Source organism: Myroides albus (assembly GCF_009711045.1).
Taxonomy (GTDB): domain Bacteria; phylum Bacteroidota; class Bacteroidia; order Flavobacteriales; family Flavobacteriaceae; genus Flavobacterium; species Flavobacterium album_A.
Genome location: NZ_WMJX01000005.1, coordinates 1 through 57671 on the forward strand (window position 1 = coordinate 1; position 57671 = coordinate 57671).

The 57671-nt window shown below is 35.7% G+C and carries 46 protein-coding genes and 4 tRNA genes (1 of these 50 running past the window's edge); 36 read left to right on the top strand and 14 right to left on the bottom strand.

Annotated features, from left to right (window positions below):
* The first annotated feature begins 111 nt into the window (after positions 1 to 111).
* Together GJV76_RS03670 and GJV76_RS03675 are read left to right on the top strand one after the other, a co-directional pair.
* Positions 112 to 849 (top strand): ComEA family DNA-binding protein, encoded by a 738-nt coding sequence (locus GJV76_RS03670; protein ID WP_155091295.1) that lies wholly within the window; start codon positions 112 to 114, stop codon positions 847 to 849.
* 11 nt (positions 850 to 860) lie between these two features.
* On the top strand, positions 861 to 2003 hold the full coding sequence (locus tag GJV76_RS03675) for an acyl-CoA dehydrogenase family protein (RefSeq protein ID WP_155091296.1): 1143 nt from the start codon (positions 861 to 863) through the stop codon (positions 2001 to 2003).
* 30 nt (positions 2004 to 2033) lie between these two features.
* Here GJV76_RS03675 and GJV76_RS03680 read toward each other — a convergent pair whose 3' ends face one another.
* Positions 2034 to 3212, bottom strand: a complete 1179-nt coding sequence (locus GJV76_RS03680) for a cation:dicarboxylate symporter family transporter (protein ID WP_155091297.1) — start codon at positions 3210 to 3212, stop codon at positions 2034 to 2036.
* A 48-nt stretch (positions 3213 to 3260) separates the two neighbouring features.
* Positions 3261 to 4415: a dicarboxylate/amino acid:cation symporter gene (locus tag GJV76_RS03685; protein WP_155091298.1), complete on the bottom strand. Its 1155-nt coding sequence runs from the start codon at positions 4413 to 4415 to the stop codon at positions 3261 to 3263.
* Positions 4416 to 4941: 526 nt separating this feature from the next.
* On the opposite strand from GJV76_RS03685, the gene GJV76_RS03690 reads away from it, so the two are divergent.
* The 21 genes from GJV76_RS03690 (at position 4942) to GJV76_RS03790 (ending at position 24562) form a co-directional block, all read left to right on the top strand.
* Complete coding sequence (locus tag GJV76_RS03690; protein WP_155091299.1) at positions 4942 to 7074, top strand: TonB-dependent receptor; 2133 nt, start codon at positions 4942 to 4944, stop codon at positions 7072 to 7074.
* Positions 7075 to 7182: 108 nt separating this feature from the next.
* Complete coding sequence (locus GJV76_RS03695) at positions 7183 to 7803, top strand: tetratricopeptide repeat protein (RefSeq protein WP_131540236.1); 621 nt, start codon at positions 7183 to 7185, stop codon at positions 7801 to 7803.
* A 28-nt stretch (positions 7804 to 7831) separates the two neighbouring features.
* A complete protein-coding gene (locus GJV76_RS03700; protein ID WP_230381493.1) occupies positions 7832 to 8929 on the top strand; it encodes a sensor histidine kinase in 1098 nt (365 codons plus the stop codon).
* Positions 8929 to 9672 carry a LytR/AlgR family response regulator transcription factor gene (locus GJV76_RS03705; protein ID WP_155091300.1) on the top strand — a complete coding sequence of 248 codons (744 nt, stop codon included), beginning with the start codon at positions 8929 to 8931 and terminating at the stop codon, positions 9670 to 9672. Before GJV76_RS03700 ends, GJV76_RS03705 begins: the two co-directional genes overlap by 1 nt.
* A gap of 113 nt (positions 9673 to 9785) precedes the next feature.
* Positions 9786 to 9980: a 30S ribosomal protein S21 gene (gene rpsU / locus GJV76_RS03710; protein ID WP_155091418.1), complete on the top strand. Its 195-nt coding sequence runs from the start codon at positions 9786 to 9788 to the stop codon at positions 9978 to 9980.
* 66 nt (positions 9981 to 10046) lie between these two features.
* A complete protein-coding gene (locus tag GJV76_RS03715; protein WP_155091301.1) occupies positions 10047 to 10949 on the top strand; it encodes a tyrosine-type recombinase/integrase in 903 nt (300 codons plus the stop codon).
* 18 nt (positions 10950 to 10967) lie between these two features.
* Positions 10968 to 11264 carry a ribosome hibernation-promoting factor, HPF/YfiA family gene (hpf, locus tag GJV76_RS03720; protein ID WP_155091302.1) on the top strand — a complete coding sequence of 99 codons (297 nt, stop codon included), beginning with the start codon at positions 10968 to 10970 and terminating at the stop codon, positions 11262 to 11264.
* A 96-nt stretch (positions 11265 to 11360) separates the two neighbouring features.
* A tRNA-Thr gene (locus GJV76_RS03725) sits at positions 11361 to 11434 on the top strand.
* 30 nt (positions 11435 to 11464) lie between these two features.
* Positions 11465 to 11548: transfer RNA gene (locus GJV76_RS03730), tRNA-Tyr, on the top strand.
* 19 nt (positions 11549 to 11567) lie between these two features.
* Positions 11568 to 11639: transfer RNA gene (locus GJV76_RS03735), tRNA-Thr, on the top strand.
* 58 nt (positions 11640 to 11697) lie between these two features.
* Positions 11698 to 12885: an elongation factor Tu gene (gene tuf / locus GJV76_RS03740; protein WP_155091303.1), complete on the top strand. Its 1188-nt coding sequence runs from the start codon at positions 11698 to 11700 to the stop codon at positions 12883 to 12885.
* Between the two features lie 58 nt (positions 12886 to 12943).
* A tRNA-Trp gene (locus tag GJV76_RS03745) sits at positions 12944 to 13014 on the top strand.
* 12 nt (positions 13015 to 13026) lie between these two features.
* Positions 13027 to 13224 carry a preprotein translocase subunit SecE gene (gene secE, locus GJV76_RS03750; RefSeq protein WP_160338871.1) on the top strand — a complete coding sequence of 66 codons (198 nt, stop codon included), beginning with the start codon at positions 13027 to 13029 and terminating at the stop codon, positions 13222 to 13224.
* Between the two features lie 11 nt (positions 13225 to 13235).
* Positions 13236 to 13790 (top strand): transcription termination/antitermination protein NusG, encoded by a 555-nt coding sequence (nusG, locus tag GJV76_RS03755; RefSeq protein WP_155091305.1) that lies wholly within the window; start codon positions 13236 to 13238, stop codon positions 13788 to 13790.
* A 54-nt stretch (positions 13791 to 13844) separates the two neighbouring features.
* Complete coding sequence (gene rplK, locus GJV76_RS03760; protein ID WP_155091306.1) at positions 13845 to 14282, top strand: 50S ribosomal protein L11; 438 nt, start codon at positions 13845 to 13847, stop codon at positions 14280 to 14282.
* Positions 14283 to 14300: 18 nt separating this feature from the next.
* The gene (gene rplA, locus GJV76_RS03765; RefSeq protein WP_155091307.1) at positions 14301 to 14990 is read left to right on the top strand and encodes a 50S ribosomal protein L1; all 690 of its coding nucleotides are present in this window, start codon (positions 14301 to 14303) and stop codon (positions 14988 to 14990) included.
* Between the two features lie 22 nt (positions 14991 to 15012).
* Positions 15013 to 15501: a 50S ribosomal protein L10 gene (gene rplJ / locus GJV76_RS03770; protein WP_155091308.1), complete on the top strand. Its 489-nt coding sequence runs from the start codon at positions 15013 to 15015 to the stop codon at positions 15499 to 15501.
* 85 nt (positions 15502 to 15586) lie between these two features.
* On the top strand, positions 15587 to 15955 hold the full coding sequence (gene rplL, locus GJV76_RS03775) for a 50S ribosomal protein L7/L12 (protein ID WP_155091309.1): 369 nt from the start codon (positions 15587 to 15589) through the stop codon (positions 15953 to 15955).
* A 123-nt stretch (positions 15956 to 16078) separates the two neighbouring features.
* Complete coding sequence (rpoB, locus tag GJV76_RS03780; RefSeq protein ID WP_155091310.1) at positions 16079 to 19891, top strand: DNA-directed RNA polymerase subunit beta; 3813 nt, start codon at positions 16079 to 16081, stop codon at positions 19889 to 19891.
* A 72-nt stretch (positions 19892 to 19963) separates the two neighbouring features.
* The gene (gene rpoC / locus GJV76_RS03785) at positions 19964 to 24235 is read left to right on the top strand and encodes a DNA-directed RNA polymerase subunit beta' (RefSeq protein WP_155091311.1); all 4272 of its coding nucleotides are present in this window, start codon (positions 19964 to 19966) and stop codon (positions 24233 to 24235) included.
* Between the two features lie 21 nt (positions 24236 to 24256).
* Positions 24257 to 24562, top strand: a complete 306-nt coding sequence (locus tag GJV76_RS03790; RefSeq protein ID WP_155091312.1) for a DUF3467 domain-containing protein — start codon at positions 24257 to 24259, stop codon at positions 24560 to 24562.
* Between the two features lie 249 nt (positions 24563 to 24811).
* Here GJV76_RS03790 and GJV76_RS03795 read toward each other — a convergent pair whose 3' ends face one another.
* Both GJV76_RS03795 and GJV76_RS03800 read right to left on the bottom strand, forming a co-directional pair.
* Positions 24812 to 25201 (bottom strand): hypothetical protein, encoded by a 390-nt coding sequence (locus GJV76_RS03795; protein ID WP_155091313.1) that lies wholly within the window; start codon positions 25199 to 25201, stop codon positions 24812 to 24814.
* Entirely contained in the window at positions 25201 to 25791 is a 591-nt protein-coding gene (locus GJV76_RS03800) for a superoxide dismutase (RefSeq protein ID WP_155091314.1), read from the bottom strand. Before GJV76_RS03800 ends, GJV76_RS03795 begins: the two co-directional genes overlap by 1 nt.
* A 220-nt stretch (positions 25792 to 26011) precedes the next feature.
* On the opposite strand from GJV76_RS03800, the gene GJV76_RS03805 reads away from it, so the two are divergent.
* The 8 genes from GJV76_RS03805 to GJV76_RS03840 all read left to right on the top strand — a co-directional run bounded on the left by GJV76_RS03805 (position 26012) and on the right by GJV76_RS03840 (position 37999).
* Entirely contained in the window at positions 26012 to 29254 is a 3243-nt protein-coding gene (locus GJV76_RS03805) for a SusC/RagA family TonB-linked outer membrane protein (RefSeq protein WP_155091315.1), read from the top strand.
* A gap of 11 nt (positions 29255 to 29265) precedes the next feature.
* Positions 29266 to 30711, top strand: coding sequence for a SusD/RagB family nutrient-binding outer membrane lipoprotein (locus GJV76_RS03810; protein ID WP_155091316.1), 1446 nt, complete (start codon positions 29266 to 29268; stop codon positions 30709 to 30711).
* A 1142-nt stretch (positions 30712 to 31853) separates the two neighbouring features.
* A complete protein-coding gene (gene pdhA, locus GJV76_RS03815; RefSeq protein WP_155091317.1) occupies positions 31854 to 32852 on the top strand; it encodes a pyruvate dehydrogenase (acetyl-transferring) E1 component subunit alpha in 999 nt (332 codons plus the stop codon).
* Positions 32853 to 32861: 9 nt separating this feature from the next.
* A complete protein-coding gene (locus tag GJV76_RS03820; protein ID WP_155091318.1) occupies positions 32862 to 34499 on the top strand; it encodes a pyruvate dehydrogenase complex dihydrolipoamide acetyltransferase in 1638 nt (545 codons plus the stop codon).
* 151 nt (positions 34500 to 34650) lie between these two features.
* Positions 34651 to 35589: a M20/M25/M40 family metallo-hydrolase gene (locus GJV76_RS03825; protein WP_155091319.1), complete on the top strand. Its 939-nt coding sequence runs from the start codon at positions 34651 to 34653 to the stop codon at positions 35587 to 35589.
* A 6-nt stretch (positions 35590 to 35595) separates the two neighbouring features.
* Positions 35596 to 36276, top strand: a complete 681-nt coding sequence (locus GJV76_RS03830) for an SDR family NAD(P)-dependent oxidoreductase (RefSeq protein WP_155091320.1) — start codon at positions 35596 to 35598, stop codon at positions 36274 to 36276.
* Between the two features lie 11 nt (positions 36277 to 36287).
* Positions 36288 to 36911 (top strand): SprT-like domain-containing protein, encoded by a 624-nt coding sequence (locus GJV76_RS03835; RefSeq protein WP_155091321.1) that lies wholly within the window; start codon positions 36288 to 36290, stop codon positions 36909 to 36911.
* Between the two features lie 8 nt (positions 36912 to 36919).
* Positions 36920 to 37999 carry a mannose-1-phosphate guanylyltransferase gene (locus GJV76_RS03840; protein ID WP_155091322.1) on the top strand — a complete coding sequence of 360 codons (1080 nt, stop codon included), beginning with the start codon at positions 36920 to 36922 and terminating at the stop codon, positions 37997 to 37999.
* 63 nt (positions 38000 to 38062) lie between these two features.
* Here the strand turns inward: GJV76_RS03840 and GJV76_RS03845 are convergent, their stop codons facing one another.
* The 3 genes from GJV76_RS03845 to GJV76_RS03855 form a co-directional block, all read right to left on the bottom strand.
* Positions 38063 to 38842, bottom strand: a complete 780-nt coding sequence (locus GJV76_RS03845; protein WP_155091323.1) for an ABC transporter ATP-binding protein — start codon at positions 38840 to 38842, stop codon at positions 38063 to 38065.
* A 2-nt stretch (positions 38843 to 38844) separates the two neighbouring features.
* Positions 38845 to 39591, bottom strand: a complete 747-nt coding sequence (locus GJV76_RS03850; RefSeq protein ID WP_155091324.1) for an MlaE family ABC transporter permease — start codon at positions 39589 to 39591, stop codon at positions 38845 to 38847.
* Between the two features lie 69 nt (positions 39592 to 39660).
* Positions 39661 to 40497 carry a glycosyltransferase gene (locus GJV76_RS03855; protein ID WP_155091419.1) on the bottom strand — a complete coding sequence of 279 codons (837 nt, stop codon included), beginning with the start codon at positions 40495 to 40497 and terminating at the stop codon, positions 39661 to 39663.
* A gap of 151 nt (positions 40498 to 40648) precedes the next feature.
* On the opposite strand from GJV76_RS03855, the gene GJV76_RS03860 reads away from it, so the two are divergent.
* Positions 40649 to 42124, top strand: a complete 1476-nt coding sequence (locus GJV76_RS03860; protein ID WP_155091325.1) for a lipopolysaccharide biosynthesis protein — start codon at positions 40649 to 40651, stop codon at positions 42122 to 42124.
* A 47-nt stretch (positions 42125 to 42171) separates the two neighbouring features.
* Here GJV76_RS03860 and GJV76_RS03865 read toward each other — a convergent pair whose 3' ends face one another.
* The 4 genes from GJV76_RS03865 to GJV76_RS03880 all read right to left on the bottom strand — a co-directional run bounded on the left by GJV76_RS03865 (position 42172) and on the right by GJV76_RS03880 (position 47096).
* Entirely contained in the window at positions 42172 to 43089 is a 918-nt protein-coding gene (locus tag GJV76_RS03865; RefSeq protein WP_155091326.1) for a DMT family transporter, read from the bottom strand.
* Between the two features lie 366 nt (positions 43090 to 43455).
* Positions 43456 to 44655 (bottom strand): MFS transporter, encoded by a 1200-nt coding sequence (locus GJV76_RS03870; RefSeq protein WP_155091327.1) that lies wholly within the window; start codon positions 44653 to 44655, stop codon positions 43456 to 43458.
* 93 nt (positions 44656 to 44748) lie between these two features.
* A complete protein-coding gene (locus GJV76_RS03875) occupies positions 44749 to 45663 on the bottom strand; it encodes a helix-turn-helix domain-containing protein (protein ID WP_155091328.1) in 915 nt (304 codons plus the stop codon).
* A gap of 44 nt (positions 45664 to 45707) precedes the next feature.
* Entirely contained in the window at positions 45708 to 47096 is a 1389-nt protein-coding gene (locus GJV76_RS03880) for a phosphatase PAP2 family protein (protein WP_155091329.1), read from the bottom strand.
* Between the two features lie 229 nt (positions 47097 to 47325).
* On the opposite strand from GJV76_RS03880, the gene GJV76_RS03885 reads away from it, so the two are divergent.
* Positions 47326 to 47505: a hypothetical protein gene (locus tag GJV76_RS03885; protein WP_160339120.1), complete on the top strand. Its 180-nt coding sequence runs from the start codon at positions 47326 to 47328 to the stop codon at positions 47503 to 47505.
* Positions 47506 to 47542: 37 nt separating this feature from the next.
* Here the strand turns inward: GJV76_RS03885 and GJV76_RS03890 are convergent, their stop codons facing one another.
* The gene (locus tag GJV76_RS03890; RefSeq protein ID WP_155091331.1) at positions 47543 to 48601 is read right to left on the bottom strand and encodes a 3-oxoacyl-ACP synthase III family protein; all 1059 of its coding nucleotides are present in this window, start codon (positions 48599 to 48601) and stop codon (positions 47543 to 47545) included.
* A 132-nt stretch (positions 48602 to 48733) separates the two neighbouring features.
* Entirely contained in the window at positions 48734 to 49777 is a 1044-nt protein-coding gene (locus GJV76_RS03895; protein ID WP_155091332.1) for an alpha/beta hydrolase, read from the bottom strand.
* A gap of 880 nt (positions 49778 to 50657) precedes the next feature.
* Between GJV76_RS03895 and GJV76_RS03900 the strand changes: the two genes are divergently transcribed.
* From GJV76_RS03900 to GJV76_RS03910, 3 genes are all read left to right on the top strand, one after another.
* Entirely contained in the window at positions 50658 to 54125 is a 3468-nt protein-coding gene (locus tag GJV76_RS03900; protein WP_230381495.1) for an AAA domain-containing protein, read from the top strand.
* A 292-nt stretch (positions 54126 to 54417) separates the two neighbouring features.
* Positions 54418 to 55128 (top strand): hypothetical protein, encoded by a 711-nt coding sequence (locus GJV76_RS03905; RefSeq protein WP_155091333.1) that lies wholly within the window; start codon positions 54418 to 54420, stop codon positions 55126 to 55128.
* Positions 55129 to 55196: 68 nt separating this feature from the next.
* The gene (locus GJV76_RS03910) at positions 55197 to 55685 is read left to right on the top strand and encodes a hypothetical protein (protein ID WP_155091334.1); all 489 of its coding nucleotides are present in this window, start codon (positions 55197 to 55199) and stop codon (positions 55683 to 55685) included.
* Positions 55686 to 55925: 240 nt separating this feature from the next.
* Here the strand turns inward: GJV76_RS03910 and gcvP are convergent, their stop codons facing one another.
* Positions 55926 to 57671: the 3' portion of an aminomethyl-transferring glycine dehydrogenase gene (gene gcvP, locus GJV76_RS03915; protein WP_155091335.1), read on the bottom strand. It continues 1104 nt past the right edge of the window; 1746 of the gene's 2850 nt are visible here — the last part of the coding sequence; its start codon lies beyond the right edge, outside the window; the stop codon is at positions 55926 to 55928.

Sequence of the window (57671 nt, forward strand, 5' to 3'; positions counted from 1 at the left end):
TCAAAATAGACTAATAGCTTAAGTCGAACTCACGTTATTATAATTCAATTGTGTTTTATTGTTCTTTTCAAAACATCTTCCCCTGTCTTCGTAAATGATCGCGTTGTAGACATGGAAAAAATTACTCATCTAAATCAGCGAATAGATAATATTGCTACAATCTACACTAAGAAAAGAGATACTATTTATCCATTTAATCCCAATTTTATTTCTGACTTTAAAGGCTATTCACTTGGCATGTCTATAGAGGAAATAGATCGTTTATTGTCATTTAGAGCAGAGAACAAATACGTAAATTCCGCACAAGAGTTTCAATCGGTTACAAGAGTTTCGGACGAATGGTTGAAAAAATATAGTGTTTATTTCAAGTTCCCTGATTGGGTGTCTAATCCGAAGCCAAAAGTGAACTATGCAAAGTACAAGGAGGAAAAAGAGAAGGAAATCACACCTACTTGTATCAATGAAGCAACAGAGGAACTTCTGCAAAAAGTAAGAGGAATAGGACCCTATTATGCAAGTAAAATTGTAAAGGATAGGGAAAAGTACGGAGGATATGTTCATATGGATCAGTTGAGATTTGTGTATGGTCTGAATGATGAAACGATTAGTGAATTATTTAAATATTTTAAGGTTTTTACTGCTCCAAATGTCGAAAAGATTAATGTAAACGAAGCATCTATTAATGAATTGAAAAAATTACCCTATTTAAATTATTATATCGCAAGAGAGATCGTTAAATATAGAAGTATGCAAGAGGATTTTGTTAATAAGGAACAATTAAGGCAAATCGAAAACTTCCCCCTTGACAAAATTGACATAATTAGTTTATATTTGAAATTCACGAATTAAAACTATCAACCATGAATTTTGAATACAATGAAACGCAAGCGATGATTGCTCAATCAATAAGAGACTTTGCTGAGCAACATATTCGCCCATATATAATGGAGTGGGATGAAGCGCAAATATTTCCTGTCGACTTATTTAAAAAGTTAGGAGAAATGGGATATATGGGTGTTTTAGTTCCAGAGGAGTACGGTGGATCTGGGTTAAATTATCATGAATATATCACTATTGTAGAGGAGATTTCTAAAGTAGACTCGTCTATTGGTTTATCAGTAGCAGCACATAATTCACTGTGTACAAATCACATTCTTTCTTTTGCCAATGAAGAACAAAAGAAAAGATGGTTACCTAAATTAGCGACAGCGGAGTGGATCGGTGCATGGGGATTGACAGAGCATAATACTGGATCTGATGCAGGAGGGATGAGTACTACAGCTGTAAAAGATGGTGATCACTGGATTTTAAATGGAGCAAAGAACTTTATCACTCACGCGATCTCTGGTAACGTTGCAGTAGTTATCGTTCGTACAGGAGAGAAAGGTGATTCTCACGGGATGACAGCTTTCGTAGTAGAGAAAGGTACACCAGGATTCTCTAGTGGTAAGAAAGAAAATAAATTAGGAATGCGTGCATCTGAGACTGCAGAACTTATCTTTGATAACTGTCGCGTACCTGATGCTAACCGTTTAGGAGAAGTAGGAGAAGGGTTTATTCAAGCGATGAAAGTATTAGATGGAGGGCGTATCTCTATTGGTGCATTATCATTAGGTATTGCTAAAGGAGCTTATGAAGCAGCATTAAAATACTCAAAAGAGAGAGTTCAATTCGGAAAACCAATTAGCCAATTCCAAGCTATCGGTTTTAAATTAGCGGATATGGCTACAGAGATTGAGTGTTCTGAGCTATTATTACACAAAGCAGCTTTTTTAAAGAACAACAACAAACCGATGACTAAGATTGGAGCTATGGCGAAGATGTATGCGTCTGAAGTATGTGTGAAAGTATCTACAGAAGCGATCCAGATCCACGGTGGATATGGATATACTAAGGACTTCCCAGTAGAGAAGTTCTTCCGTGATTCGAAGTTGTGTACGATCGGAGAAGGAACTACAGAGATTCAAAAATTAGTTATCTCTCGTAATATTTTAAAAGACTAATCAGATTAGATGATATAGAAGAAAGGGAAGCTACTGAGCTTCCCTTTTTTGTTGTCGTTCGTGAAAGGCTGTTGCCATAAGGCTTAAAGCGCCATCCCCCACTATATTACACGCAGTGCCAAAACTGTCTTGTAGTGCGAATATGGTTAATACTAATGCTATCCCAGTATCATCGAAGCCTAGCATAGAGGTTATTAATCCTAAAGATGCCATTAGCGCTCCGCCAGGTACACCAGGTGCTCCTAAGGCAAATATACCTAGTAAAAGCACAAAGAGAATCAATGTACTAATATCAGGTAAATGCCCATAAAGGACTAAGGATACGGTCATCACAAAGAAGGTCTCTGTAACCATAGCACCACATAAATGTACATTCGAGAAGAACGGAATAGTGAAGTTCGTAATCTCTGGCTTTAATACCTTGCTCTTATGTGCTGATTGCAGTGCTACACCTAAGCTAGCCGCTGAAGACATCGTCCCTAATGCTGTTAGATAGGTCGGTCCATAATGTCTGAGTACTTCCCATGGGTTCTTTTTAGCGTACAGACCTGCGATCGTGTATAAGATGGTGATCCATACGATATGAGCTAAAATCACGATGATAATCACGATTAAGAAGATAGGTAATTGGGACTGTATGCTGCCTACATAACTAAGCAAAGCAAAATTACAGGCAATGTATAAGGGTAATAGGGGAACTAGTACTCTATTGACTAAGAGTAACACGATCTCTCTAAAGTGATCGAAGGCTACTTCTAATGGTTTAGACTGTGTCCATAGAATACCTAAACCTATCATGAGTGCAAGTACTAAGGAAGTCATCACATCGAATATAGGTGGAATGTCTAGTTTAAAGAGCATCTCTGGTAATGTTCTTCCCGTAGTAGCAGTAGAGGGTATGTCTAGCCAAGGTAATATAGTGTATCCTAATGAACCACTGAATAACCCTGCTCCGACACTCGATATATAAGCTATAGCTAAGGAAAACCCTATAATAACAGAGGACTTCTGATCTAGCTTAGCAATAGACGATACGATAAATCCTAAGATAATTAAGGGGACTAAAAATAAGATGAGTTGCCCTAAAATATGTTTTGTAGATAAGATGACTTGAAGTAGAATATCATTTAGATAAGGCCCTACTAATAGACCGATGATTACTCCTGATAGTAGCCTAACGATAGTATTGTTTACTAATTTCTTTAGCATAATATAGAGGTATAAAAAAGGGAAAGCACAGGCCTTCCCTCATTATCTTTATTTATCACTGTATTTTGTTACCATAAGGCTAAGTGCTCCATCTCCTGTAATATTACACGCGGTACCGAAGCTATCTTGTAATGCAAATATCGTTAAGGTCAGTGCGATACCAGCATCGTCAAAACCTAGTACTGAAGCAATGATACCTAATGAGGCCATTACAGTACCTCCTGGTACACCAGGTGCTCCGATAGCGAAGATACCTAATAGTAGTACGAATAAGATCATTGTCCCCATAGTTGGCAATCCGCCATATAATACTTGAGATACGGTCATCACAAAGAATACTTCTGTCAATACTGATCCACATAAGTGTATATTAGAGAAGAACGGTATAGTGAAGTTCGTGATCTCAGGCTTCAGTACTTTACTCTTGTGTGCAGACTGTAGTGCTACACCAAGAGAAGCCGCTGAAGACATCGTACCTACTGCTGTTAGATAAGCAGGAGGATAATGTTTAATTACTTCCCATGGATTCTTCCCAGAGTATATTCCCGCTATCGTATACAACACACCTAACCAAATGAAGTGTGCTACTATCACGATAAGTATCACAGTTAAGAACACAGGTAGCTGTGACTGTATAGACCCTTCATAGCTAAGTAATGCAAAGTTCGCCATGATATAGAATGGCAATAGTGGGACTAATACTCTATTCACTAATAACAATACGATATCTTTAAACGAATCGAAGGCACGCTCTAATGGTTTAGATTCTGTCCATAGAATACCGATACCGATCATTAAGGCAAGTGTCAGAGAAGTCATCACTCCGAATACAGGTGGAATGTCTAACTTAAAGAGCATTTCAGGTAATTCTTTCAGTGTCTCTACATTTTTCTCTATCTGTAAGTGAGGGATAATATTAAAACCTAATGTACTACTAAAGAATCCTGCTCCGATACTAGATAAGTAAGCAATAACAATAGAGAAACCGATTATGCTAGTCTTTCCCTTATCCAGTTTAGCGATAGAGGATACAACAAATCCCAAGATGATAAGAGGAACTAAGAATAAGATTATCTGCCCCAAGATATGTCTTGTAGATAGTGTTATCTGTAAAAGACTATCTGTAAGGTATGGACCAATTAATAACCCTGCTATTACGCCTAAAAGAAGTTTTACTATTGTATTACTAAAGAATTTCTTCATGTTCTGACACCTATATTTTTGATTAAAGTACTAAATTATTCAAAGCAAAGATATTTATAAACCTTGTTTTTTATTAGTCATTTTCAGAATATACCATATATATGGTAGTGGAGGTGGCACGGTATAATATAGGATGTTCGTAATGATATGTTTTTCTGGATATAGTTTGGTTCGGAGACAGATTTAGTATCGTTCGCAAAAGGGGTCTTTATCCTACTAAATACCGAGGTTTTTCCGAACAGCTTCCGAACAAAGTGCTTAGTAAGGCGTAACAGATTTCTTATAAGCCTTGTCAATAAAGAGGTGATAAGGATTATCGTTTTTTTTATGGTTATAAGTTAGCAAGAATAAATAAGCATCTCAAGATGCCTAGCTATAGTTTATACACATCACTAAAACTGAGAACCGTTAACCGAAAACTGTTAATTAATCTCCGTTCGCGCAGTAAATACTCCCATTCACGCACTCATTTTTTCAGAAGTTGTGTTGTCAGATTACGTTTGTGATAGAATTAATCAAGAAAAAGATGAGAACACTACTATGTTTGTTATTAACCTTATGTGTAGGTGCTGTGCAGGCACAACAGATTCTGCTATCGGGTACAGTGGTAAACGATAAGAATAAACCAATCGAGAATGTGAATGTGTACCTTGAAGATAGCTTCGAGGGAGCATTGACTGATGCGAAAGGGTATTTCAGTTTTATAGTTACAGATACAGTAGTGAGTGGTGTGCTGAAGTTAATGCATGCACAGTATGGCAATCTCGATGTAGAAATCAATACAAAGGAGAATTATAATGAACATTTTGTGTTAAGTAGTCAAGATGAGGTGATGGGAGAAATCCTTATCATCGCGAATAGCAAGAATAAAAGAGAACGCGCAGAGAGTATTGGGTTAAATGCAATGGATGTAGTGAGTACTGCTGGGAGTCCCGGTAATATTATGGGAGTACTAAGTACCATGCCAGGGGCGCAGACGAATGGAGAGGATGGGAGACTACTGATACGTGGAGGTAGAGCAGAGGAGAGTGGTATATTCGTCAATGGTGTAAGAGTGTTTCAGCCTTATACTTCTTCTGTAGGTAATGTACCTGTGCGCTCTAAGTTTAATCCGTTTCTGTTTAAGGGAATATCTTTCTCAGCAGGGGGGTATAGTGCAGAGTTTGGAGATGCGTTATCGGGAGTATTACAGTTAGATACATCAGATGAGATAGATCCATCGCGTAGAGACTACTCTATCTCTACTGTAGGAGGGAGCTTCGCACAGACACATCAGTGGGGCAAGAACTCACTGTCGTATAGTCTAAACTATCTAAACTTAGGAGCCTATACTGCAGTGGTAAAGCAGCGATATAATACTAAAAAACCTTTCTCTACAGCTTCTGGGGAGATGATGTATAAGCGCGAGATTAAGGATGGTGGATATAAACTATATACTGCTGTGGACTTCTCTACCATCAAGTATGAGCAAGAGATACAGCCAAGTAATCGAGTAGATACACTAGGCTTTAAGTCGAGTAATGTGTATATGAATAGTGTGTTCTTTAAGAAGCTTACTCCTTATATGCGACTTGATATTGGTACAGGGTTAGGGTATATGGATTATACAGGAGATAGCAATGATCTGAGCTTAAAGAAGATTAGTTGGGATGTGAATCAGAAGGTGAAGTTTTCTTATCAGTGGAATGGGCAGTTTCTGTCTTTTGTAGGGGTAGATGTACAGGCTTCTAAATTAGATTTGACGAGAAGTGAAGGGAGTAGAGCAGAAGCCTTTGGTACAGATACTAATAGATGGGCACTGTTTTTTGAGAACAATTGGAAGATAACGTCAGACTTGTCATTGAGGGCAGGTTTGAGAACGAGTAAGTATTCAGAAATATCAGATTGGACAGTAGAGCCACGTGCGATGTTGACTTATCAGGTGACACCTAAGCATCAGATGTCTTTTTCGTATGGGGTGTTTAATCAGGCTGTGAACTTAGAGCAGTCATTAGCAGTGAAACAAGAAGACTGGATGCAGGCTAACCATTATATACTGAACTATACTTATGAGTTTAGAAAGCGTCTATTGAGAGCAGAGATGTTCTATAAAGATTATAGTAAGTTGCTCTTAACGCCATTAGGTAAGCCAAGTGAGTATGCACAGTTAGGAGAGGGATATGCAAAGGGATTTGACTTGTTTTGGAAAGATAATATCACGTTTAAGAATTTTAGCTATTGGGTAACTTATACTTATATAGACTCTCAACGCAAAGAGATGTATTGGAACGAATGGATACAGCCGTCTTATGTAGTAAAGCACAACTTCTCTGTGGTGACGAAGTACTGGATAGATCAATGGAAATCTCAGGTGAGTATGACGTATAACTACAGTAGTCCACGTCACTTCTACGATATGAATACTACTAATAAAACTACTTATGAGAGTAGTCCGATACACAATGTGAGTATGAGTTGGGCTTATCTATTCAGTGGGCAAAAGATAGTGTACTTATCAGTAGATAATTTGTTAGGTAGAAATCCTGTATACGCTTATCAGTTTAATCAACGTGGAGGACAACCAGATGTAACGAATGCCTCTGCGAAGCGATTTATATATGTAGGATTTATGTGGACGATAAGTGCAGATAAAAAGAAGAACCAATTGGAGAATTTGTAAAACAACAATACAAACAGTAGAGACATTGGAAACAACAGTTCGCGCAGTTCGTTTTTTAAGGGTTTAATCGTCAGTGTAGATTTATTGTGTAATTAAATAATTAGAAAGATGAGAAAGTTATTAATTTTATTATTCGGTGTATTTAGTGTAGTGAGTTTCGGACAATCTAAATACGAAGCAGGAATGCAAAAAGCGATGCAACAATGGCAAAGTGGGCAATCGAAAGAGGCAGTGGCTATGTTAGACCGTATAGCGATGTCTGATAAAGAGAACTGGATACCGGTGTACTACAAGGTGCTTATTAGTATCACAGGAGGGTTTAGTAATCCACAGGCTGATGCCGTAGAAGATATCGTGATGGCTAATCGCGTACTAATAGACCAATGGTTAGAAACAGGGGGAAGCGAGTGGTATGTACTGAAGGGAATGAATGAGACACTAGAGTTGATTACAGATCCGATGAATAAGGGGATGGTGCAGACTCCAATTATCAATAAAGCGTATGATAAGGCGATAGAGTTAGACCCTACTAATCCGAGAGCAGTGTATTCTGTGGCAAGTTTTCAGATTAATAGTGCTAAGTTTATGAAAGTAGATATGGATTATTACTGTAAGATGCTAGAGAAGTCGATAGAGCTATTCGATAAACAGGAGAGTGATGTGCCATTCTATCCATCATGGGGAAAAGATTGGGCATTAAAAACACAAGAAATGTGTAAAGTGAAGTAAATTAGATGAGTTTGTAGTAAATTAGTATATGAAAAAAGTAGAAATGAATGTTAATTGGCGTAGACATATTGTATTGGCCTGTAGTATATCGGTACTGATCAGTTTGGTTATTTCGTATTTTACTTTTCGTAATAGCGAGTTAAGCTTGGGTGAGCTATTGATAAATTATCGTTTTTTGAAAAATACGTTTTTGTCTTTTGTATTGTCGATGTTGATTTACGCAGCTAATGTATTAACGAGTGCATGGGTGTGTAGGGTAATGGATAAACGAGATGCTAAAAATGAAATAGCTATGAGTAAGATTACTCGTAACGCTGTTTTTTTTGTCAATGGCATTTTGACATCTATAGTTTCTTATTACTTATTCTTGGCGCTAATTTTGAATTTATTTTATAGCTTGTCTTTTAAAGCTTTCTTTCTTGGGCAACATTTAAGTTTTGGCAATTTTTTAGGAGCATTGTTATTAAGTACTTTTATTTTGCTTATTGTGTTTACGTTTGCCTATCACGATGAACTTAGGTTGTTAGAATTAAAGAATAGAGAGATGGAGATAGAGCTACAAAAAAGTCAAATAGAAGGGATGAAAGAACAACTGTCTCCCCATTTCTTGTTTAACAATATGAATGTACTCATCAGTACAATCCAAGAAGATCCAGTAAAGGCAGAACAGTTTGCCCGTTCGTTCTCTAAGATATATAGATATGTATTAGAGAAGTTAGATTATCCCTTGTGTAACTTATCTGACGAAGTATCTTTTATAAGAGATTATGTCTATCTACTCAATGTGAGATATGATAATGCAATAGCATTTAGCATTAGTGAAGAGGTGATGAAGTATGATGATGTAGAAGTGCCTACCTTGAGTTTGCAACTATTGATTGAAAATGTAGTAAAGCACAATGTAATTCCTTCGGAGGGAAGTATTAGAGTAGAATTGCGTATAGAAGAAGGAGGGTTAGTACTGTGGAATGAAAAATATGCTAAGCCCAAAGAAGTGTATTCATCTGGACTGGGATTACAGAATTTGTCTAAGCGCAATAAGTTAATGGTGAAGCAAGATATTGAGATAAGTGATTTGGAAGATAGTTTTAGTGTTAGAATTCCTTTAGTTAGAATAGAGAGTTGATGAAAATAGTAATTATAGAAGATGAGAAACCTGCAGCGAGACTGCTGACAAGAGAGCTGGAGAAGTTAGGATTCGAGGTACAGCAGATATTGTATTCTGTAGGAGAGGCTATACTTTGGTTGATGCAACATGAGCATCCAGATTTGATATTTGCTGATATACAGTTAGCAGATGGATTATCTTTAGAGATATTCGAGCAAGTAGAGGTTAAGAGCGCTATTATCTTTGTCACAAGTTTTGATCATTATGCGATTAAGGCATTTAAGCTAAATAGCATTGATTATTTATTAAAACCGATAGAGCCAATAGAGTTGTTGGGTGCTATTAATAAATACAAGGCACAACAACGCAGTACAACACAGACGGTAGAGAGCCTCAGACACAGTATAGGGGGGAGTAACTATGCAAAACGGCTGATGATAAAAGTGGGAATGCAGATAAAGATGGTGTTGGTGGATGAGGTAGTATGTTTTTATAGAGAGGATAGAGGAGTATATATTTCGACAGTGGAAGGTAAGACTCATCTGTTAGATGAGGAGTCTCTAGAGGCTGTTATTAAAACGGTTAGTCCGAAGAAGTTCTTTCGGGTGAATAGATCTCAAGTAGTGAGCATCGATTATATAGAACAGATTATACAATTATCTACTTCTCGGTTAAAACTAACGATGAAGAATTATACAGCTGAGGTGATTGTGAGTAGAGAAAGAGTGGGTGAATTTAAGAGCTGGTTAGCGGAGAATTAGTTAGAAGTAAAACGAAAAATGCTGATGCTGAATAAAAAAAGTTGTTTTTTTATTGTGTTAGATAAAAAAAGCTTTACTTTTGCACCACTAAATGAGAGGAGGTGTATGAAAACATGTTGATCATTCCAATTAAAGACGGAGAAAATATCGATAGAGCACTAAAGCGCTATAAAAGAAAATTTGACAGAACTGGGACATTACGTCAGTTAAGATCTCGTCAGCATTTCACGAAACCGTCTGTACAAAAAAGAGACAAAATGCAAAAAGCTGCATATATCCAACACTTAAGAGATTCAGTAGAAATCTAAGATAGGGTTGTGAATAAAAAGCTAACCGTTGTAATAAAGTATTAACTTTGTTGCAACGGTTTTTTTATGGAAGAAAGTTTACAGAGATTTTTAGCGTATTTAGACAAGGAAAAGAATTATTCAGACAAGACGATTATTGCTTATAAGCGAGATATCGAATCTTTTATGGCTTTTTTGGAAGTCGAATGTGTGAGTTATAAGGAGGTAACTTATGATCAGGTTAGAGGCTGGTTGGTAGGGCTTGCAGAATCCGGTATTCAAAATAGATCTATTAATCGAAAGGTTAGTGCATTGCGCAGTTATTATAAATTCCTGATGCAGGTAAAAGAAGTTGAGTTGAATCCTCTTCAACTGCATCGCTCGTTGAAAGTGAAAAAGAGATTACAGTTGCCTTATAGTAAACAAGAGATTGAATTGGTGAGGGAAAGATTAGTTGCGGAAGAAGGATTTGATAGTTTGAGGGATTTGGTTATTGTAGAGTTGTTATATGGGTTGGGGTTGCGCCGAGCAGAGTTGGTAAACTTGAAAGTGAATGATATTGACTTCGACTTGCATCAAGTGAGAGTTGTGGGAAAAGGCAATAAGCGAAGAAATATACCAATGATAATGGAGTTAGAAGAATTGTTGAAAAGGTATATTAAAGTTAGGGATTTGGAAGTGAGTGAGATAGCTTGTGGAGGAGAGTTATTACTAAATAAAAGGCGGAATAAAATTGATGAAATGTTTGTTTATGGCGTAATAAATCGCTACTTTAGTGATACAACAAGTAAGGAAAAGAATAGTCCTCACGTGTTGAGACATTCGTTTGCAACTCATTTATTGGAGAATGGAGCGGATATAAATTCAATTAAAGAATTAATGGGGCATGAAAGTTTGTCAACTACACAAATGTATGCGCAAGTCAATTTATCTGAATTGAAGAAAGTGTATAAGGCGACACATCCCCGAACGAAGAAGAATAAAGATTAACCTTTAAAATCGTTAGTTATGAAAGTAAACATTCAGGCTGTAAATTTCAATGTAGATCGCAAGTTGGTAGATTTTGTCAATGAGCGTTTGGCTAAAGTGGAAAAATTTTATGATAAAGTAGTTTCAGTTGATGTTTTTCTAAAATTAGAGAACTCTAGTGATAAGGAAAACAAAACGGCAGAGATGAAATTGTTGGTGCCAGGTGATGAGATGATAGTGAAAAAAACAAGTAAAAGTTTTGAAGAGAGTGTGGACTTAGGAGCCGACGCTTTAGAGCGTTTAGTTGTGAAATTCAAAGAAAAACAGAAGTTATAATAATTGAAAAAAATAAGTAAATTGTTTTTTTTAATCAATAAAATATATACATTTGCAGTCCGTTAGAAATAGCGGACTTTTTCTATTGAGTCAATTGCCGGTGTAGCTCAGCTGGCTAGAGCAGCTGATTTGTAATCAGCAGGTCGTGGGTTCGAGTCCCTCCATCGGCTCAAGGAAAAGCAATATCAAACACAGTTTGAGGGGAGATACTCAAGCGGCCAACGAGGACGGACTGTAAATCCGTTGGGAAACCTTCGCAGGTTCGAATCCTGCTCTCCCCACCACTAAATATAAGAGACAAAAGCCGGTGTAGCTCAGGGGTAGAGTGCTTCCTTGGTAAGGAAGAGGTCACGGGTTCAAATCCCGTCATTGGCTCAGGTTTTTTTATTATATTTGAACACTAATTATATAACTAAGATTAAATTATTAAATCATGGCAAAGGAAACTTTTGATCGTTCGAAGCCGCACTTAAACATCGGTACTATCGGACACGTTGACCACGGTAAAACTACTACTACAGCTGCTATTACTAAAGTATTAGCTGATGCAGGATTCTCTGAGGCTCGTTCATTTGATTCAATTGATAACGCTCCAGAAGAAAAAGAGCGTGGTATTACAATTAATACTTCTCACGTAGAGTACCAAACAAAAAACCGTCACTATGCGCACGTTGACTGTCCAGGTCACGCGGATTACGTGAAAAACATGGTTACTGGTGCTGCTCAAATGGATGGTGCTATCTTAGTAGTTGCTGCTACTGATGGACCAATGCCACAAACACGTGAGCACATCCTTTTAGGACGTCAGGTAGGTATTCCAAGAATCGTTGTATTCTTAAACAAAGTTGACTTAGTTGATGATGCTGAGTTATTAGAGCTTGTTGAGATGGAAGTAAGAGATTTATTATCTTTCTACCAATACGATGGTGATAATGGACCAGTAGTTAAAGGTTCTGCTTTAGGAGCTTTAAACGGAGAGAAACAATGGGTTGATGCATTATTAGAGTTAATGGAAGAAGTTGACAACTGGATCGAAGAGCCAGTACGTGATAACGAGAAACCATTCTTAATGCCAGTAGAAGACGTATTTACAATTACAGGACGTGGAACTGTTGCTACAGGACGTATCGAAACTGGAGTTGCTAATACAGGAGATGCTGTTGAAATCATCGGTATGGGAGCTGACAAATTAACTTCTACAATTACAGGAGTTGAGATGTTCCGTAAAATCTTAGACCGTGGAGAAGCTGGAGATAACGTAGGTTTATTATTGAGAGGTATTGACAAAACTGATATCCGTCGTGGTATGGTTATTTGTAAACCAGGTTCAGTAAAACCACACGCTAAATTCAAAGCTGAGGTTTATATCTTGAAAAAAGAAGAAGGTGGACGTCACACTCCATTCCATAACAACTACCGTCCTCAATTCTACGTTCGTACAACTGACGTAACTGGAACAATCCAATTACCAGAAGGAACTGAGATGGTTATGCCTGGGGATAACTTAACTATCACTGTTGAGTTGTTAAGCCCAATCGCTTTATCAGTAGGTTTACGTTTCGCTATCCGTGAAGGTGGTAGAACAGTAGGTGCTGGTCAGGTAACTGAAATTTTAGACTAATTTATTAGTATAAATAAATTTTAAAGTCAGCGGGACTACCGCTGACTTTTATTAACAAACGGGTGTAGTTCAAGGGTAGAATAGCGGTCTCCAAAACCGTTGATGGGGGTTCGAATCCCTCCACCCGTGCAAAAAAGATTTATCATGAAAGTTTTTAATTACATATCAGAGTCTTTTACAGAACTTAAAACAAATGTAACTTGGTCACCATGGTCGGATGTACAACGTTATACAATTATTGTAGCTATTTTTGCAGTATTGTTTTCGCTGGCAACTTGGGGTGTGGATACACTTTTTGCAGATTTGTTAGGTATATTCTATAAATGGGCTAAAGCATAAGAAAAAATATTATGGCTGATACAAGCGTAAAAAAATGGTATGTAATCAGTACAGTCAGCGGACATGAATTGAAGGTTAAGAATTATATCGAAACTGAGATTGCTCGCTTAGGACTTTCTGATTATCTATCTCAAGTCTTAGTGCCTACCGAGAAGGTTGTTAGTGTTACTAAAGATGGAAAAAAGAAAACGACAGAACGTGTATATTTTGCAGGATATGTTTATATCGAAGCTAATTTAACAGGTGAAGTTCCTCACGTTATTAAATCAATACCAAGTGTAATTGGTTTTTTAAGCGAGAAAAAAGGAGGAGAGCCATTGCCAGTTAGAGAGGCTGAAGTTAATCGTATCTTGGGAAGAGTAGACGAGCTTTCTGTTAAAGTTGACATGGGTGTTATACCATTCAAAGAAGGAGAGAATGTAAAAGTGATTGATGGTCCATTTAATGGATTTGATGGAGTTGTTGAAAAGATTAACGAAGAAAAACGCAAGTTGGAAGTTATGGTTAAGATTTTCGGAAGAAAGACTCCATTAGAGTTGACTTTTACGCAAGTTGAAAAATTATAATGTTACATATAAACGCATCTTGCTTCCAAAAGAGATGTGCTAAATTTTTGAAAAATGGCAAAAGAAATTAGTAAAGTAGTTAAACTACAAGTTAAGGGAGGTGCTGCGAACCCATCGCCACCGGTTGGACCTGCTTTGGGGGCTGCTGGAGTTAATATCATGGAGTTCTGTAAGCAATTTAATGCTAGAACACAAGATAAACCTGGCAAAGTGTTACCAGTACAAATTACTGTGTACAAAGACAAATCTTTTGATTTTGTTGTTAAAACGCCACCTGCTGCTGTTCAATTATTAGAGGCTGCGAAAGTGAAATCTGGATCTGGAGAGCCAAATAGAAAAAAAGTAGCTAGCGTAACTTGGGATCAAGTTCGTGCTATTGCAGAAGATAAAATGCCTGACTTAAATGCATTTACAGTTGAAGCAGCTATGAGTATGATAGCTGGTACTGCAAGATCTATGGGTATATCAGTAACAGGAAATGCTCCTTTTTAATTGTAAAAGAAAGAAGAAATGGCAAAATTAACGAAAAAGCAAAAAGAAGCAGCTGCTAAGATCGAGAAGAACAGATTATATTCTTTAACTGATGCATCTGCGTTGATTAAAGAAGTTGCATCTGCAAAATTTGACGAATCTGTAGATATCGCTGTGCGTTTAGGTGTAGATCCTCGTAAAGCTAACCAAATGGTTCGTGGAGTTGTAACTTTACCACACGGAACAGGTAAAGACGTTAGAGTATTAGCATTAGTAACTCCTGATAAAGAAGCGGAAGCTACTGCAGCTGGAGCTGACTATGTAGGACTTGACGATTATTTACAAAAAATTAAAGATGGTTGGACAGATGTTGATGTTATCATCACTATGCCTGCTGTAATGGGTAAATTAGGTCCTTTAGGACGTGTTTTAGGTCCAAGAGGTTTAATGCCTAACCCTAAGACTGGTACAGTAACTATGGACGTTGCGAAAGCAGTTCAAGAAGTGAAAGCTGGTAAAATCGATTTTAAAGTTGATAAAACTGGAATTGTTCACGCGGCTATCGGAAAAGCATCTTTTGATGCTGAGAAAATCGCAGACAACGCAGCTGAATTAATTCAAACATTAATCAAATTAAAACCAACTGCAGCTAAAGGTACTTATATCAAGTCTATTCATATATCTAGTACTATGAGCCCTGCTATTGCTTTAGATCCTAAAGCAGTATAATTGGTAGATAAAAATTACACGTATGACTAGAGAACAAAAAGCAGTAGCGATAGAGGATTTAAAAGCTAAATTAGCTGATAATAACATTATTTACATCGCTGATATTTCGGGATTAAATGCAGAGGTTACTTCTGGATTAAGAAAAGCTTGTAACAAAGCTGGAATTAAGTTAGAGGTTGTTAAAAACACATTGCTTGCAAAAGCTATGGAATCTTCTGATAAGAACTATGAAGAGCTTCCTTCTACTTTAAAAGGAAATAGCGCTATTATGTTTGCTGAAGTAGCTAATGCTCCAGCAAAAGTTATTAAAGATTTCCGTAAAAAAGGTGACAAACCTCTTTTTAAAGGAGCTTACATCAACGAAGAAATTTATGTTGGAGATAACTTATTAGATACATTAGTAGCTATTAAATCTAAAGAAGAAGTTATTGCAGAAATCATTGGATTACTACAATCTCCAGCTCAAAGAGTTATTTCAGCTCTACAAAATCAATCAAAAGACGAAGAATAGTATATCTATTGAAAGTCTTTCATTGTTCACATAACGAACGCACATTAATAAATTATATTTTTACAAATCATTAAAAGATAGAAAAATGGCAGATTTGAAACAATTCGCAGAACAATTAGTTAACTTAACAGTTAAAGAAGTTAACGAATTAGCAACTATATTAAAAGACGAGTACGGAATCGAACCAGCTGCTGCAGCAGTAGTTGTTGCTGGTGGTGCTGACGGTGGTGCTGCTGAAGAGCAAACTGAATTTACAGTTGTATTGAAAGAGGCAGGAGCTTCTAAATTAGCTGTAGTTAAAGCTGTTAAAGAATTAACAGGTTTAGGATTAAAAGAAGCTAAAGATATCGTAGATTCTACACCAGCTAACATCAAAGAAGGAGTTTCTAAAGATGAGGCTGAAGGTCTTAAAAAATCATTAGAAGAAGCTGGAGCTGTAGTTGAGCTTAAATAAGCTTTCTTTCTAAAATATTCTAGGTTTAGGCCTTGGGAGCATTCCCAATGGCCTAAACCATTTTGCGTATAAAGCGATTTGTACGCTATTATTCAAATTCTAATCAAAATTTTTTGTCCATTGATGATCACAAATCAGACTGAAAGATTAAATTTTGCTTCTACGAAGAATATTCCTGCTTACCCAGATTTCTTGGATATTCAGGTTAAATCCTTCAAAGATTTCTTTCAATTAGAAACGAAGTCCGAAGAGAGAGGCAAAGAAGGTTTGTACAATACCTTCATGGAGAACTTCCCGATTACTGATACAAGAAACCAGTTCGTGTTGGAGTTCCTTGATTATTTTGTTGATCCTCCTCGTTATTCTATTGAAGAATGTATTGACAGAGGACTAACTTACAGCGTTCCGCTAAAAGCGCGCTTGAAGTTATACTGTACTGACCCTGAACACGAAGATTTTGAAACTATCGTTCAAGATGTTTATTTAGGAACAATACCGTATATGACTCCAAGTGGTACTTTTGTAATCAATGGAGCTGAGAGAGTCGTTGTTTCACAGTTACACCGTTCACCTGGTGTTTTCTTTGGACAATCATTTCATGCTAATGGTACTAAATTGTATTCAGCGAGAGTTATTCCTTTTAAGGGATCATGGATTGAGTTTGCTACCGATATTAATAGCGTGATGTATGCTTATATCGATAGAAAGAAAAAGTTACCAGTGACAACTTTATTCCGTGCTATCGGATTTGAAAGAGATAAAGATATCCTTGAGATTTTCGATTTAGCGGAAGAGGTTAAAGTATCAAAAACTGGTTTAAAGAAATACATCGGCCGAAGACTTGCTGCTCGTGTTTTAAACACTTGGCATGAAGACTTCGTAGATGAGGATACTGGAGAGGTTGTTTCAATTGAAAGAAATGAGATTATCTTAGACCGTGATACAGTCCTAGATAAAGATAATGTCGAAGAAATCATTGAGGCTAACGTTAAGACTATCCTTATACATAAAGAGGACAATAATCAGGCAGATTATGCCATCATACATAATACTTTACAAAAGGACCCTACTAACTCTGAAAAAGAGGCAGTAGAGCATATCTACCGTCAGTTGCGTAATGCTGAACCGCCTGATGAGGAGACTGCACGTGGTATTATTGACAAATTGTTCTTCTCTGATCAACGTTACAATCTAGGTGAAGTTGGTCGTTACAGAATGAACAAAAAACTTAATCTTGATACCCCTATTGATAAACAAGTTTTAACAAAAGAAGATATTATCACTATTGTTAAGTACTTGATTGAATTAATTAACTCAAAAGCTGAGATTGATGATATTGACCACTTATCTAACCGTCGTGTTAGAACTGTAGGTGAGCAATTATCTGCTCAGTTTGGTGTTGGTTTAGCTCGTATGGCTAGAACAATTCGCGAGCGTATGAATGTACGTGACAACGAAGTGTTTACTCCTATCGATTTGATTAACGCTAAGACTTTATCGTCAGTTATTAATTCATTTTTTGGAACAAATCAGTTGTCTCAGTTTATGGATCAAACGAACCCATTGGCTGAGATCACTCACAAACGTCGTTTATCTGCTTTAGGACCTGGAGGTTTATCTAGAGAGAGAGCTGGTTTCGAGGTTCGTGACGTTCACTATACTCACTACGGACGTTTATGTCCTATTGAGACTCCTGAGGGACCAAACATTGGTCTTATTTCTTCTTTAGCTGTATACGCTAAAGTAAATAATATGGGATTCATCGAGACTCCTTATCGTCCTGTAGTTGATGGTAAAGTAGATATCGTTAATGAGCCTGTTTACTTAAGTGCAGAAGAGGAAGAAGGAATGTTAATTGCACAAGCAAACGTTCCTGTTGATACTGAAGGAAGAATGACGGAAGAAAGAGTAGTTGTTAAAGAGGAAGGGGATTTCCCTGTGGTTGAACCTAAGGATATACATTATACCGACGTTGCACCAAACCAAATTGCTTCTATTTCTGCTTCATTGATTCCTTTCTTAGAGCATGATGATGCGAACCGTGCGTTGATGGGATCTAACATGATGCGTCAAGCTGTTCCTTTATTACGTCCAGAATCTCCAATTGTAGGTACTGGTTTAGAAAGACAAGTTGCTTCTGATTCACGTGTTTTAATTAATGCTGAAGGAGATGGAACTGTTGAATATGTAGATGCTCAGAAAATTATTATTAAGTATGATCGTACGGATGATGAGCGATTGATTAGCTTTGATCCAGATGAGAAATCTTATAATTTAATTAAGTTTAGAAAAACGAATCAAAGTACTTGTATTAACCTAAAACCAATCGTTAGAAAAGGTGATAGAGTAACTAAAGGTCAAGTGCTTTGTGATGGATACGCTACCCAAGCTGGAGAGTTAGCATTAGGTCGTAATCTACAAGTGGCTTTTATGCCATGGAAAGGTTATAACTTTGAGGATGCTATCGTAATCTCTGAGAAAGTAGTGAGAGAGGATATCTTTACATCTATTCATATCGATGACTATACTTTAGAAGTTAGAGATACTAAATTAGGTAATGAAGAATTAACTAATGATATTCCTAACGTTTCTGAAGAAGCAACAAAAGATTTGGATGAAAACGGTATGATCCGTATTGGTGCTGAAGTGAAACCTGGTGATATTTTAATTGGTAAGATTACTCCTAAAGGAGAGTCAGATCCAACACCAGAAGAAAAATTACTTCGTGCTATTTTCGGTGATAAAGCTGGGGATGTTAAGGATGCTTCATTAAAAGCTTCTCCTTCATTAAGAGGAGTTGTATTAGATAAAAAGTTATTTGCACGTGCAGTAAAAGATAAACGTAAACGTTCTAAAGATAAAGATGAATTGGCTTTACTTGAAACTAAGTTTGAAGTTAAGTTTAACGAATTGAAAGAGCGTTTAGTTGAGAAATTATTCTTTATCGTAAATGGAAAAACATCTCAGGGGGTGTTAAACGATTTAGGAGAAGAAATTTTACCAAAAGGTAAGAAGTTTACTCAAAAAATGCTTTATGCTGTTGATGACTTTGCTCATTTAACAAAAGGTCAATGGACAACTGATGAGGATGCTAATGATATGATTACTGATTTAATCCACAATTACAAGATTAAATTGAATGATCTACAAGGGGTACTTAGAAGAGAGAAATTCATGATTACTGTTGGAGATGAGTTACCATCAGGAATTCTTAAATTAGCAAAAGTTTACATTGCTAAGAAAAGAAAACTACGTGTGGGAGATAAAATGGCAGGACGTCACGGTAACAAAGGTATCGTTGCGAGAATCGTTAGAGACGAGGATATGCCATTCTTAGAAGATGGTACACCAGTTGATATTGTGTTGAACCCATTAGGGGTACCTTCGCGTATGAACATTGGTCAGATTTATGAAACAGTTTTAGGTTGGGCAGGTCTTAAATTAGGTAAGAAGTATGCTACACCAATCTTTGACGGTGCAGAATTAGATCAGATTAATGAGTTAACTGATGAAGCTGGTATTCCAAGATTCGGACACACTTACCTTTATGATGGAGGTACAGGTGAGAGATTCCACCAAAGAGCTACAGTGGGTGTTATCTACATGTTGAAATTAGGTCACATGGTTGATGATAAAATGCACGCACGTTCTATTGGTCCTTACTCGTTGATTACTCAACAACCATTAGGAGGTAAGGCTCAATTTGGAGGTCAACGTTTTGGAGAGATGGAGGTATGGGCTTTAGAGGCTTATGGTGCATCAAGTACATTACGTGAGATTTTGACGGTGAAATCAGATGACGTTATTGGTAGAGCGAAAACTTACGAAGCTATCGTTAAAGGGGAAACTATGCCAGAACCAGGACTACCTGAATCATTCAATGTATTAATGCATGAATTAAAAGGTCTTGGATTAGACATCAGATTAGAAGATTAAACTAAGATAATAGAGTAAGCAGTACTTTACTGCTTACTCTTAATATCATACACTTTAACAAGTAAGTTTACCATGAATAAAAATAAAGAGAAAAATACCGTTAAAAGGTTTAATAAAATCTCAATCGGTTTAGCTTCACCTGAATCGATTCTTGCTGAATCAAGAGGGGAAGTTTTAAAACCAGAAACTATTAACTATCGTACTCATAAACCTGAGAGAGATGGTCTTTTCTGTGAACGTATTTTCGGACCTGTAAAAGATTATGAGTGTGCTTGTGGTAAGTATAAAAGAATCCGTTACAAAGGGATCGTATGTGACCGTTGTGGGGTTGAAGTTACTGAGAAAAAAGTACGTAGAGATCGCGTAGGACACATTAACTTGGTTGTTCCAATCGCTCATATCTGGTACTTCCGTTCTCTTCCAAATAAGATTGGTTATATCTTAGGATTACCATCTAAGAAATTAGATATGATAATCTATTATGAGCGTTATGTTGTTATCCAAGCGGGTATTGCAAAAGACGCTGAAGGTGAACCTATCAAACGTTTAGATTTCTTAACTGAAGAAGAGTATTTGAATATCTGTGATACTCTTCCGATGGAAAATCAATATTTAGATGACAATGATCCTAATAAATTCATCGCTAAAATGGGTGCTGAATGTATTATGGATTTATTGGCAACTACTGACTTAGATGAATTGTCATATACACTGCGTCATGCTGCTAATAATGAAACATCTAAGCAAAGAAAAACTGAGGCATTAAAACGTTTACAAGTTGTAGAGTCTTTCCGTGAATCAAATTTGAATCGCGAGAACAGACCTGAGTGGATGATCTTGAAAGTTATTCCAGTTATTCCACCTGAATTACGTCCATTAGTTCCATTAGATGGAGGTCGTTTTGCAACTTCTGATTTGAATGACTTATATCGTCGTGTAATTATTAGAAACAACCGTTTAAAACGATTAATGGAGATTAAAGCTCCTGAAGTTATTTTGCGTAATGAAAAACGTATGCTTCAAGAAGCTGTAGATTCTCTATTTGACAACACAAGAAAATCTTCTGCTGTTAAAACTGAATCTAATCGTCCATTAAAATCTTTATCTGATTCGTTGAAAGGTAAACAAGGTCGTTTCCGTCAGAACTTATTAGGTAAACGTGTTGACTATTCTGCTCGTTCAGTAATTGTTGTTGGACCTGAGTTAAAGTTATACGAGTGTGGATTGCCAAAAGATATGGCTGCTGAACTTTACAAACCTTTTGTTATTCGTAAGTTAATAGAAAGAGGTATCGTAAAAACAGTAAAATCTGCAAAGAAAATTATAGATAAGAAAGAGCCTGTTGTTTGGGATATCTTAGAGAACGTGATTAAAGGACATCCAGTTCTTTTGAACCGTGCTCCTACGTTACACAGATTGGGTATTCAAGCTTTTCAACCTAAGTTGATTGAAGGTAAAGCAATTCAGTTACACCCATTAGTGTGTACTGCATTTAATGCCGATTTCGATGGTGACCAGATGGCTGTGCATTTACCATTAGGACCTGAAGCTATTTTAGAGTCTCAATTGTTAATGTTAGCTTCTCACAATATCTTGAATCCTGCAAATGGTGCTCCTATTACTGTACCTTCTCAAGACATGGTACTTGGTCTATACTATATGACTAAGTTACGTAAGTCTACACCAGAGGAAATTGTAAAAGGAGAAGGTCTTACTTTCTATTCTGTAGAAGAAGTACACATTGCTATTAATGAGGGTAAATTAGATTTGAATGCAGGTGTTAAAGTTAGAGCTAAAGACTATAACGCTGAAGGAGAGTTAGTTTATCAAATTATTGAAACTACAGCTGGTAGAATCTTATTTAACGAGGTTGTACCTGAGGTAGCAGGATATATTAATGAAGTATTGACTAAGAAATCTTTAAGAGATATTATTGGTCGTATTTTAAGTATCACTGATGTGCCTACTACGGCAGCATTCCTTGATGATATTAAGAACATGGGATACGGTTACGCATTCCGTGGTGGTTTATCATTCAGTTTAGGTGATATTATGATTCCTGGACGTAAACAAGAATTAATTGATGATGCGAACCAACAAGTAGATCATATTACGATGAACTATAACATGGGTCTTATCACAAATAATGAGCGTTACAATCAGGTAATTGACGTTTGGACATCTACAAACGCAATGTTAACTGAGCTTGCGATGAAGAATATCCGTGAGGATAAACAAGGGTTTAACTCTGTGTACATGATGCTTGATTCTGGAGCGCGTGGTTCTAAAGAGCAGATTCGTCAGTTAACTGGTATGCGTGGTTTGATGGCTAAGCCTAAAAAATCTACTGCTGGTGGTGGTGAGATTATTGAAAACCCAATTCTTTCTAACTTTAAAGAGGGACTTTCGATTTTAGAGTACTTTATTTCTACGCACGGTGCACGTAAAGGTCTTGCCGATACGGCATTAAAAACTGCGGATGCTGGTTACTTAACTCGTCGTTTACACGATGTTGCACAAGATGTAATTGTAAATAGTGAAGATTGTGGTACTTTAAGAGGAATCGAAGTTAAAGCTCTTAAAAAGAATGAGGAAGTTATTGAATCATTAGGAGAAAGAGTATTAGGTCGTGTTTCATTGAATGATGTAGTGAATCCATTAAACTCTGAAATCATTGTACACGCAGGTCAAGAAGTTAGTGAAGCAATTGCTAAAGCTATTAATGCTGCACCAATTGAGTCAATCGAGGTTCGCTCTCCATTAACTTGTGAGGCTAAAGCTGGTATTTGTTCTCAGTGTTATGGACGTAACTTAGCTACTGCTAAGATGGTTCAAAAAGGTGAGGCAGTTGGAGTTGTTGCAGCTCAATCTATTGGTGAGCCTGGTACACAGTTAACATTAAGAACGTTCCACGTTGGGGGTACTGCAGGTAATATTTCAGAAACTTCAAGTATCAACTCTAAGTTTAAAGGTCGTCTTGAAATGGAAGACTTAAAAACAGTTAAAGGAGAGGATAATGAAGGGAAAGTTATTGATATCGTTATTTCTCGTTCGACTGAGGCTAAATTATTTGATGTTAATACAGGTATTTTATTAACTACGAATAATATTCCTTACGGTTCTACAATCTATGTTGAGGATGGAGCTATTGTTGAAGAGGGAACTACTATCTGTAAATGGGACCCTTATAATGGTGTAATTGTTTCTGAGTTTACTGGTAAGATTGCTTACGAAGATATCGAGCAAGGACAAACGTTCATGGTTGAGATCGATGAGCAAACTGGATTCCAAGAGAAAGTTATTACTGAGTCAAGAAATAAAAAGTTAATTCCTACTTTATTAATTTATGGTAAAGATGGTGAGTTAATACGTTCTTACAACTTACCAGTAGGGTCACACTTAATGGTAAATGATGGTGAGAAAATTAAAGCTGGTAAAGTTTTAGTTAAGATTCCTCGTCACACATCTAAAGCTGGGGATATTACAGGAGGTCTTCCAAGAATTACAGAGTTATTAGAAGCTCGTAATCCTTCAAACCCTGCTGTTGTTTCTGAAATAGATGGTGTTGTATCTTTTGGTAAGATTAAGAGAGGTAACCGCGAAATCATCGTTGAGTCTAAAACAGGTGATGTTAGAAAATACTTAGTTAAGTTATCTAATCAAATTCTTGTTCAAGAAAATGACTTCGTTAAAGCTGGTATGCCATTATCTGATGGAGCTATTACTCCGGAAGATATCTTAAGAATTCAAGGGCCTTCTGCTGTTCAACAGTACTTGGTTAATGAAATTCAAGAGGTTTACCGTTTGCAAGGTGTAAAAATTAGCGATAAACACTTCGAGGTTGTTATTCGTCAAATGATGCGTAAAGTGCAGATTCAAGATCCAGGGGATACTTTATTCTTAGAGGATCAATTAGTACACGCAAGTGATTTTATCGAAGAGAACGATAGATTATTCGGAATGAAAGTAGTTGAAGATGCTGGTGAATCTGAAAATCTAAAAGAAGGACAAATTGTTACAATGAGAGAGTTACGTGATGAAAACTCTTTATTAAGACGTGAAGATAAGAACTTAGTTGTTGCGCGTGATGTAATGCCAGCTACAGGTACTCCAATTCTTCAAGGTATTACTAGAGCTTCATTACAGACAAAATCATTTATCTCTGCTGCTTCTTTCCAGGAAACAACAAAAGTATTGAACGAAGCTGCTGTTGCTGGTAAGGTTGATACATTAACAGGATTGAAAGAGAATGTTATTGTTGGACATAGAATCCCTGCTGGTACAGGTATGAGAGATTACGACAATATTGTTGTAAGTTCTTTAGAGGAGGATGGTATCCTTTAATAATTAAATAAATATAAGATTATGAGTGAAGATCATAAATTTGACATTGAGCTTGATGAGCTAACTGCCGAGGGTACTTTTAGTAATCTTGCAATAATTAATCATTCAAACACTGAGTTTGTTGTTGATTTTGCTAGTGTTATGCCTGGAGTTCCTAAAGCTAAGGTGAAATCTCGTATTATTTTAACTCCCCATCATGCTAAGCGATTAGCAAATGCCTTGTTAGATAATCTACAAAGATTTGAAGCAGCTAATGGTGAGATTAATGACAGTGGTAGTGTTTTTGATCCGAACTCTGTAAGCTTTGGACCTAAAGGAAAAGCATAATTTTATATCATCATATCTAAACCCCCTATTCATTTGAGTAGGGGGTTTTCTTTTTATAAAATAAAAAGGGCGCTTATGGTATAGCGCCCTTTTAAATTGTAAAAAAATAAAGCAAAAAAAATAAAATAATACTTGTGCTTGCCTTACATAAATAGAGGTTTATGGCTTTCTCTTTGTACTTTCTGTACCTATTATGTCATACAAACTATAATCTTTATTTTCTTACAATTAGTTATATATAATGAAGATTTATTCGAAATTACATTGCAGTTTTATCGTTGCAAGTATAGTTTTTAGCCTACCAAAATTTGTTGGCTCTTTTGAGATACTGTCTATGTTTTTTTCGTAGAATTCTATTAGCTCTATTGCTTTTCGATAGTATTTTTTCGAGTTACTATAATCTTTAAGATCATAGCTGAGCTGACTTATTCTGATGCATGATTCGATGTAGTAACTATAGATAGGAATATTGCTCAATAAACATTTCCAATAGTTAGTCTGCATCAGTTCTGCTCTAGTAAAGGCTTCAATGTATGAATACAGGGCTTCTTCTTTTTTGCCTGTCTCTATCAGTTTGTCAGCTGTAGCTTGTTTAAGCTTCCAAGATTCTTCTACAAATTTTAGACAGTTTATACTCATTATAATAAATTTTGGTTAGCAAATTCCCAATTGATTATTTCCCAAAAGCCTTCAATGAATTTTGGTCTTGCGTTTCTGTGATCTATGTAGTAGGCATGCTCCCATACATCTATAGTTAGTATTGGTTTCATGTTTTTTATTAATGGCGTGTCAGCGTCTTTCATTGGTAATATTTCAAGCTGTCCATTCATATTTAATGCTAACCATACCCAACCTGCTCCGAAAAGTTTTGTCGCTATTTCAGTGAATTGTTTTTTAAATTCTTCTATGGAATTAAAATCTCTTTCTATTAGTTTTTTTATTTTTCCATGTGGTTGCTCTGTCTTTTGGGGAGTTAAACACTTCCAATAGAATGAGTGATTAAAGTGTTGTGCTGCATTGTTGTAAATACCTGTTTCGCCTTTGTCAAAACTGACTTTGATAATGTTCTCTAAACTCTCATTCTCATATTGAGTATTTGTTATCAAATTATTAAGGTTGTTTACATAAGTTTGATGATGCTTTCCATAGTGATATTCAAATCCTTCTTTTGAGATAATAGGCTCAAAAGCTGTAGTTTCATATGGTAACTGTGGTAATGTGAATGTCATATCGTTGTTAGTTTTAAATTAGTTGTGTAAAAATATAAATTTAGACTCAACTAAAAAAATAATTAAGGGATTAATTGAAGATAAAATCTCTTAATGATTTCTTCATATTGGTTAACAGAGACTTAATCTGGAATTTTAAATTTTCATTTTAGAAATTATGTTATTTGTGATGCATTTGAATAGTTACTATTTGAATTATTAACAACACAAATAAGTAGAAATGAAAAAAGTTATTAGAAGTGGGCATGTTTTTTATTTTCTTGTAGGTACCTTGAGTTTATGTTCTATTCAATCAAGTTACGCCAATGATGATAAGCATTCCAACCACGTACATCAAAGTGTAATCAATGATGATCTTCAGCAACAGAATTTTATTGGGCAAGTTATTGACAATTTTGGTATCCCTTTACCTGGTGCTACTGTTTTACATTTAAAGTCAGGTAGTGCAACCAGTACTGAACTTGATGGACGTTTTAAATTTGAAAATTCATCGAATACTGAAAGTATTGAAGTAGAAGTTTCTTTTATTGGTTTCGAAACTCAACGTGTTACGTTACAAAAGGGTAAGTTTCTAAGAATAAACTTAAAGGAATCGAGTAATATGCTTAATGAGGTGGTTGTTACTGCACTTGGAATTAAGCGAGAGGAAAAGAAACTTGGTTATTCTCAACAAACTTTGAAGAATGAGGACCTTGAAAGAGCGCGATCTAATAGTTGGTCAGATGCATTAAAAGGTAAAGTAGCAGGAATGACTATGTTGTCTTCCAGTTCAGGACCAATGAATTCTACTCAGATTAAGCTTCGTGGTGATCGGTCATTAGATATGTCGAGTAATGGTGCTCTTGTTGTAATCGACGGAGTGGTTATGAATAATGATCTTTGGGATAGTGGAGCAAGTAGCTCATATATTAGTAATGATGCACCAGTTGACTATGGAAATGGAATTGCTGATATAAATCCAGATGACATAGAATCTATTACTGTTTTAAAAGGGCCAGGTGCAGCAGCTTTGTATGGTTCACGTGCTTCTAATGGTGTATTGATGGTAACAACAAAATCAGGTAAAAACCAGAAAGGTGTAGGAATTTCATTTAATTCTAATGTTAGTTTTGACGTAATTCAGCGTTGGCCAGATTATCAGTATAAGTATGGTCAAGGATCAGGGAAGAGTTTCGACAAGGATGGTAATCCATACTACTCATATGGCTTGTCTGAGGATGGTGGTAACACAGGAAGTACAAGTAGTGCTTTCGGACCTAAGTTCGACGGACAGTATTTCTTCCAGTATGACCCTCTAACAGAAGGGCAGGGAGAGGAACGCACATTGTGGCGACCTTACAAGAACAATATCAAAGATTTTTGGAGAACGGGAATGACTATGACGAATTCTTTGAGTCTTTCTGGGGGAAGCGACAAAGGAGATATCCGTTCAACGATCACGCATTCTAAAAATGAATGGATCATGCCAAATACAGGTTTTGATCGTACAACTGTGTCTACAAAGGCTAAATACGATATATCTAAAGGTGTAACGGTTAATGCCAATATGAGTTATACAAATAGAAAGAGTGATAACTTACCAGGTACAGGTTATGGAAACCATACTATAGGGTACTTTATGATATTTCAAAATCCCAATGTCGATTTAGATTGGTATCGTCCCATTTGGAAAAGTGGATATGAACAAATCGATCAGATACACCCTTTTAGTTCTTATATAGAAAACCCATATTTAATTGCCTATGAAACTACAAATCCTCTAAATACGAATACCTTAACAGGTAGTTTATCTGCCGATATTGATCTTGCTCCTAAATTAAAGTTAATGGTTCGCGGGGCTCTTAATTCTCGAAATGATAATAGAGAACAAAAGCGACCGTATAGTACTACTAAGTTTGGTAAAGGATACTATAAAACACAACAAATTAATTTCCAAGAAATCAATACAGATTTCTTATTGTCATATACCAATGATGATTCGGATTTATACAGTTATAGTGCGTCTTTTGGAGGGAATATGTTGAACTCTAAATACCACAGTGTGTCAGCTTATGTAGATGGGCTTGTAACCCCAGGAGTATATATGTTGGCAAATGGGATTAATAATCCAACTACGAATGTTAGCGATAGGGATTATAAAGTTAACTCTCTTTATGGGACAGCTTCATTTGGGTACAAGAATAAAGTCTTTGTAGATGCAACTTTGAGAAATGATTGGTCAAGTACACTTCAAAAGGGAAATTGGTCATTCATGTATCCTTCTGTTAATACAAGCTTTATTTTAAGTGATATTTTTAATCTACCTTCTGTGATAGATTACTCTAAATTGCGATTTTCTTTTGCTGAAGTAGGTAATGGTACTAAGCCATATCAAACGTTGCTGTATTATAGCAATAGTGCATTTGCAAGTTCTGCTACTTCACCTACAACCTTACACAATGATGACTTAAAGCCAGAACGCACAAGAAGTTATGAAATTGGTTATGAGCAAAGGATGTTCAAGAATCGCTTATCTTTTGACGTTACCTTGTATAAAACTAATACCGAGAACCAGATTTTAACGGTGCCTTTAAACTACGCAACAGGTTATAGTAAGAAAGTTTTGAATATGGGTGATATTCAGAACAAAGGTATCGAATTGATGGTGAGTGGTACTCCTGTTAAAACAAAACATTTCTCTTGGAGAACCTCTTTGAATTGGGCGAAGAATGAGAATAAGATATTGAGTTTGGCAGAAGAGTTTGAAGGAGGAGATGAACAAGTAATTGCTCAATCGGGTACAGCTTCAATCATTGCGAAGGTTGGAGGAAGTACAGGTGACTTATATGGAGCTAAGTTTGTTCGAAATGACCAAGGTCAAATTATCTACAATGACAAGGGATTGCCAGAACAATCGAATGATTTACACTATATCGGTAGCGCTTATGCTGATTGGACGATGGGATGGACGAATACATTAAAATACAAGAATGTAACTTTTAGCTTTACAATTGATGGACAGTATGGTGGAAAAGTTTATTCTCAATCGCATCACAAGATGAGTGAGCAAGGTAAGTTGAAACATACCTTATACGGTCGTGAGCAAGGGTACATCGTTGGAGATGGAGTAGTGCAAAATGGCGATGGTTCATTTTCTCCCAATACAACTCAAGTTGCACCAGCTGATTATTATAAAGAGTATTACCGTAGAGCTAATTTAGAGTCTAATACATTTGATGCCTCTTATGTGAAGTTAAGAGAGGTAAGCTTAGAGTACAGTTTTCCTAAAACTGTTTTAGATAAGTTGAGATTAAAAAAGTTAAGCTTATCAATCTTTGGACGCAACTTAGCTATGTTGTCAAATTTCCCTTTGTTTGATCCAGAAACGGCTGCTCTAAATGGTGGGTCGATGATGCCTGGAGTAGAGATGGGACAGATGCCTTCTCCTGCTACCTATGGTTTTAATTTGAAACTTGAAATATAATATATAAAGACATGAATTTTAAAAAGATATTTATAGCAATTGTTGGTGTATGTTCGATTGCAAGTTGTACTTCTGATTTTGAAGAAACAAATACTGATCCCAATCGTCTACAAGCGATTTACCCTTCTACCTTATTAAGCCCTATTATATATGAAGTGGCAAGTCATGGGATGTATAGAAGTTGGTCACACAACAATCACTTTATGCAAGATATTGTTGCCTTTCCAAGTAATACAGATGGAATACAACGATATGATTTTTCTGACGACATAGGTTCTTCTTCTTGGAATGCTTATTTCAGATGGATGAAGAATGCTCGTGATATGGAGGCTGAAGCAGTAAAGGTTGCTGATCCAAACTATCAAGCAATTGCCATTACACTGAGAGCATGGATGGCATCTAACCTAACAGATCTTTTTGGACCTATTCCTTATTTTGATTCTTCTAAAGGAGATGAGGGAGTATTGAAACCAAAATTTGACAAGCAAGAAGAAGTGTATAAAAGTTTGCTTGAGGAGTTAGAATATGCTAATTCATTGTACGATGTAAAGCGTCCTATGAACTTTAGACCTGACATATTATTTGTCGATCAGAGTACTTATTGGTTGCGTTGGCAAAAATTCACGAATAGCTTACACTTGCGTTTATTGTTAAGAGTATCGAACAAAGCTGAGATGAATGCTTATACAAAGATGGCAAACATTATCAATGATCCTATAAAGTATCCAGTAATAGAGAATAACCAAGAATCTGTTATTTTGGATATAACAGGAGTTACACCTAATGTATCGCCTTGGAGTCGTATTCAAGATTTTACGTTAAGTAGAAAAATGGCATCTTTCTTCCTTGACAATTTAGTTGACTTTAAAGATCCGCGTTTGCCTTTGTATGCTACAGAGGCTTATAGAGTTGTAGATAAGAAAAAGGTTTATATCGGATATAAGGGAATACCAAGTGCATGGGATGGACCAGACTCTCAATTTGATTATGAGGCTTCAGGGTTGAACAATATTATAGCAAAGAATCCTACTAAAGCACCAATTTTGACATATGCGGAATTGATGTTTATCAAGGCTGAATTGGGAGTTAAAGGTTATTTGAGTGATGCTAAACTGCATTATGAAGAAGGGGTGAAGTCAGCAATAACTCAGTATGGAATTGAAGTGCCAGCAGACTATTTTGAGAATGAAAAAGCAGCTTTTGACGGTACTTTAGAGAGAGTAATGTTGCAAAAGTACTATGCATTGTATATGGTTGATTATCAACAGTGGTTTGAGCATAAGCGTACAGGGTTGCCAAAATTACCTAAGACGCAGTCTATGTTGAATGACGGTAATATGCCTAATCGCTTTCCTTATCCTTTGTCTATTCGCAGTCAGAATAAAGATGAATATGAGAAGGTTAAAGCAGAGATGGGTGGAGATGATATTAATGTAAAAATGTGGTGGCAAAATTAGATAACGCGATATGAGTTTAAGACACAGCGTTATAAAGATTTTCTTTTCCTTGGATTTAGTGAAGTTGTAGTAAGCACTAATTTAAAATCTTAGAAGGATAAAGCCTTTTTTTACCAGTGAAATACACTTATAGTAATGAAAAGTATAGGTTATAAGTAATGATCCTTTAGGTGTAGTATTACACAAAGGAGTAAAAATATTGGAGAGAATAATAATAGGGAGAGCCTGAATTGATTAATCACCTATTTTTATTATCTCCAGCTTCCCAAGCGAAGTCAGTTGTTGTAGAAATTATAGATAGGTTTGGTAATATTTATAGTGAAATGTATTCTAATCAAGTAATACATGAAGTTTGGTTGTGGTTTTTTTGGCCCAGGAGATTTTTTCTTCTGGGCCTTGTTTTGTTTAGTCAATGTTAAAGGTGAGTTCACCCTGAAAAATGGCAAAAGGAAATAGTGGCTAATGTTTTAAAGCTGTTAGTATAGCTTCTTTTTATTTGTGTAGTCTATTAGGTATTATTCCGGAAATTAATGAAGAATCAGGTGAGATTTCAAAGGCATATTTATATGTTTTAGTATAGGAGTGGCTTGCACTTTGTTGGGGATTACTGGCACTTTTCTTGGGGTTTCCTCGCCCAGAGAGAGGTTTTCTCGAAGAAAGGTGCAAGAAAGGTGCAAGAAAAGTGAGTGCAACACGCAAGCAATCTCCACGCGAATTGGTGTCAAACTATGGAGTACTTGAAGCTTTACTTGTATGAGGTGTGGCATCATAAGCAATATATTCGTAAAATAGGAACTAATAGAAGCGCTTATTTGTAGTGTAAAACGAGTCAGATAAAGTAAGAAGGGAGTTATATTTTGTTCTCTAAGACTAACTTAGCTGTGTATTTAGTGGTATGTATGTTTAGAAGGTCTTAAAACGAGAAAAGGCAATTACGATAAAAGTATAATTAGGTATAAAATAGTAAAAAAGTTTAAACAAAATCATAAAATTTATATATATAATCTGTTGAGTTCTAAAATAGAGAAAATAAATTTTCCTATGTAAAGTAGATGTGCTACTTTTGTTGCTCCACACTATTGTGGGATATTGAAACAGTCTGTATTTTAAGCGGTCACGCCGCAGATGAAAAGTAAAGTCATATGAAAGAAATTACAAAAGAAGTTTATCTAAAATGGTATGAAGACATGCTGTTTTGGAGAAAGTTTGAAGACAAACTTGCCGCACTATATATTCAACAAAAAGTTAGAGGATTCTTACATTTATATAATGGGCAAGAAGCTGTTTTAGCTGGAGCTTTACATGCAATGGATTTGTCAAAAGACAAAATGATTACGGCATACAGAAATCACGTTCAGCCTATAGGATTAGGTGTTGACCCAAAAAGAATCATGGCTGAGTTATTAGGAAAAGCAACTGGTACTTCACAAGGTTTAGGAGGATCAATGCATATCTTTTCGAAAGAGCACCGCTTTTATGGAGGACACGGAATCGTAGGAGGACAAATTCCTTTAGGAGCAGGGTTAGCATTTGCAGATAAGTATTTTGACCGCAACGCAGTAACTATGTGTTATTTTGGAGATGGTGCTGCTCGCCAAGGTTCATTACATGAGACATTCAATATGGCTATGAACTGGAAATTGCCAGTAGTATTCTGTATCGAGAACAATGGATATGCTATGGGTACATCAGTAGAGCGTACAGCAAACCATACAGATATATGGAAATTAGGTTTAGGTTATGAAATGCCTTGTGGACCTGTTGATGGGATGAATCCTGTGAAGGTTGCAGAAGCGATGTACGAAGCTATTGAAAGAGCTCGTCGTGGAGATGGACCTACATTATTGGAAATAAAAACGTATCGTTATAGAGGACACTCAATGTCTGATGCTCAACATTATCGTACGAAAGATGAAGTTGAGGAGTACAAAAAAATCGACCCTATTACTCAAGTGTTAGATGTTATCAAAGCAAATAACTATGCTACACAAGAGGAAATAGAAATCATGGATCAAAGAGTAAAAGATCTTGTATCTGAGTGTGAGAAATTCGCAGAAGAGTCTCCATTCCCAGATAAGAATGTTATGTATGACGTAGTATACGAACAAGAAAATTATCCTTTTTTACCTCATAGATTATAATAAAATAATATGGCAGAAGTAATTACAATGCCACGCTTAAGCGACACGATGACAGAAGGTGTTGTTGCGGCATGGTTAAAGAAAGTTGGAGACAAGATTTCAGAAGGAGATATCTTAGCTGAAATTGAAACAGATAAAGCAACAATGGAGTTTGAATCTTTCCATTCAGGTACATTGTTATATATTGGATTACAAGAAGGAGAATCTGCACCTGTAGACTCTTTATTGGCTATTATTGGAAATGAAGGTGAAGATATATCTTCTTTAATCAATGGAGGAGGTGCTAAAGCTACAACTGCTGTAGTGAAAGAAGAAGCTACTCCCAGTGCTGAAACATCAAAACCTGTTTCAAAAACTACTGAACTTCCTGCGGGGGTGAAAATAGTTACTATGCCTCGTCTAAGTGATACAATGACAGATGGTACAGTTGCAACTTGGATTAAGAAAGTAGGAGATAAAGTAGAAGAAGGAGATATTTTAGCAGAGATTGAAACAGATAAAGCAACGATGGAATTTGAAGCTTTTGAATCTGGAACACTTCTTTATGTAGGTATTGAAGAAGGACAATCAGCACCAGTAGATAGTGTACTTGCTATTTTAGGACCTGCGGGAACTGATGTTTCTGCTGTTGTAGAGTCTGTTAAAAATGGTGGTTCTATTGGAGGAGATGTAAAAGAAACAGCTGCTGAGGCTCCAAAAGCTCAAGAGCAAACATCAAATGCTGCTGCAGCTGCAACAACAACATCAAATACAGGTGGTAGAATATTTGTTTCTCCATTAGCGAAGAAGATCGCAGAAGAGAAGGGAATTAACTTAGGAGATGTAAAAGGTAGTGGAGAGAATGGTCGTATTATCAAACGCGATATCGAAAACTTCGTACCAGCTGCAAAAACAGTTTCTACATCAGCACCAGCTGCAGCTACTGCTACAGTGAATGAAGTAAAACCTTTTGTTCCTGCTGGAGAAGTTAGTGTAGAGGAAGTGAAAAACTCTCAAATGCGTAAGACTATTGCGCGTCGTTTAGCAGAGTCTAAGTTTACTGCTCCTCATTACTACTTAACTATAGAAATCGACATGGATAATGCAATAGAATCTCGTAAAGTAATCAATGCTCTACCTGATACTAAAGTATCATTCAATGATATGGTGGTGAAAGCTTGTGCAATGGCATTGCGCAAACACCCACAAGTAAATACACAATGGAGAGATGATGTAACAGTATATAACAACCATATCGCTGTGGGAGTTGCTGTAGCTGTGGAAGACGGATTGGTAGTACCTGTATTGCCTTTCACTGATCAAATGTCATTGACTCATATTGGTGGTAAAGTAAAAGAATTGGCTGGAAAAGCTAAATCTAAAAAACTTACACCAGCTGAAATGGAAGGAAGTACTTTTACTGTATCTAACTTAGGTATGTTTGGTATTCAATCTTTCACTTCAATCATTAACCAACCGAACTCTGCAATTTTATCAGTAGGTGCTATTGTTGAGAAACCTGTTGTGAAAAACGGACAGATTGTTGTTGGTAATACGATGACAGTTACATTAGCTTGTGATCACAGAACTGTTGATGGAGCTACAGGAGCTCAATTCTTACAAACTCTTAAGAGTTATATAGAGAATCCTGTAACTATGCTTGCATAAGCAGTTTGTTTTAAGATAATTTGAAGTCCCGTCTTTTTTGTAAAGACGGGACTTTTATGTTCTATTTATTTGTAAAAAAACTAATAAGTATAATGGCTTATGTACGATATATGAGGTTGGATTTTTGTATTTTTGATTAAATTTTTGAGAAATGAGAGTTTTAGGATTATTTATGTGTTTGTTATTGCTTAGCTGCGGTGGAGTAAAACAACCTGCTAAAGCGGATGTTAGTGCAAACATGAAGAATATTGAGGAGACAGTATATTTCCTTGCAAGTGATGAGATAAAAGGGAGAAATACCAGTACGTATGAGAATCAAGTAGCTGCTAAGTATTTAGCTGATAAATTGAATGAATATCACATCAAACCGTTTTTTACGTCTTATAACGATACTTTATCTACAATAAAAGATACTTGGAATGTTGTTGGTGTAATCGAAGGTACTGACAAAGAACTGGCAAGTGAATATGTTGTTTTGGGAGCGCATTACGATCATATAGGAATTGTATCTAAGTTAGTAGAAGGTGATTCTATTGCCAATGGCGCAAATGACAATGCCGCTGGGACTGCAATTTTATTAGAGTTATCGAGAAACTTAGCTAAGCTTAAAGAAAGTAAAAGAAGTGTGATCATTGCCTTTTTTACAGCAGAAGAAATAGGATTAGTGGGCTCAAAACACTTAGCTACTCGATTGAAAGAGGCTAATGTAAATGTCGTTTCGATGTTGAATTTCGAAATGCTTGGTTTATCTATGAATCGCGATTATATGGCTTATTTGACTGGGTACGATTTATCTACTTTAGCAGAGCGATTAAATCACTATGCTGGTGAAGCTTTGGTAGGGAAATTAGAGAAAGCTGAGGAATACCAACTATTCAAACGTTCGGACAATTATCCTTTCTACGAAGCGTTTAAGATACCAAGTCAAACTTTCAGTTCATTTGATTTTGAGAACTATGAGTACTATCACCATGTAAAGGACGAAGCTCATTTGATGAACTACGAGTTTATGACTGAGTTTACCAATAAAGTAATTCCTGTAGTGAGTAAAGTGATTAACGCTCCACAGGGAGAAATAAGAATGAAATAGTATAGAATGAAAAATATTATTGTAACTGGTACAAGTAGAGGTATCGGTTTAGAATCTGTGAAGATATTTGCTGCAATGGGTTACCAAGTGTTAGCGATTTCGAGAAAAATATCAACTGAATTAAGTACCCTTGAGAATGTACATTGTCTTTCAGTTGACCTTACAAAAGAAGATGATCTAAAGCAAGTTTGTGAATTTATAGAACAAAGATGGGCTGGTAAAGTCGATATCTTGGTGAATAATGCAGGTAAACTTATCAATAAACCATTTGAAGAATTGACCAAAGAGGATTTCTTAGAAGTTTATAATGTCAATGTATTTGGAGTTGTAGGTCTTGTACAAGTTTGTATACCGTTTATGTCTGTAAATAGTCATGTGGTAACGATCAGTAGTATGGGAGGTGTGCAAGGAGCAATGAAGTTTGGTGGACTTGCTGCTTATAGTTCAAGTAAAGGGGCTGTGAGTATATTGAGCGAGCTATTAGCAGAGGAATATAAAGATAGAGGTATATCATTTAATGTTATTGCTTTAGGAGCTGTGCAGACTGAGATGTTAGAGGAAGCTTTCCCTGGCTATCAAGCACCATTAATGCCTGAAGAAATGGCGGAGTATATCTGTGATTTCGCCTTGAACGGAAATAAATATTTTAATGGTAAAGTACTGCAAGCATCGAGTACAACACCATAAATTAGATTGATTTGATAGAGAAGTTAAAACCATATTTACCTGAACACGCTGTCGAGCCCGTTTTTGAGTTGATTAAAGCATATCAAATACACTTAAAAATCGTGAATGAACGCGTTACAAGACATGGGGATTATACAAGGAGGTATGATGGCAAGCATTTGATAACAGTAAATGCAAACCTTAATCCATATCGTTTCTTGATGACGCTAATACACGAGATAGCTCATTTGGTAGCTTATCAAAAGTATGGGGGGCGTATTAAGCCACATGGGGTAGAATGGAAGTCAACTTTTCAATTGTTAATGGTACCTTTTATACGGCCTGAAGTCTTTCCAAATAAGTTATTGCCTTTATTGGCTAATCACTTTAGAAATCCCACAGCGAGTAGTGATACAGATGATAGATTATCTATCGCTATGCGTATGTATGATAAACAGGAGAAAGGAGATCATGTGTGTTTCGTTTACGAGATACCTTTGGGCAGTCATTTTAGAATTAGAAATGGCAAGATATTTAAACGTGGACCATTGCGAATAAAGAGATTTGAGTGTCAAGAAGTTTCTACGGGTTTATTATACACTTTTAAAGCAAATGCAGAAGTGGAATTGTTGACCCATTATGTTGTAAAAAGATAAGTAAATATATGAGTTCGAATTATTATGCTGTTGTAATGGCTGGTGGAGTTGGGTCGCGCTTTTGGCCAGTAAGTACTCCTGATTTTCCAAAACAGTTTCATGATATGTTAGGTACGGGGGATACATTGATCCAGAAGACCTTTAAAAGGCTTTCTCTTTTGATCCCTAAAGAGAACATCTTAATCCTAACACACGAAAACTATAGAGATATTGTACGAGAGCAATTGCCATCAGTAGAGTTAGAGAATATAATTCTTGAACCCGCTATGCGTAATACGGCACCTTGTATTTTATATGCAGCAATGAAGATTAAGAAGATTAATCCTGATGCTGTTATGGTGGTAGCGCCAAGTGATCACTGGATTGAAGATGAAGTGCAGTTTATCAGTAATTTACAGCGTACATTTGATGTTTGTGAGAGAGATAGGGTATTGATGACTTTGGGTATATTACCTACGTTTCCCAATACTGGATATGGATATATCGAATTCAATAAGCTGGATTCACGACCGATTAAGAAAGTTGTACAATTTAGAGAGAAGCCAGATTATGTGACTGCGCGAAAGTTTATTCAAAGTCGTCATTTTCTTTGGAATGCAGGGATATTCGTATGGAGTGTACAAGCTATTATAGAGGCTTTTTCTGAGTTTCAACCCAAGATGATAGAGTTATTTAACAAGGGGAATGATTTGTATAATACAAATGGTGAAAAGTCCTTTATTAACGAACATTATCCTTTGGCAGAGAATATCTCTATTGATTATGCTATCATGGAAAAGGCAAATAACGTCTATGTCTTACCTGCAACATTTGATTGGAATGACTTAGGTACTTGGGGGTCTTTATACGATAAGTTACCGAAAGATTGCTCAGAGAATGCAGTAGTGAATGCTAAGGCATTTTTTAATAATGCTACGAATAATATTGTTCGAACAGATAGTGATAAGCTTGTAGTGGTGGACGGATTAAGTGATTATATTATCGTAGATAAAGAAGGGGTTTTGCTTATTTACCCTAAAAAGAAAGAACAGGAGATAAAGACAGTAAGTCACTATATTGAAGATAAGTTAAAAGAGGAAAACAAATAAGGTTTATAAAAAGTAAAAGGGATTGACAATTGTCAATCCCTTTTACTTTTTATAATAGAAAGATTATTTATTCTTTTCATTTCCAATGTGACGTATAGCGTCGCGAACCATTCTGAATAATTCTGAAGAATAGACGAAGTCAACTACGTCTTCATTGTCCGTTTGGATGATTTCCTTGTTGTTTCCAGACCAAGCAAGAACACCGTTTTTCAAGAATACAATATGTTCTCCAATCTCTAACACAGAGTTCATGTCATGTGTATTAATTACAGTAGTTATACCGTATTCATGTGTAATCTCTTGGATAAGGTTGTCGATGACAATTGCTGTTTTGGGATCTAATCCAGAGTTAGGCTCATCACAGAACAAGTATTTAGGGTTGTTTACTATTGCACGAGCAATGGCTACCCTTTTCTGCATACCTCCAGAGATCTCAGCAGGTTTTTTCTTGTTTGCATTGATTAAGTTCACTCGGTTAATTACCTCGTTTACACGTTGCATGATTTCAGCATCAGATTTGTCTGTAAACATTCTCAGTGGGAAGGCGATATTTTCTTCTACTGTCATAGAATCAAACAAAGCACTACCTTGGAATACCATGCCGATTTCTGTTCTTAGGTTTCTTTTTTCCGATCTGGATAACTCACTATATACTCTGCCATCGAAGGCAATAGATCCATTATCACTTTGGTGAATACCCAATAAGGTTTTTAACAATACTGTTTTACCTGAACCACTCTGACCGATAATTAAGTTGGTCTTACCTTTCTCAAAAGTGGTAGAAATGCCTTTAAGAACTTGAGTTCCTTCGAACGACTTTTCAATGTTTTTAACTTCGATCATGATTAGTTACTTAATAATAGAGAGGTTAATATATAGTTTGTTAAGATAATGGCTACACTCGTCCATACAAATGACGTTGTGCTGGCTTTACCCACTTCTAAAGCTCCACCTTTCATATAATATCCAAAGTAGGAAGGAATAGTAGCTAATAGGAATCCGAATATAAAGGTTTTGATAAAAGCGTAGGTGATGTGAAAAGGAATAAATGTGTCTTGTAATCCAATGATAAATTGTTCTGAAGTAACAAAATTACCCATTACTCCTCCAAACCATCCTCCAAGTATTCCTAAGAACATACTGATTCCAATCACAAAAGGATAAAGAAAAACCGCTACAAGTTTAGGGAATACTAAGTAGTTAAGAGAACTTACTCCCATTACTTCTAAGGCATCAATCTGTTCGGTTACACGCATAGTACCTATGCTCGACGTGATGAATGACCCCATTTTACCTGCCATAATAATAGAGATAAAAGTAGGTGCAAACTCTAAGACAACGGATTGTCTGGTAGCAAAACCAATTAAATATTTTGGAATTAATGGGTTTGTTAAGTTTAATGCAGTTTGTATTGCTACAACCCCTCCTACGAAGAAAGATAAGAAGCAGACAATACCAAGTGAGCCAATAATTAAATCGTCAATTTCTTTGAAGATTAGTTCCTTCATCACCTTCCATTTGGTCATCTTGCTGAAGATTTCTTTCAACATAATGAAGTACTGACCTATATTTTTTAATCCTGATTTTATCATACAAAAATTAATATCCGGCTAAATTACCAATTACAAATGAGTTTTTAAGTGTGAATTGCTAAAAAATGCCTACCTCAGTTTTGCCTTTATCTTGTTCCAACGGTATTTGCGAATAAAGATTCCTTGTTCTTCCGTAACTAAATAGGGCATTTTAGCTTTTTTAGCTTTCCTAAAACCTGAGAGATAGTCTATGAACAAGAGCGTCTTTTTCTTTTTAAAAGCAAGTTTAAGCGAAGCGATGAGTGTAATGACGAACCCGTAATGAAGTCTGTAAAAAGCCTCTCCTTGTTTGTATCTTGATGCTTTGTTGTACATTGCTCCTGTGGGTTTTAAATGCTTCACTTTCAAAGTCTCATCGGTTTTTATTTTCCAATTGTAGAAATGACATAATAGCTCATCTACTGTATCCCAACCCATAGCGGGCTTTAGCCCTCCAATTTGCTGAAAGCACGAGACTCTATAAGATTTAAAGGCTCCTCTAATATGGTCTTTGTCAGTTAGATTTTCTAATATCCAACTCCCGTCTTTCTCGATATAAGCGAAACCTCCAACCATGCCGATTGTAAGATCTTGTTTAAAGTGGTTACTTACTTTTTCAAAGTAATTTGAGGGCAAGATTAGATCTGCATCTAACTTGACGATAAATTCAAATTCCTCAAGGTTTTCTATTGTATCTAAGCCATAGTTGAAAGCTTGGATTACTTTGCTACCAGGCAAGTGAATATTTTCAGAATCTTTATTGACAAGTGTTATCCAATGATAGGTCTTAGCAAAAGAGTTAACTATTTCAGCTGTATGATCAGTGGAATTGTCATTAACGACAATAAGCCTGTGAGGTAATAAGCTTTGCAAAACAATGCTATCAAGGGTTTTGGCGATGTAATCTGCCTCATTGTAAGCAGGCATTACAACTATGTATTTTGTCATTTTATGTAGGTTTAGACACGATGAGATTCAACTCATAAAATAGGGTGGTCAGATTACAAATGTAAAAAAAATGTAGTTAAACGTTGAATAGCAAGTATATTTGTAAGTAAGAAAGTCTATTTAAATAGTAATGAAAGCTAATATCTCTACAAAACAAGCACTGTTGTTTACTGTTATCAATTATATTGGAGTAGTAATAGGTGTAGTATCAACTATATTGATTTATCCGCAAGATAAAGAGATGTTAGGTGTTATACGATTTGTAGATGCCTGTGCTCAGATAATGTATCCCATTATCGTTTTGGGTAGTACACATGCATTGATTAATTACTATCCAAAGTTAAATGAGCGATTGCAAAGCAAGCTATTTAGTTTCTCTTTGTTGTCTTTGTTTAAACTCGCACTTTGTCTGGGAATTGTACTCTTTATTGGTATGTTCTTTTATCAAGGAGAAGATATGAAATTTATTTTGTATGCTTATCCCTTAGCTTTTTCGATGGCTTATATAGAGCTTTTTCGCAGGCAAGCAACAAATCTCCAGAAGATCTCTTTTCCCACTTTCTTTGAAAAGATAATCCCTAAAATAACGCTGCCTACCGTATTCTTATTAGTAATTTATTTGCAATACAGTATCTCTAAGGCACTTGTATTGTATATATTATCTTATTTCTTAATAGCCTTAGTGATTGGTTGGTATATCTATCGATATTTTAAATTTAAGTGGCATTGGTCTTATAGTGATCTATTTACAGATATTAGTAAAAGGGAGTATTATCAATATAGTTTATTTGCATTTGCAGGAAGCTTTGGCTCTTTCTTTGCGTTTAGAGTTGATTCGTTGATGATTCCCTATTTTATATCCTATGAAGCAAATGGAACCTATAATATTGGTGTTGCTTTAGCTTCCACACTGGCGATACCAGCCACAGGAGTTTTTGCGTTGTATGCGCCAGTCATATCAGAGTTGTTAAATAAAGGCGATTTGCGCACCTTGAATTACAAGTATAAAGAGGTCGCAAGGAGTATGTTTTTTATAGGTATGTTTTTATTTAGTTGCACAGTAGTGGGAATTGCGGATTTGTTTCAACTCATGCCGACTTATGATAAGTTAGCTCCTTCACTTCCTATTATTTATTTGTTAGGTATAAATGTAGTTATAAACATGTCCACAGGATTTAATACGGAGATTATTTCCTATTCCAAGTATTATAGGTTTAATTTAGTTTCTATCTTATGCTTGATGGTATTGAATGTGCTACTGAATATTTATTTTTTAACGCAAACCACTTACGGCATTTTAGGTGTAGGAATTGCTTCGATGCTCTCATTAACTTTGTTTAATGTCGGTAAAACTTACTATATCTATAAGAAGATGAGGTTGTGGCCTTTTGACAGCATGTTTATGAAGTTATTCTTTGTGATGATTGGGATCTGTTTACTTGTTTTCTATTTGCCCTCTGTTGGTAGTCATATCGGGGATTTGCTTGTCAAAGTATTCCTTGTTCTATGTTTGAACTTGTATGTCCTATTTAAAACACAATGGGCTGAAGGGTTAAGAAGTCAAGTGGTTAAAATATTAGTTAGAATATTTAATTTAAAAATGTAATGACATAAAAAAAGCGATAACTCATTGTTTATCGCTTTTTTTATAATTTATAGTTCCGGTTCGGGAAGTACTTTCTTCTTAATCTTTGTAAGTAGTAGGATTGTCGTGATGATACACAAACTACCTATCCAGTCAAAATAGTGAAATTGTACTCCGAAGTAAGTAATCGCAATGAATGTAGCTGATAAAGGTTCAGCACAAGCTAATAAACTTGCTCTCTGAGGACCAATATTCTTAATTGCAGTTAAGAATATATAGAAAGGGATCAGAGTTCCTAAAAATACAATGAATGTAACAGCAGCAAATGTTTCACCATCCCATATTCCTTCTAAGTGGTGTGGTGGGTGGATAATACTCATTGCAATACCTGCGATTAACATACTCCATCCGATGATTGAGATAGGACTGTATTTTTCTAACAAGTGGACAGGCATAATTGTATATGCTGCCAAAGCGATAGCTGAAGCCATACCCCATATTAAGGCAGTAGGGTTTATGCTAAGCTTAGAAGTATCACCATGTGTAACCATTAAGAATGTACCTAACATGGCTAAGCCGATAGCTAAGAATTCAATTGGTTTGGGCCATTTCTTTAATCGTAGTGCAATGTAAACAGCTATAAATACAGGCCCTGTATATTGTAATACAGTTGCAGTAGCAGCGTTTGAATGAAAGATAGTGACAAAGTAAGTATATTGTACTGTCAGCATTCCCAAGACGCTAAATAGCAATAGTTGAATAGCATCTTTTTTATTTTTCCAAATACCTTTTACATCTGGATTTCTTTGCATTATACCAAAGAATAACATCAGAACTCCCGAGATTAATAAACGGACTGTTACTAACCATTCGGCATTGAACTCTTTCTTGTCAAAAAGGAACTGTGCAAAAGCACCTGAAACTCCCCAAAGCATCGCTGCAAATATAGCAGATGCAAAGCCTAAAAATTTTTTATTTGATTGCATTTTATTTGATGTACTACAAGTACACTATGGTTAAAGAAATAATTTACTACTTTTATTTATAGACCTAATTATGTTGCAAAATTACTGATAATAATGACTGTTTTTATCTCTTTTTTAAGTCAAGAAGTGAATTTACTGACATCTTAGTGAAGTCAATAATTTCGCATCGTTTATAGCATTGTTTTTTAGGTAATTGTGTTTTTTTGATAACAAAATTGTTTTATTGTTGATAGGAGGGAATTTTTGAGGATTTTGTAAAATGAAAAAAGAGTAAATAAAGCCTTTTTTAATTACTTTATTTACTCTTTTTTCGTGTTATTAACTTGTGTTATTGATAATTTACTAAAGCTGTTTTTGTATTTGAATTTATTTTAACAGTTTTTTATTTGCTTGAACAATGAGTAAAATGGTAGAAAAAAGCAATAGAGAGATAATTATATATCGAATGCTTAATTCCATTTGTCCTGAGATGTTCCCCGTTGATGAAATGACAAAACTTGATATGGAGGTAATAACGTAAACAAGTCCTCCCATTAATCCACCTGCAGTTCCCGAGTTTTCTGGAAAGGTCAACATTGTTGAAGTAAAGAAATTATTGAACAGTGTACCCGAGCAGATGTGAATAAGAAATAAAAAGGGCATCATAACCCAAATGTTTTCTAAGAAGTAACTCATTGCAATAAGCCCACCAATCAAGATAAGCTGTACTATTGCGGGTTGTTTTACTCTTGGTTCAAATTCGAGATAGATTCGCCTTTTACCAACAAATCCTCCTAACATCCACGAAAAGCCAAGGATTAATGTACAATAGCCTATTACAACAGAATTATAGTGAAAGGTATTTTCAATTATAAAGGGCCCTGCAATATTGAAGATCATAACAATGGAATAGCTTAAACCTAAAATGATAATACCTAACATGAACATTTTATTTTGAAGCATGGTTGAATACAATTGAACTGTGTTTTTAAGATTAAACTTTTTCTTCTCTGGAATACTCTCTCCACTGATTGCCAAGTCTAATATTAATAGTATTCCCGCATAGATAGCAAGGAAAAAGAAATTAGCTTGCCAGTTGAATAGCTTTTCCAAGTATCCACCAAGAAATGGAGCTAATATCGGACCACAAGACCATACTACTGTAAAGTAACTCAAGTAGTGTGCTCTCTTTTCGGTATCATATAGGTCCATGAATAGAGCTCTTGTTGCAACAACTAAGATAGAGATACCTATCCCCTGAACTATTCTAAGTAAGCAGATATAAAAGATATTATCTAAGTAGGCAATACTTATGCTTGTAATAACTAAGGTAAATAAAGCAATAAGCCGTGGCTTATATCTACCAATGCTATCCAATAAGCTACCTACAAATAGCTGTGAAATACCATAACTCAATAAGTAGCAGGTAAGCGTAAGTTGTATCTCTTTTTCCAAGACATTCAAATCCTTTGCCATAGAAGGGAATGACGGTAAGTAAATGTCAGTGACAAAACCTGAAAGAGGTATGGAAATAAAAGCCAAAGCGGTTATCAATTTCTTTCGTTGTTCTGATGTGTTTTTAAGCATAAAGTACATTGTTGTTTAGACGTGCAAAATTAACAGCTAATGCCTTTATGGCTTTTATTGACTCAAAGGGATAATTACGAAAATCAAAGATTGTTAGAGGGTGTTCTTAAATTGCAAGGGGGTTATTGAGGCGTATTTTTTAAAGAAGTTATTAAAATGGGTAGGGTGATCGAAGCCGAGTGTATAACCTATTTCTGCTATGTCCCAGGTTGTGTGTTTAAGAAGGTTTTTTGCTTCCTCGAATACTCTGTTTTTGATTACTTGGGTAGTTGTATTTCCTGTGTTTTTTTTGACGATTGCATTTAAGTGATTTACATGTACGTTCAGTAGTTGAGCAAAGTCTTTGGGTGTTTTCAACAACAGAGGATAAGCAGGAGAATCTAAAGGAAACTGATTATCTAAGGCATTGTCAAACAAACGGTATAGTCTATCGGCAGGAGATTGCTCTTGTATGTGAATATCTTCTGCTTTTAACTGTAGGGCTTTGTGCAAGACAATAGCTACTAAGTTTCGTATGATTTCGTACTTTAAAGGGTAAGAGCTTTGTGCCATTTCATACATCTGCATAAAGTAGTTATTAAGGCTTTCTACTTCTGCGTCAGCTAAGAATATAAACGGCTTGCTCCATTCCTTGAATAAGGATGTTTTTTTAAATAGTTCAAGAGACGCATCTGAGTGAAAGAATTCCTTGTTGAATAAACAGAAGTATCCCTCTTGGTTTTCTGAGCATGATTCCCATTCATAAGGTATTGTTGGACAAGGAAGGAATAGAGTAGGTTTGTCTATCACTAAGGTGTGTTTACCATATTTGAACTTCCCTTGTCCAATAATTAAACAGATTTTAAAAAAGTCTCTCCTGTTGTAGGGAGTGCTGAAGTGACAATGTTTACGCGTATTTATATTAAAGTGAGACTGTCCATCTTGATAGTTGTTGATATCAAAACCGTAGTTTTTGCCTGTGATAGTATATTTGTAATAATCCTTTATGGTTTCTAAATCTTTACTCATATCATTCCTAAATTCAAGTGTGTAAAGTTACTAAAATCAAATATTTAAAAATAGGCTGTTAATCTAAATCCTAAACTCATATAGTTAAATGGTTGATGAAAAGTATTGATCTGAGAATCACCTTCTTCTAATATTGATTTGTTGATTGTATATTTCATTTTCGCTTGGCTGTGATTAAAGTCAGAATATAGAGTTACACCTAAATTATCTGTTATATTGTAAGTCAGAGCCATACCAGCAGTAAATTGGAATGTGTCAGCTGGTTTGTATGATGCAATTTGCAGTTGTCCATTCTCCAAGTCTGGAATATCGATATCAGATGAACGTACTTTTAAAGAGATGTTTCCATCTGCTCCTGTGCTATATCCTCCTAAAGCCTTAAGCATAAGGTTCCACTTTTCTCCGAAGTGAAAAGCATAGTAAGGCCCCACAGAGAAGGTTAGGTTACCCATTGATTCAGATAGTACTTTTGCATCAATTTGATGATTCTCTGGTGCGCTTAGTTTTTCTTCGGAAAAGGGAAAACTCGCTACCATTATTTGCCCTCCGATTCCCCAATGCCTATTGAAGAAATAAGCACCTTCCAATCCTGCTTCCCATCCCATTTTGGCAAGTGATTCATTATCTTCTGTTTCTACTAAGCTGGCTAAGCCACTTGTGTAACCTACTTTAATGGATAAGAAAGAGGGGTTTTCATTACCTTCATATTTAGAGAGTAAGCTCAAGTTGTCGCCTTTGTTTCCATAAATTTTATCTACAAAAAAGTAAGCTAATTGGGTAGATAATATACCAATACCTGCGCCCGCTAATACATCTGGTGCCCAGTGGCGATTGTTTAGGCTTCTTCCTACTCCTGTCATCGTCGCTATTCCATATCCTCCTATAGCATACGCAGGATTGACAAGACCATATTCTTTGTCTAAAAATGCTGCATTGGCAAATGCCATGGCTGTATGACCTGATGGAAATGAGTTTTTCGTGGATCCATCTGGTCGTTCAACTTTGGCTGTATATTTAATACCATTTACAAGAATAGCCATTATAGCCATACTTGTAGCATAGGATATTGTAGTTCTTTTTATGTTATTTCTTCCTTGTACGCCAGCTGCCTTTAGTCCAAAAGTTGCAGCTGCTGGTACGTACTGGAAATAATCGTCATATTTGTATTTGAAAGTTGGAATATAGCGATTTCTTATTTCGCGTATATCTTCTTTGCTGTGCCAAGTTGCAGCTGAAGCTCCAAAGAATACGGTAGGTACTAAGGCAATTTTAGTTACCTCACGATCCCAGAAGTTTTTGTTGTTGGCTACTGACAGATTTAATTTCTCCGCAGTTAATTCTTTTACAAGATCTTTATCTGATTGTTTTATATGTTGTGCGAACGATTTTGTTCCCAATAAGATTATAACGAATAGATAACACTGAATCTTCATATTGCTTTTTTTGTGCAAATGTAGTTGGATATTTGTTTTTTAAATGATTGTTTTACAGTGTTTTATATAGATGGTTTTAGTGTTTTTTTAAATGCTTTTGTCTAAAACAAATGCCATTTAAGGTCTTGTGAAAAGCTAATAATTGGCATAATAATTGGTCTATAAGTAGCTAATAACTATACAATTCGTATAGTTGCATGGCTATTTATTAACTAAAGGTATATAAGTGATGGTAAGTAAGAGTTCTGTTAAGCGAAGTTTAGCCCTTGTTATCCTTGTCGTTATTATTATCCTGATCTTGGACTTGTTTGACGTGTTCAAGAAGTATAAGTTTAGCATTAGTATTTTCTGCTATATAGTATTGTTGATTGCGATTGGTTACTATATCTATAAGATGAAGAAGAAATAAAAAAGGTCTATGAACAATTTCATAGACCTTTTGATTTTTATAGTTGATAAACAAATGCGTTTATATTCATACCTGCACCTACTGATGCAAATAGTAATATATCTCCTTTTTCAAGTTGATGATGATCAATTTGTTTATTAATAATCATATCATATAGGGTTGGGAGAGTAGCGACACTACTATTGCCTAATTTGTGAATATTCATAGGCATGACATATTCAGGCATCTCCATATTGTATAATTCAAAAAAGCGCTTAACGATGGCTTCATCCATTTTCTCATTGGCTTGGTGAATCATCACTTTCTTAATTTTCGATATCGGCACCCCACTTTTGTCCATACAGGCTTTCATAGCCAGTGGTACACAAGTAAGAGCAAATTCGTATATCTTTCGCCCGTACATTTTGATGTATTTTGTATCAGGATCTAAGTCAGGATGATATGATTTGCCGTAGTGTATAAAGAAAGCTTCTTCTAATGTGTAGCTTGCACTGTTTACTGCAAGAATACCACCTTCTTCAGTTTTACTTTCAAATATTGTCGCTCCAGCACCATCAGCGTAAATCATTGAATCTCTATCGTGTAAGTCTATTGTGCGAGACAATGTCTCCGCTCCAATAATCAAACAGCGTTTGGCTAAACCGGATTGCATCATGGCATAAGCATTAATCACTCCTTGTAACCATCCCGGACAACCAAACAGCATATCGTAGGCAATACAGTTGGGGTTTTTGATTTTTAAATTGTGTTTGACACGCGATGCTAAACTTGGGACATTGTCCGATTGTATTGTACCGTGTTTAATATCACCAAAGTTGTGCGCAAAAATAATTTGATCTATCGTCTCAGGGTCGATGTGAGCATTTTCGATTGCTTTTTGTGCTGCAATGGTTCCTATATCAGAAGTGGTTAGATTGTTTTCAACATATCTGCGTTCTTCTATTCCCGTAATCATTTGTAGCTTCTTAGCTATTCTCTGATTGTTGTCGTTGAATGGCTTACCGCTCTCATCTCTAAAGTCAAATTGGTCAAAATCATTATTGGTGATTACTTGAGTTGGGATGTAGCAGCCTGAGCCAATAATTTTTATATTCATAATTATAGGAGGTTGTTTTTGTTTCTTATCCGTAAACTTAGCGTAATTATCATATAATGACAAGATAATAGTTATTTTATTTAGAAGTTGATGAGGTTTTTATATGCAGAGCAAGAAGTTGTGAAAATGTGTTTATTTTTGATGTAATTTGTCTCTATATTGTTCAAAGTACTTTACTGTGTCTTGCTCATCCATCTTTTTGTAGTAGTCAATGATGTAGTTTAAGTAAGCTTCATTAGGCTTAAATTCAAAGTGCATTTTTTGGCTAAAGCTTTTGTAGTTTTCTTCGACTAATTTTGGGTTCTCTTTTATTTGCTTGAAATTTATACCAAATCCTTCAAAGATATATCTAAGTCCGTCTAAGTTTCCTTTTAAGGGAATGCTTCCGTGATCCTCTCCTTCGTATTGAACGTATTTATAACTTAAATTTTTTAGTTTCGTCTTAGTCATATACTGGTTGTATTCTTGAATACTTGAGTAATGTTCTTTTTGTCCACCTTTATTTTGAGATTCGTCTACTTGTGTCACAAAGAGTTTTCTATTTTTAAAATCTTTGGTTGGGTTCAACTCATATTGCTTTAACATATACTGCCCATCCCACCAGATACTTGGGTCATGTACGATATAGGCATGAAACATATCGGTGTAGTTTAACAAGTTGTTAAGTGCAGTAATTCCTCCAAAGGAATGTCCAATTAGTACGTTATAGCCCATAGTTCTATAATTCTCATTGATGTAAGGCATCAATTCTTTTTCTATAAAGCTAAAGAAGTTCGCATTACCGCCGCTTTCTCCCTTGATTTTACTCTTTTGAGCCTCTGTCATATTTTCTTCTTTTCGCGTACTCGGGGTAAGATCTCTCGTGCGATTAGTATTTACAATACCTACGACAATCATTTCAGGAATACTTGGATAAGGGTACTTCGAAAGTTTTTCGACATAAGCAGTTAAATAGTTGAAGTTTGATTCACCGTCAAGTAGGTAAATCACGGGATATTGTTGAGGTGTAATGGTTGTGTCTGTATAACTTTTAGGCAAGTAAATTTGTATTTCTCTGTCTTCGTTAAGTTGCTTAGAGTTTAGTTTATACATTTTGCCAATTGCAATGTCATTTTGTGCTTTTGCAGCTATTGTACTTAAAGAAAGTACTGCTAATAATAATAGTTTTCGAAACATAATAAGTGGTTTTATCCTTGCAAATATAATTGTTTAAAACAATTCTAAATAACAAAATGAGATTAAATAGCCGTTTTTGTCTCTCTACTCTTTCTGTAAACTGGCATAATGTGGTTTTTAAGACAGCTATATTTTGTCACAATTATGCACACTACTTTTTAGTTGATTATTGTCGTTTAAGTATAGAGCAGAAGTTCCGTTTCTCTTGATGAGTAGAATATCTGTTTTTTATTGTAATTGTTTTAGTTCCAAAAGGTGGAATCGCTAAAGTCATCCTCTGATTTAGTCAGTCGCAGTTTCCTTTTAGGGATTTCCTATGAGGAATACTTTAAAAAAAAGAAGGATGTTTTTTTATAGAATTGTAGTTTTATATCACTGTTTTTTTAGAAAAACAGGTGTTTTGTCTTGTTTTTGTTTCTTTAATAGCTGCTTTTGTTGTCTTTTATTTCTTAAAAGCAAAAAAAAGGGTTTTTTTTTTATTGTATTATTTGGTGTAATGTACTGTTTTTTAGGTAATTAATGTTGTTGTTGGTAAATATGTTGATTTGAAATAAGGCTCTTATCCTTAGTAAATAGGCGGGTTGCAGCGAGATCGTAGGACACTTCTGGGACAATAGTAGGACAATAACGCGAAAAATAGGGCTTTTGCCCATTCATTGTCCTATTATTAATGGTTGATGGATTTATTATATTTTATACACCTCTGAAGGTATATGGATGTAGGTTTGTCGTATTACTGGTTGATTAACTGTGTTTTTTAGGATGCAATTGTCTTTCTGCTTTGGGTTCTCTATTGGCAGTATTGCTTTTTGTTTTTTAAATCACTTTGTATACTGTGTAAGTACAGTATATACTCTTATTTTTGTGATATAATTACGCGATGATGAAACTTAGGAACTCTACTGACTTTTTCTTTTCTTCTCTGTGTGAAATCGCACAGAAAGTCGAAGGCACTTCCATACGATTGAATTACCTTCGATTAAAAGGGCTTTTAGATAAGGTTACCAAAGAGATTGTAAGAGATGAGAAGATTGTTTTTTCCAATTTGTTTAGTCGACTGGCTTTTATTTGTAGTAAGTATAAAGTATCCACGGTAATTCACGAATTTAGAATTGTTTCGAATGAGATTTACCGCTATGATGAAAGGGATTTAGAATCTTGGTTTATTACATATTGGAAGGATGTTAACTTGTTTTTATCTCAAGTAAGCGGTGTACCAGTACCTTATGTAAATACTTGCTTTTTCTCCGAAGTCGATTGTAGGAAAGCAAGTGCGACTAAGTATTTTGATAGCTATTTGGAACGGGTAAAGGTGTCGTTGGTCAATAGAGATGACAATTTTATTTATTGTCTTAGATTGGATATCAACGAAGTCATAAAGGTAAAAGTTCACGATGGAGAAATGAGTACACCATTTACTTCTCTGCCTCACTTTCCATTGCAATCCTTACTCTATTTAGTACATATTCACATCGATAGCAATGATGTTTATTATCCTTCTGTGATCGTTTTAGAGCCTGATTATCTTATAGATGTATCTGCAATAGCGGAGTGTAATCAAGATTTTGGATTATCTCCTTTACTTTTCTTGAAATCAAAGATGGATGCGATTCCCAATACCAAGCACCTATTGATCGGTAACTTTGCTAACTTGGTAATGGATGAGGTTGTGAATAATTTTTACAATCAAGGAGTGAACTTTGATTCTCTATTTCAAAAGCACTTTGAGAATTATCCATTTGAACATTTGTTTTGTAGGGATATTCAATCAGTGGAGCATTTTAGGGAATATCAAGAGGCTTGCCAAATGCACTTTAGACACATATCTAAGGTAGTTCAGGAAGACTTTACCTACTATGGTTTACGCGATATTGATAATATTGCTCTGGAACCTTCATTTTTGAATAATGTATTTGGGTTACAGGGTCGTTTGGATCTGTTCTACGATAATCCCAATAACGATCGGTCTGCTGTCATTATTGAACTCAAATCAGGAAGTACTGCATATCCTGACTACGGTACAAATATTAAGGATAATCACAATACACAGTTATTTTTATACTACTTGATGATTAGTGAATCATTGGGGATTTCGTTTAAGAATATTGCCAATCAACAATATATTAAGGGGTATATTCTATATAGTAAGGTTAGTTCTAACAATCTTCGTTCTGACCATATTAATTTAGAAAGAGTACAGGAGATTTGCGAACTTAGAAATCGCATTATCTTGAATGAGAAGATGATACAGAGTGGAGATCTCAATAAGGTAAGCGCGGTATTTCGCGGTTTAAACGTAGAGTCTATTGTAAACAAACCGACTAATGACAAGTTTAAGAATATTTTAGAAAAGCAATACAAAGCATTTGTAGAGCCGATCTATGGGGCAACGATTTTACAACAAGCTTATTTTTACAGTTTTTACAGTTTTGTAGCTCGCGAACAAAACCACAGCAAATTAGGAGATGGTCGTAGAGAAGGGGTTTATTCTCTTGCAAGTCTTTGGAATCAAACATTTCATGAGAAAGAAGATGCATATAGTATTTTTTATGATTTAGTTATTAGTCAGAACGAAGTGGATACTGATCAAAAAAAGATAGTCTTTAAAAGACCTCTTATTGGCGATGGTTTTGCCAGTTTTAGGGTTGGCGATTCTTGTGTTTTATATCCATTTGAGAGCACTGAGGATACAGCTGTAAAGCACCGTATTTTTAAAGTCGTGATTAAGAGTATTACACAAGAGAGTATTGAAGTTGCACTGAGATATAGGCAGAATAATAAAGCTTATTTCAACCGATATCAAAAATGGGCATTAGAAAAAGACTTTATGGACTCTGGCTTTAATAGTATGTATCGCAGTCTATACGAGTTTATGAAAGGCAGTTCACATAAGAAAGACCTTTTATTAGGGGTAGAAAAACCTAAGCAAAAAACTCCTTATGCTTTTCACAAAGACTATCTGTCTGTAGAGCAAAACAGGATTCTCACAAATATTCTTTCTTGTGATGATTACTTTATTCTGAATGGGCCTCCGGGAACAGGAAAGACCTCTCATATTATCAAAGAGTTAATCAAGGAGCTTTACCAAAATTCTCGTGTAAATATCTTGGTGTTATCTTATACAAATCGGGCGGTCGATGAGTTGTCATCTGCCGTATGCGAGGCATTGTCTGATTATGATGTAGAATACCCCTTTATTCGCATAGGAAGTGAACATTCTTGTGAGGTTGATTATCACAAGTATTTGCTTAAAAATACGATTGCTATGAAAAAGGAAGCTCTGGAACTTCAAGGCAAAACATTTTCGCGAAAAAGTTTGATGCATTTGGTTCAAGCGCAACGTGTTTTCTTGTCAACTGTAGCTACTATCAATAATCAGTCAGACTTGCTGGCCATGAAGAAGTTTGATATGATCATTATTGACGAGGCATCACAAATATTAGAACCTCAAATAGTGGGGATTTTGGCTAATTGCAAGCGATTTGTTATGATTGGGGATCACAAGCAATTGCCTGCTATTGTTTTGCAAAATGATGAATTAGCAAAGACTAATAACACTATGCTTGAAGGCATAGGTCTGTACACGCATAGCAATTCCCTGTTTGAACGCCTGTATAATTATTGTGTGAAAGAGCGATTAGATTATGCTTGTGACACGCTTACTTTTCAAGGACGTATGCACAAGTCTATTGCTGAGTTTCCCAATGAGGTATTTTATGACGGTATTTTGAAAGAGGCTTTTGAGTTGAGTAATTTGTCACAAGAGGCCAAAGGGTACTTGGCAAGACAAGTCAGAATGATGGACTTCAAACCCTGTAGTGCAAATGCGTTAGATCAATTATTAGCTTCTAAGCGAATGCTATTTTTAGACGTAGAAGATCAAGCAGGTCAAAGTTTTGCTAAAGCCAATGAATTAGAGGCTGATTTGGTGGTCGAGGTGATTAAGCGGCTAATCTCCTTATATGATGTTAATCAACGACCTCTTGATGTCATCAAGCAAATTGGCGTTATTGCACCTTTTAAGAATCAAATAGCACTTATTAGATCAAAGTTGGAATCTCTGAATATCGCTAATAGCAACGAACTGATAGTCGATACAGTGGAGCGTTTTCAAGGAGGTCAAAAGGATATTATTATCTACTCGCTGACAGTAAGTGACCCTTATCAACTGGAGAGTTTGGTGAATCTCAATGAGGAGCAATCTGTTGATAGGAAACTAAACGTAGCTCTGACTCGTGCCAAAGAACAGATGATTATCGTGGGTAATAGTAAAGTGGTTAGTGAAGATCCCATATATATGCAATTAATTGAGTATCTAATTTCTAATTCAAGTTATCAACAATTGTAAACAAATGATGTTTATAAGTGTTGATAAGATAGGGATAAGATGTTGATAAGTATAAGTGTATTTGTTTATAAAGTTCTTAATTAATTGAAATTTAGTATTATATGAGTTTTTTAGTTATTAACATATTAGAAAGGCTATGTTGATAACTAAAAGTAGCGGTTGTCTATTCTTTGTAAGTCATTCACAATTAAAGCTCATTATTTGATTGTCATATTTATTTAGCGTTACAATATTTTATATTGTGAATGTTTTTTGTAGTTAAAACATTGAATTGATAAATAAATGAGAGATTATGAATGAAAAAATTGATTTTGTTTGGCATGAGGCTGCAAATAGGTGTGCTATTTGCAAAGCTGAATTAGCCAAAAACGAAACAGAGAACTCTACTACTAATGCGTCAGGAGTCATTTTAGAATATAATACTCATTTAGAAGTAACTGAAGATATAAGTTCTGACGAACCTGATATGGTACTTCTTTGTCAATCTGACTATGACTATGTCAGAAGAAACTCAGATACTTTTGACCGGGATATTCTCGATATCTTAAAGCGAAAACACGAGTTGTGGGTGTATAATTTTTTATATAGTAAGAAAGAGCAGGGAATTAATGGAATTTACTTCGATGAAATTGTTTCAGTGGATCGGTTGTTAAGTCTTTTAGATCAAGCAGAAGGTTACTTTTTGGATTCTAATCTTCAGAGAAGTAGTATCAACAACGTAGTCTGCCGAAAGCTGTTTAAGGCAATAAATGAGTATGAAACGACAGATAAAGAAATAGCTCTTGAGAAGAGAGAAAATGTTTTAAATGCTTTTAATATATTGGTTAAGAAATGGGTTAGAGTTTTTGGAAAAGTTGTTTTGCAGGATGTTTATCAAAAGGCAAGTAGTGATTATCGAACGCTGAGTATTTGTTTTATAGTAGTCTTGAATAAGAATACATCTCTAAATCACTTTAATGGAAAGAAACTGATCTATCATATACCAAGTGGCTTGGCATTTTAATTAGATCATTTTTTTTAATGCGTTTTTATTTTTCCAATGTAAGTTTGCGGAAATTTAAAAAGGATAGGATGAGAAAGTATTTTATTTTATTTCTCGTGAGTAGCTTGTTTATGGTTAGTTGCGACAATCGCGAATCTGATTTAGGTTACAATGTATCGGTTTGGAATACGGTAGTGACTAAAGTTAATGATGTTGTAGGTATTGAGCAGAGCATTGTGAGCCTGGATGGATATTCGATGTTTAGTCAAAGGGGAGAATCTGCTCAGGAGTACATAAGGGAAGCTATTGAGGAGTATGCTAAGATGGATGTCAAGGAAGACGTTGTACCAATGAGAGAGGCTTTGATTTCGTATATGAAAGAATGCGATAAATTATTGGATATTTACTTATCGTTAAGTAAACAGTCAGTAGATAAGGTTCTCACAGAGGAGGTAGTTGAGGAAAGCTATTTACACATCGAAAGTGTATTTATGGAAATGGAGAAGCTGTCAGAGCAAGTAACTTTGGAACAAAAAGCCTTCGCTAAAAAACATTATATTACAAGATATGTATTGTAGTAAGTATTGTGTTTAACCCCAAATCCGCATTCGCTAAATACTGCAAAGTAATTCGACTTTGCAATTCCACTATTAGCTATTGTAGCATACTATAGTATATGTGTATTGTTAATTCTGACCTATTCAGTATCATTTAATAGCTTCTCTATCTAATGCGTATTTTGGGTAAAATACAAGTGATTGCAATACAAAAAAGGCTGTCCTCAAGGACAGCCTTTTCCATTTATAATTATTCAGATATTAGTTTTCTAAATAAGCTTCGATAGGAGCACAAGAACAAATTAAGTTTCTGTCACCGTAAGCATCGTCAATACGACGTACAGTAGGCCATAATTTGTTTTCAGCTACATAAGGAAGTGGGTAAGCCGCTTTCTGTCTTGAGTATGGAAGATCCCAGTTATCAGCAGTTAATAATGCTAATGTGTGAGGAGCATTCTTAAGCTCGTTCACAGGGTTTTCGATAGTTGCATTCTCAATCTCTTGACGGATAGAAGCCATAGCATCACAGAATCTATCAAGTTCTTCTTTGCTCTCACTTTCAGTTGGCTCGATCATTAATGTACCAGCTACTGGGAAAGATACTGTAGGAGCGTGGAAACCGTAGTCGATAAGACGTTTAGCGATATCTGTTACCTCGATACCTTTTTCTTTAAACTCACGTACGTCTACGATCATCTCATGTGCAGCACGTCCTTTCTCACCTGTATAAAGGATAGAATAATGCTCCTCTAAACGAGATTTCATGTAGTTAGCATTTAAGATAGCTTGTTGTGTTACTTTCTTCAGTCCTTCAGTTCCTAACATAGCGATGTAACCGTAAGAAATTAAACACACTAATGCAGATCCATAAGGAGCAGCAGAGATAGCAGTGATTCCTTTCTCTCCACCTACCTTAACGATAGGGTTAGTAGGTAAGAATGGTACTAAGTGCTCAGCCACACAGATAGGTCCTACACCAGGCCCACCACCTCCGTGAGGAATAGCGAAAGTCTTGTGTAAGTTTAAGTGACATACATCAGCCCCGATATTAGCAGGGTTAGTGATTGCCACCTGTGCATTCATATTAGCACCATCCATATATACTTGTCCTCCGTTATCGTGGATGATTTGAGTAATCTCCATGATAGCAGACTCATATACACCATGTGTAGATGGGTAAGTCACCATAAGACAAGATAAGTTATCTTTATATTGTTCAGCTTTAGCTTTTAAGTCAGCCACGTCGATATTCCCTTCAGGTGTAGTTTTAGTCACGACTACTTTCATACCAGCCATAGCAGCAGAAGCAGGGTTAGTACCGTGTGCAGAAGCAGGAATAAGTGCGATATCGCGTTGGAAGTCACCTCTTGAGTGGTGGTATGCACGGATAGCCATAAGACCAGCGTACTCTCCTTGAGCTCCAGAGTTTGGTTGTAATGTAGTACCAGCAAAACCAGTAATCACATTTAACTTCTCTTCTAATCCGTGTAGCATCTCTAAGTATCCTTGTGCTTGATCAGCAGGTACGAATGGATGAACGTTGTTCCACTGTGCATTACTCAATGGTAACATCTCAGCAGCAGCATTCAATTTCATTGTACAAGACCCTAAAGAAATCATAGAGTGGTTAAGCGCTAAGTCTTTACGCTCTAATTTTTTGATATAACGCATTAACTCAGTCTCAGAGTGGTAGCTGTTAAATACAGCGTGCTCTAAGAACTTAGAAGTACGTTTTAGTTTATCTTGGTATTTAATTTCAGTGCTTAATGCAGTTACTTCTGTAGCTGTCTTACCAGTAGCTTGAGCGAATACATTAACAATAGCATTGATATCAGCTAATTCTACAGTCTCGTTTAATGAAATAGAGATAGTGTTAGCATCGATATAGTTAAAGTTAATAGAATTAGCTTCAGCGATAGGTTTTACTTTAGCAGCATCCGCTTTCACTAAGATTGTATCAAAGAAGTTAGCATTAAGTTGTTCAATACCTAATTTACCTAATTCAGT

What these genes read in the sequence shown, in the direction of transcription:
- rplL (WP_155091309.1), top strand. Translation starts at nt 15,587, where the DNA reads ATGGCAGATTTGAAACAATTCGCAGAACAATTAGTTAACTTAACAGTT.
- GJV76_RS03850 (WP_155091324.1), bottom strand. Translation starts at nt 39,591, where the DNA reads ATGATAAAATCAGGATTAAAAAATATAGGTCAGTACTTCATTATGTTG.
- GJV76_RS03700 (WP_230381493.1), top strand. Translation starts at nt 7,832, where the DNA reads ATGAAAAAAGTAGAAATGAATGTTAATTGGCGTAGACATATTGTATTG.
- GJV76_RS03695 (WP_131540236.1), top strand. Translation starts at nt 7,183, where the DNA reads ATGAGAAAGTTATTAATTTTATTATTCGGTGTATTTAGTGTAGTGAGT.
- GJV76_RS03880 (WP_155091329.1), bottom strand. Translation starts at nt 47,096, where the DNA reads ATGAAGATTCAGTGTTATCTATTCGTTATAATCTTATTGGGAACAAAA.
- GJV76_RS03805 (WP_155091315.1), top strand. Translation starts at nt 26,012, where the DNA reads ATGAAAAAAGTTATTAGAAGTGGGCATGTTTTTTATTTTCTTGTAGGT.
- GJV76_RS03825 (WP_155091319.1), top strand. Translation starts at nt 34,651, where the DNA reads ATGAGAGTTTTAGGATTATTTATGTGTTTGTTATTGCTTAGCTGCGGT.
- GJV76_RS03830 (WP_155091320.1), top strand. Translation starts at nt 35,596, where the DNA reads ATGAAAAATATTATTGTAACTGGTACAAGTAGAGGTATCGGTTTAGAA.
- GJV76_RS03680 (WP_155091297.1), bottom strand. Translation starts at nt 3,212, where the DNA reads ATGCTAAAGAAATTAGTAAACAATACTATCGTTAGGCTACTATCAGGA.
- GJV76_RS03895 (WP_155091332.1), bottom strand. Translation starts at nt 49,777, where the DNA reads ATGTTTCGAAAACTATTATTATTAGCAGTACTTTCTTTAAGTACAATA.
- GJV76_RS03885 (WP_160339120.1), top strand. Translation starts at nt 47,326, where the DNA reads ATGGTAAGTAAGAGTTCTGTTAAGCGAAGTTTAGCCCTTGTTATCCTT.
- rpoC (WP_155091311.1), top strand. Translation starts at nt 19,964, where the DNA reads ATGAATAAAAATAAAGAGAAAAATACCGTTAAAAGGTTTAATAAAATC.
- GJV76_RS03875 (WP_155091328.1), bottom strand. Translation starts at nt 45,663, where the DNA reads ATGAGTAAAGATTTAGAAACCATAAAGGATTATTACAAATATACTATC.
- GJV76_RS03910 (WP_155091334.1), top strand. Translation starts at nt 55,197, where the DNA reads ATGAGAAAGTATTTTATTTTATTTCTCGTGAGTAGCTTGTTTATGGTT.
- GJV76_RS03715 (WP_155091301.1), top strand. Translation starts at nt 10,047, where the DNA reads ATGGAAGAAAGTTTACAGAGATTTTTAGCGTATTTAGACAAGGAAAAG.
- hpf (WP_155091302.1), top strand. Translation starts at nt 10,968, where the DNA reads ATGAAAGTAAACATTCAGGCTGTAAATTTCAATGTAGATCGCAAGTTG.
- tuf (WP_155091303.1), top strand. Translation starts at nt 11,698, where the DNA reads ATGGCAAAGGAAACTTTTGATCGTTCGAAGCCGCACTTAAACATCGGT.
- GJV76_RS03870 (WP_155091327.1), bottom strand. Translation starts at nt 44,655, where the DNA reads ATGCTTAAAAACACATCAGAACAACGAAAGAAATTGATAACCGCTTTG.
- GJV76_RS03845 (WP_155091323.1), bottom strand. Translation starts at nt 38,842, where the DNA reads ATGATCGAAGTTAAAAACATTGAAAAGTCGTTCGAAGGAACTCAAGTT.
- GJV76_RS03905 (WP_155091333.1), top strand. Translation starts at nt 54,418, where the DNA reads ATGAATGAAAAAATTGATTTTGTTTGGCATGAGGCTGCAAATAGGTGT.
- GJV76_RS03810 (WP_155091316.1), top strand. Translation starts at nt 29,266, where the DNA reads ATGAATTTTAAAAAGATATTTATAGCAATTGTTGGTGTATGTTCGATT.
- GJV76_RS03840 (WP_155091322.1), top strand. Translation starts at nt 36,920, where the DNA reads ATGAGTTCGAATTATTATGCTGTTGTAATGGCTGGTGGAGTTGGGTCG.
- GJV76_RS03675 (WP_155091296.1), top strand. Translation starts at nt 861, where the DNA reads ATGAATTTTGAATACAATGAAACGCAAGCGATGATTGCTCAATCAATA.
- GJV76_RS03860 (WP_155091325.1), top strand. Translation starts at nt 40,649, where the DNA reads ATGAAAGCTAATATCTCTACAAAACAAGCACTGTTGTTTACTGTTATC.
- rplJ (WP_155091308.1), top strand. Translation starts at nt 15,013, where the DNA reads ATGACTAGAGAACAAAAAGCAGTAGCGATAGAGGATTTAAAAGCTAAA.
- nusG (WP_155091305.1), top strand. Translation starts at nt 13,236, where the DNA reads ATGGCTGATACAAGCGTAAAAAAATGGTATGTAATCAGTACAGTCAGC.
- GJV76_RS03890 (WP_155091331.1), bottom strand. Translation starts at nt 48,601, where the DNA reads ATGAATATAAAAATTATTGGCTCAGGCTGCTACATCCCAACTCAAGTA.
- rplK (WP_155091306.1), top strand. Translation starts at nt 13,845, where the DNA reads ATGGCAAAAGAAATTAGTAAAGTAGTTAAACTACAAGTTAAGGGAGGT.
- GJV76_RS03865 (WP_155091326.1), bottom strand. Translation starts at nt 43,089, where the DNA reads ATGCAATCAAATAAAAAATTTTTAGGCTTTGCATCTGCTATATTTGCA.
- rpoB (WP_155091310.1), top strand. Translation starts at nt 16,079, where the DNA reads ATGATCACAAATCAGACTGAAAGATTAAATTTTGCTTCTACGAAGAAT.
- rpsU (WP_155091418.1), top strand. Translation starts at nt 9,786, where the DNA reads ATGTTGATCATTCCAATTAAAGACGGAGAAAATATCGATAGAGCACTA.
- GJV76_RS03790 (WP_155091312.1), top strand. Translation starts at nt 24,257, where the DNA reads ATGAGTGAAGATCATAAATTTGACATTGAGCTTGATGAGCTAACTGCC.
- pdhA (WP_155091317.1), top strand. Translation starts at nt 31,854, where the DNA reads ATGAAAGAAATTACAAAAGAAGTTTATCTAAAATGGTATGAAGACATG.
- GJV76_RS03690 (WP_155091299.1), top strand. Translation starts at nt 4,942, where the DNA reads ATGAGAACACTACTATGTTTGTTATTAACCTTATGTGTAGGTGCTGTG.
- rplA (WP_155091307.1), top strand. Translation starts at nt 14,301, where the DNA reads ATGGCAAAATTAACGAAAAAGCAAAAAGAAGCAGCTGCTAAGATCGAG.
- GJV76_RS03900 (WP_230381495.1), top strand. Translation starts at nt 50,658, where the DNA reads ATGATGAAACTTAGGAACTCTACTGACTTTTTCTTTTCTTCTCTGTGT.
- GJV76_RS03855 (WP_155091419.1), bottom strand. Translation starts at nt 40,497, where the DNA reads ATGCCTGCTTACAATGAGGCAGATTACATCGCCAAAACCCTTGATAGC.
- GJV76_RS03800 (WP_155091314.1), bottom strand. Translation starts at nt 25,791, where the DNA reads ATGACATTCACATTACCACAGTTACCATATGAAACTACAGCTTTTGAG.
- GJV76_RS03685 (WP_155091298.1), bottom strand. Translation starts at nt 4,415, where the DNA reads ATGAAGAAATTCTTTAGTAATACAATAGTAAAACTTCTTTTAGGCGTA.
- GJV76_RS03820 (WP_155091318.1), top strand. Translation starts at nt 32,862, where the DNA reads ATGGCAGAAGTAATTACAATGCCACGCTTAAGCGACACGATGACAGAA.
- GJV76_RS03670 (WP_155091295.1), top strand. Translation starts at nt 112, where the DNA reads ATGGAAAAAATTACTCATCTAAATCAGCGAATAGATAATATTGCTACA.
- GJV76_RS03705 (WP_155091300.1), top strand. Translation starts at nt 8,929, where the DNA reads ATGAAAATAGTAATTATAGAAGATGAGAAACCTGCAGCGAGACTGCTG.
- GJV76_RS03795 (WP_155091313.1), bottom strand. Translation starts at nt 25,201, where the DNA reads ATGAGTATAAACTGTCTAAAATTTGTAGAAGAATCTTGGAAGCTTAAA.